Annotated in this window: 51 protein-coding genes and 1 tRNA gene (1 of these 52 running past the window's edge); 31 read left to right on the top strand and 21 right to left on the bottom strand. The window is 34.5% G+C overall.

Features of this window, described 5'->3' with window-relative positions:
- The 3 genes from mnmD to FNW52_RS04665 all read left to right on the top strand — a co-directional run.
- Window positions 1-472, top strand: the 3' portion of a protein-coding gene (gene mnmD / locus FNW52_RS04675; protein ID WP_143376306.1) for a tRNA (5-methylaminomethyl-2-thiouridine)(34)-methyltransferase MnmD. Its footprint begins 188 nt before the window's first position; the window shows 472 of its 660 coding nt (coding positions 189-660); its start codon lies off the left edge, out of view; it ends in the stop codon at window positions 470-472.
- A gap of 152 nt (window positions 473-624) precedes the next feature.
- Complete coding sequence (locus FNW52_RS04670; protein WP_116763880.1) at window positions 625-822, top strand: hypothetical protein; 198 nt, start codon at window positions 625-627, stop codon at window positions 820-822.
- 213 nt (window positions 823-1,035) lie between these two features.
- Entirely contained in the window at window positions 1,036-1,227 is a 192-nt protein-coding gene (locus FNW52_RS04665) for a hypothetical protein (RefSeq protein WP_143376305.1), read from the top strand.
- A gap of 226 nt (window positions 1,228-1,453) precedes the next feature.
- Here the strand turns inward: FNW52_RS04665 and FNW52_RS04660 are convergent, their stop codons facing one another.
- The gene (locus tag FNW52_RS04660; protein ID WP_143376304.1) at window positions 1,454-2,395 is read right to left on the bottom strand and encodes a LysR substrate-binding domain-containing protein; all 942 of its coding nucleotides are present in this window, start codon (window positions 2,393-2,395) and stop codon (window positions 1,454-1,456) included.
- Window positions 2,396-2,578: 183 nt separating this feature from the next.
- On the opposite strand from FNW52_RS04660, the gene FNW52_RS04655 reads away from it, so the two are divergent.
- From FNW52_RS04655 to can, 4 genes are all read left to right on the top strand, one after another.
- On the top strand, window positions 2,579-3,058 hold the full coding sequence (locus tag FNW52_RS04655; protein ID WP_143376303.1) for a Dps family protein: 480 nt from the start codon (window positions 2,579-2,581) through the stop codon (window positions 3,056-3,058).
- Window positions 3,059-3,190: 132 nt separating this feature from the next.
- Window positions 3,191-3,484 (top strand): hypothetical protein, encoded by a 294-nt coding sequence (locus FNW52_RS04650; RefSeq protein ID WP_143376302.1) that lies wholly within the window; start codon window positions 3,191-3,193, stop codon window positions 3,482-3,484.
- A gap of 236 nt (window positions 3,485-3,720) precedes the next feature.
- The gene (locus FNW52_RS04645; RefSeq protein WP_143376301.1) at window positions 3,721-5,376 is read left to right on the top strand and encodes a SulP family inorganic anion transporter; all 1,656 of its coding nucleotides are present in this window, start codon (window positions 3,721-3,723) and stop codon (window positions 5,374-5,376) included.
- Between the two features lie 80 nt (window positions 5,377-5,456).
- On the top strand, window positions 5,457-6,095 hold the full coding sequence (can, locus tag FNW52_RS04640; protein WP_143376300.1) for a carbonate dehydratase: 639 nt from the start codon (window positions 5,457-5,459) through the stop codon (window positions 6,093-6,095).
- 175 nt (window positions 6,096-6,270) lie between these two features.
- Here can and FNW52_RS04635 read toward each other — a convergent pair whose 3' ends face one another.
- From FNW52_RS04635 to FNW52_RS04625, 3 genes are all read right to left on the bottom strand, one after another.
- On the bottom strand, window positions 6,271-7,473 hold the full coding sequence (locus FNW52_RS04635) for an LETM1-related biofilm-associated protein (protein ID WP_143376521.1): 1,203 nt from the start codon (window positions 7,471-7,473) through the stop codon (window positions 6,271-6,273).
- 158 nt (window positions 7,474-7,631) lie between these two features.
- Complete coding sequence (locus FNW52_RS04630) at window positions 7,632-8,201, bottom strand: YdeI family protein (RefSeq protein ID WP_143376299.1); 570 nt, start codon at window positions 8,199-8,201, stop codon at window positions 7,632-7,634.
- Between the two features lie 16 nt (window positions 8,202-8,217).
- A complete protein-coding gene (locus FNW52_RS04625; protein ID WP_143376298.1) occupies window positions 8,218-8,745 on the bottom strand; it encodes a superoxide dismutase family protein in 528 nt (175 codons plus the stop codon).
- 292 nt (window positions 8,746-9,037) lie between these two features.
- Here FNW52_RS04625 and FNW52_RS04620 point away from each other — a divergent pair, with 292 nt between their 5' ends.
- The 15 genes from FNW52_RS04620 to FNW52_RS04550 all read left to right on the top strand — a co-directional run bounded on the left by FNW52_RS04620 (window position 9,038) and on the right by FNW52_RS04550 (window position 24,957).
- Window positions 9,038-9,466: an META domain-containing protein gene (locus FNW52_RS04620; protein ID WP_143376297.1), complete on the top strand. Its 429-nt coding sequence runs from the start codon at window positions 9,038-9,040 to the stop codon at window positions 9,464-9,466.
- Window positions 9,467-9,558: 92 nt separating this feature from the next.
- A complete protein-coding gene (locus tag FNW52_RS04615) occupies window positions 9,559-10,077 on the top strand; it encodes a DUF4251 domain-containing protein (protein WP_143376296.1) in 519 nt (172 codons plus the stop codon).
- Between the two features lie 7 nt (window positions 10,078-10,084).
- Entirely contained in the window at window positions 10,085-10,429 is a 345-nt protein-coding gene (locus FNW52_RS04610; protein WP_143376295.1) for a DUF1622 domain-containing protein, read from the top strand.
- Window positions 10,430-10,717: 288 nt separating this feature from the next.
- Window positions 10,718-11,896: an amidohydrolase family protein gene (locus tag FNW52_RS04605; protein ID WP_255515490.1), complete on the top strand. Its 1,179-nt coding sequence runs from the start codon at window positions 10,718-10,720 to the stop codon at window positions 11,894-11,896.
- Window positions 11,897-11,917: 21 nt separating this feature from the next.
- A complete protein-coding gene (locus FNW52_RS04600) occupies window positions 11,918-13,627 on the top strand; it encodes an amidohydrolase (RefSeq protein WP_143376293.1) in 1,710 nt (569 codons plus the stop codon).
- Window positions 13,628-13,677: 50 nt separating this feature from the next.
- Window positions 13,678-14,946 carry a BamA/TamA family outer membrane protein gene (locus FNW52_RS04595; RefSeq protein WP_143376292.1) on the top strand — a complete coding sequence of 423 codons (1,269 nt, stop codon included), beginning with the start codon at window positions 13,678-13,680 and terminating at the stop codon, window positions 14,944-14,946.
- 305 nt (window positions 14,947-15,251) lie between these two features.
- Window positions 15,252-15,734, top strand: a complete 483-nt coding sequence (locus FNW52_RS04590) for a hypothetical protein (protein WP_143376291.1) — start codon at window positions 15,252-15,254, stop codon at window positions 15,732-15,734.
- 222 nt (window positions 15,735-15,956) lie between these two features.
- Window positions 15,957-16,715, top strand: a complete 759-nt coding sequence (locus tag FNW52_RS04585) for a hypothetical protein (protein WP_143376290.1) — start codon at window positions 15,957-15,959, stop codon at window positions 16,713-16,715.
- A gap of 225 nt (window positions 16,716-16,940) precedes the next feature.
- On the top strand, window positions 16,941-17,783 hold the full coding sequence (locus FNW52_RS04580) for a transporter (RefSeq protein ID WP_255515489.1): 843 nt from the start codon (window positions 16,941-16,943) through the stop codon (window positions 17,781-17,783).
- Window positions 17,784-18,016: 233 nt separating this feature from the next.
- Window positions 18,017-19,351 carry a TolC family protein gene (locus FNW52_RS04575; protein ID WP_143376288.1) on the top strand — a complete coding sequence of 445 codons (1,335 nt, stop codon included), beginning with the start codon at window positions 18,017-18,019 and terminating at the stop codon, window positions 19,349-19,351.
- A gap of 9 nt (window positions 19,352-19,360) precedes the next feature.
- Window positions 19,361-20,425: an HlyD family secretion protein gene (locus tag FNW52_RS04570; protein ID WP_143376287.1), complete on the top strand. Its 1,065-nt coding sequence runs from the start codon at window positions 19,361-19,363 to the stop codon at window positions 20,423-20,425.
- A gap of 4 nt (window positions 20,426-20,429) precedes the next feature.
- A complete protein-coding gene (locus tag FNW52_RS04565; RefSeq protein WP_143376286.1) occupies window positions 20,430-21,998 on the top strand; it encodes an MFS transporter in 1,569 nt (522 codons plus the stop codon).
- A 77-nt stretch (window positions 21,999-22,075) separates the two neighbouring features.
- Window positions 22,076-22,780 (top strand): potassium channel family protein, encoded by a 705-nt coding sequence (locus tag FNW52_RS04560; RefSeq protein ID WP_143376285.1) that lies wholly within the window; start codon window positions 22,076-22,078, stop codon window positions 22,778-22,780.
- A 39-nt stretch (window positions 22,781-22,819) separates the two neighbouring features.
- Window positions 22,820-23,884 (top strand): AI-2E family transporter, encoded by a 1,065-nt coding sequence (locus tag FNW52_RS04555; RefSeq protein WP_143376284.1) that lies wholly within the window; start codon window positions 22,820-22,822, stop codon window positions 23,882-23,884.
- A gap of 83 nt (window positions 23,885-23,967) precedes the next feature.
- A complete protein-coding gene (locus tag FNW52_RS04550; protein ID WP_143376283.1) occupies window positions 23,968-24,957 on the top strand; it encodes a DUF6515 family protein in 990 nt (329 codons plus the stop codon).
- Window positions 24,958-25,105: 148 nt separating this feature from the next.
- On the opposite strand, the gene FNW52_RS04545 is transcribed toward FNW52_RS04550, so the two are convergent.
- From FNW52_RS04545 to FNW52_RS04500, 10 genes are all read right to left on the bottom strand, one after another.
- Window positions 25,106-25,720: an HD domain-containing protein gene (locus FNW52_RS04545; RefSeq protein WP_185965920.1), complete on the bottom strand. Its 615-nt coding sequence runs from the start codon at window positions 25,718-25,720 to the stop codon at window positions 25,106-25,108.
- A gap of 161 nt (window positions 25,721-25,881) precedes the next feature.
- A complete protein-coding gene (locus tag FNW52_RS04540) occupies window positions 25,882-26,382 on the bottom strand; it encodes a thioesterase family protein (protein WP_255515488.1) in 501 nt (166 codons plus the stop codon).
- A gap of 10 nt (window positions 26,383-26,392) precedes the next feature.
- Complete coding sequence (locus FNW52_RS04535; protein ID WP_143376282.1) at window positions 26,393-26,908, bottom strand: DinB family protein; 516 nt, start codon at window positions 26,906-26,908, stop codon at window positions 26,393-26,395.
- 81 nt (window positions 26,909-26,989) lie between these two features.
- Window positions 26,990-27,580 (bottom strand): TetR/AcrR family transcriptional regulator, encoded by a 591-nt coding sequence (locus FNW52_RS04530; protein WP_143376281.1) that lies wholly within the window; start codon window positions 27,578-27,580, stop codon window positions 26,990-26,992.
- A gap of 246 nt (window positions 27,581-27,826) precedes the next feature.
- On the bottom strand, window positions 27,827-29,617 hold the full coding sequence (locus tag FNW52_RS04525) for an acyl-CoA dehydrogenase family protein (protein WP_143376280.1): 1,791 nt from the start codon (window positions 29,615-29,617) through the stop codon (window positions 27,827-27,829).
- 167 nt (window positions 29,618-29,784) lie between these two features.
- Entirely contained in the window at window positions 29,785-30,966 is a 1,182-nt protein-coding gene (locus FNW52_RS04520; RefSeq protein WP_143376279.1) for an acetyl-CoA C-acyltransferase, read from the bottom strand.
- A 94-nt stretch (window positions 30,967-31,060) separates the two neighbouring features.
- Window positions 31,061-33,451 carry a 3-hydroxyacyl-CoA dehydrogenase/enoyl-CoA hydratase family protein gene (locus tag FNW52_RS04515; RefSeq protein WP_143376278.1) on the bottom strand — a complete coding sequence of 797 codons (2,391 nt, stop codon included), beginning with the start codon at window positions 33,449-33,451 and terminating at the stop codon, window positions 31,061-31,063.
- A gap of 69 nt (window positions 33,452-33,520) precedes the next feature.
- Window positions 33,521-34,000 carry a MarR family winged helix-turn-helix transcriptional regulator gene (locus FNW52_RS04510; protein ID WP_143376277.1) on the bottom strand — a complete coding sequence of 160 codons (480 nt, stop codon included), beginning with the start codon at window positions 33,998-34,000 and terminating at the stop codon, window positions 33,521-33,523.
- A 256-nt stretch (window positions 34,001-34,256) separates the two neighbouring features.
- Window positions 34,257-35,276 carry a YafY family protein gene (locus FNW52_RS04505; RefSeq protein WP_143376276.1) on the bottom strand — a complete coding sequence of 340 codons (1,020 nt, stop codon included), beginning with the start codon at window positions 35,274-35,276 and terminating at the stop codon, window positions 34,257-34,259.
- Window positions 35,277-35,470: 194 nt separating this feature from the next.
- Window positions 35,471-36,085 carry a hypothetical protein gene (locus tag FNW52_RS04500; protein ID WP_143376275.1) on the bottom strand — a complete coding sequence of 205 codons (615 nt, stop codon included), beginning with the start codon at window positions 36,083-36,085 and terminating at the stop codon, window positions 35,471-35,473.
- Between the two features lie 93 nt (window positions 36,086-36,178).
- Here FNW52_RS04500 and FNW52_RS04495 point away from each other — a divergent pair, with 93 nt between their 5' ends.
- The 5 genes from FNW52_RS04495 to FNW52_RS04475 all read left to right on the top strand — a co-directional run bounded on the left by FNW52_RS04495 (window position 36,179) and on the right by FNW52_RS04475 (window position 40,850).
- Window positions 36,179-36,685, top strand: coding sequence for a hypothetical protein (locus FNW52_RS04495; protein ID WP_185965919.1), 507 nt, complete (start codon window positions 36,179-36,181; stop codon window positions 36,683-36,685).
- Window positions 36,686-36,857: 172 nt separating this feature from the next.
- Entirely contained in the window at window positions 36,858-37,820 is a 963-nt protein-coding gene (locus FNW52_RS04490; RefSeq protein WP_255515487.1) for a multicopper oxidase domain-containing protein, read from the top strand.
- Between the two features lie 17 nt (window positions 37,821-37,837).
- Window positions 37,838-38,266 carry a hypothetical protein gene (locus FNW52_RS04485; RefSeq protein ID WP_143376274.1) on the top strand — a complete coding sequence of 143 codons (429 nt, stop codon included), beginning with the start codon at window positions 37,838-37,840 and terminating at the stop codon, window positions 38,264-38,266.
- A gap of 41 nt (window positions 38,267-38,307) precedes the next feature.
- Window positions 38,308-39,801, top strand: a complete 1,494-nt coding sequence (locus tag FNW52_RS04480; protein ID WP_143376273.1) for a tyrosinase family protein — start codon at window positions 38,308-38,310, stop codon at window positions 39,799-39,801.
- Between the two features lie 668 nt (window positions 39,802-40,469).
- Window positions 40,470-40,850, top strand: a complete 381-nt coding sequence (locus FNW52_RS04475; RefSeq protein WP_143376272.1) for a hypothetical protein — start codon at window positions 40,470-40,472, stop codon at window positions 40,848-40,850.
- A 461-nt stretch (window positions 40,851-41,311) separates the two neighbouring features.
- On the opposite strand, the gene FNW52_RS04470 is transcribed toward FNW52_RS04475, so the two are convergent.
- The 7 genes from FNW52_RS04470 to FNW52_RS04440 form a co-directional block, all read right to left on the bottom strand.
- Window positions 41,312-41,713: a hypothetical protein gene (locus FNW52_RS04470; RefSeq protein ID WP_143376271.1), complete on the bottom strand. Its 402-nt coding sequence runs from the start codon at window positions 41,711-41,713 to the stop codon at window positions 41,312-41,314.
- A gap of 223 nt (window positions 41,714-41,936) precedes the next feature.
- Entirely contained in the window at window positions 41,937-42,986 is a 1,050-nt protein-coding gene (locus FNW52_RS04465) for a proline iminopeptidase-family hydrolase (RefSeq protein WP_143376270.1), read from the bottom strand.
- A gap of 347 nt (window positions 42,987-43,333) precedes the next feature.
- The gene (locus tag FNW52_RS04460) at window positions 43,334-45,106 is read right to left on the bottom strand and encodes a long-chain fatty acid--CoA ligase (RefSeq protein ID WP_143376269.1); all 1,773 of its coding nucleotides are present in this window, start codon (window positions 45,104-45,106) and stop codon (window positions 43,334-43,336) included.
- A gap of 324 nt (window positions 45,107-45,430) precedes the next feature.
- The gene (locus FNW52_RS04455) at window positions 45,431-46,207 is read right to left on the bottom strand and encodes a DUF3667 domain-containing protein (RefSeq protein WP_143376268.1); all 777 of its coding nucleotides are present in this window, start codon (window positions 46,205-46,207) and stop codon (window positions 45,431-45,433) included.
- A 141-nt stretch (window positions 46,208-46,348) separates the two neighbouring features.
- Window positions 46,349-50,038, bottom strand: coding sequence for a phosphoribosylformylglycinamidine synthase (purL, locus tag FNW52_RS04450; RefSeq protein WP_143376267.1), 3,690 nt, complete (start codon window positions 50,036-50,038; stop codon window positions 46,349-46,351).
- Window positions 50,039-50,353: 315 nt separating this feature from the next.
- Window positions 50,354-52,198, bottom strand: a complete 1,845-nt coding sequence (locus tag FNW52_RS04445; protein WP_143376266.1) for an endonuclease — start codon at window positions 52,196-52,198, stop codon at window positions 50,354-50,356.
- Window positions 52,199-52,376: 178 nt separating this feature from the next.
- On the bottom strand, window positions 52,377-53,894 hold the full coding sequence (locus FNW52_RS04440; protein WP_143376265.1) for a hypothetical protein: 1,518 nt from the start codon (window positions 53,892-53,894) through the stop codon (window positions 52,377-52,379).
- Between the two features lie 128 nt (window positions 53,895-54,022).
- Here FNW52_RS04440 and FNW52_RS04435 point away from each other — a divergent pair, with 128 nt between their 5' ends.
- The 4 genes from FNW52_RS04435 (at window position 54,023) to FNW52_RS04420 (ending at window position 56,658) form a co-directional block, all read left to right on the top strand.
- Window positions 54,023-54,451 carry a PaaI family thioesterase gene (locus FNW52_RS04435; RefSeq protein WP_143376264.1) on the top strand — a complete coding sequence of 143 codons (429 nt, stop codon included), beginning with the start codon at window positions 54,023-54,025 and terminating at the stop codon, window positions 54,449-54,451.
- A gap of 1 nt (window position 54,452) precedes the next feature.
- Window positions 54,453-55,517: an isochorismate synthase gene (locus FNW52_RS04430; protein ID WP_143376263.1), complete on the top strand. Its 1,065-nt coding sequence runs from the start codon at window positions 54,453-54,455 to the stop codon at window positions 55,515-55,517.
- A gap of 272 nt (window positions 55,518-55,789) precedes the next feature.
- On the top strand, window positions 55,790-56,506 hold the full coding sequence (gene bshB1 / locus FNW52_RS04425; protein WP_143376262.1) for a bacillithiol biosynthesis deacetylase BshB1: 717 nt from the start codon (window positions 55,790-55,792) through the stop codon (window positions 56,504-56,506).
- A 76-nt stretch (window positions 56,507-56,582) separates the two neighbouring features.
- Window positions 56,583-56,658, top strand: a tRNA-His gene (locus tag FNW52_RS04420).
- Window positions 56,659-57,671 lie beyond the last annotated feature (1,013 nt).

Raw genomic sequence — 57,671 nt, 5'->3', positions numbered from 1 at the left:
TACTTTTATAACCTATTTAGAATCTAAAGATTCAGGACAAACAATCGATTATGTCGGTGTAGAAGCGTATCCAGTTTCTGCTGACGAAGTTTTGTCTATGAATTATATTGAAGAGTTGAAAGCTGCTGAATCTGAATCTGTTTTTAAAGAAATGCATACTTGTAACTGGGAGGAAAAAGTAATTTTTTCAGACACTTTTACATTAACCAAAAGAAAGCAGTTTTTTGAAGAAATTGATGATGTAGAAAAATTCGATTTAATTTATTTTGACGCGTTTGGCTATCGTGTGCAACCGGAATTGTGGAGTACCGCTATTTTTGACAGAATGTATAAAGCACTAAAGCCTAGGGGAGTTTTAGTGACTTATGCCGCTCGTGGCGTAGTCAAAAGGAGCATGATAGAAGTTGGTTTTACGGTCGAAAAACTAGCCGGACCGCCCGGAAAAAGAGAAATGTTTAGGGCTAGAAAGTGATTCTTTTGATGGCTACTGATCTATAAGGACTTGGTCAGAAAATGATGCGGTTTTGATATTTATTTGTTAAAAAATAAGTTTGTATTTAAAAAATAATGTACATTTACAACACGTTGAAATCAAGATCTAACCCCCAAAAATCTTAATTTATTATGTCTAAAATAATGTTTGATTACACAAAATCTGTGCTTGAAAGAGTGAGTTTTGATCCGATACTTTTTTGTAAAGAACTAGAGAAAGCAATTAGAACACTTTTGCCATTCGAAATGGAAGAATTAAGAGAATGGCTATTCAATTTTACAAGTGAAAAACCAGAATTAAAACAGTGTTTATTAATAGTAAACCCATAATAAAAAAAGGAACCAACATATTGGTTCCTTTTTTTATGCTAAATTATCGGGAATAATTACGAATACTTTATTGTAAGTTATGTCTATTATTACAAGAGGAAAGAATGCTTTTGGTCGGTAAAATATGTTTTTTTAACTTTTTTTTTGTTAGTTTGAATATGAAAATTTATAATTTTACAATGTCTTAAATCAATTAATTTAAATCCTTTTTTTATGTCTCGAATGATCTATGATTACACAAAAGAGGTGCTCGTAAGAGTGAGTTTTGACCCTGAGCTTTTTATTAAAGAATTAAAAAAAGCAATTAGAAATCTATTACCTTATGAGTTGGAGCAATTAAAAAAATGGCTTTTGTATTTTACGGATGAAAAACCTGAGCTTAAAGATTGTTTGGTCTATTTGTAAGTCAAATTTATCGTTAATTCGGATGCAAAAAAAAAGGAACTAAATTAGTTCCTTTTTTTAGTTTTCAGTCTCAGTCTCTTTTCTACTCAAAGAGAATTTTAGGTTTAAAATAGTACTAAAAAACAGACTCGCTTTTTCAGAACTATTATTAAGCAGCGAATGACAATATTTACAGACTATTCTGAAAACTGATTCTGAAAACTAAAAACATCTGACTTCTTAGGTCTTATTTTTTTGGGAGAGGACTCACAATTTGAACATTTTGAAAAACAATTGCTCCTTTTACAACTCCAGCAATGGTACTCCTTAACGCATCAATGATTTGGATTTTCAATTCGCTTTTGGGATAAATTAAACTGACTTCTCTTGCTGGTTTTGGCTCTTTGAAGTGTCTTAGTTTTAATTTGTCTTTTTCTTTCAAATCTAGCGTATGCAAGTAAGGGAGTAATGTAGTACCCAATCCTTCATCAGCTAATTTTATCAAAGTTTCAAAACTGCCGCTTTCTATTTGAAATGGTTTTGGGTCTGATTCAGTATTGTTTTTACAGATGTTTAATATACCGTCCCTAAAACAATGCCCGTCTTGCAATAGCAAAATTTCATTGATGTTTAAATCCGAAATTTCAATTTCTTCTTTCTGAAAAACAGTATTGTTTTCTGGAATATAGGCTACAAAAGGCTCAAAGTAAAGAACGATTTCTTTTATTTTTTCATCTTCTAATGGTGTAGCAGCAATTGCGGCATCAAGACGACCGTTTTTTAATTTTATAATGATTTCTTCGGTGTTCAATTCCTCAATGATGAGTTTTACTTTTGGATATTTCTTGATGAAATTATTCAAAAACATCGGTAATAAAGTAGGCATAATAGTTGGTATTATCCCCAATCGAAATTCGCCCCCTATAAAACCTTTTTGTTGTTCTACAATATCTTGAATACGATCTGCTTCGTTAACAATGTTCTTGGCTTGATTTACAATTTTTTGTCCAATTTCGGTTAATTGAATTGGTTTTTTGCTTCTGTCAAATATTTGAATACTAAGTTCTTCTTCAATTTTTTGAATTTGCATGCTCAAGGTAGGTTGAGTAACAAAACATTTTTCGGCCGCTAGTGTAAAATTTTTATGTTCGGCTACAGCCAAAACGTATTTGAGTTGTGTTATTGTCATAGTATAATAGATTGTTATGCAAATATAAAAACAATCAATTAAATTTATGGCTTTTTCGGTGTGTTTATTTATTAAATTTGTGAAAGTAAAGATATGGAATCAACAAGATTGTTATTTGGTTACAAACACCAATGATGATTTTGAAAATTTTATAGTAATGATTTAAAAATTAAATTTTAAGATATGAAACTAAATTCAATTGGATTGCCTGTAGAAGAATCAGAAGTTATTATAGTAGAACTGAATGTGTTGTTGTCTAATTTTCAGATTTATTATCAAAGTTTAAGAGGTTTGCATTGGAATATCAGAGGAAAACGTTTCTTTGATTTGCATCTAAAATTTGAGGAATTATACAATGATTCTCAATTAAAAATTGACTTAATAGCCGAAAGAGTATTGACATTAGGAGGTAGACCTTTGCACACTTTTGAAGATTACATGAAGTTCAATCAACTTACAGTTGGGAAAAACATTTCTAATGACGAGACTGGAATTAAGTTAATAGTGAATTCATTGTCTGAATTATTAAAAATTGAAAGAGAAATTCTTAGTAAAGCATCACAAATAAATGATGAAGGAACGAGTGCTATGATGAGTGATTTTATAGTAGAACAAGAAAAAACGATTTGGATGATGAAAGCTTGGTTAGAAGACAGCTTGTAATCATTGAATAGTATTAAATTGAAAAGCCTAAATGATTTTATTGTCATTTAGGCTTTTTTATTGATGTTAAAAATTGATTAATTTTGATAGACTAATTTTTTAATTCAATTTGTATCTGTTAATTTTGCCACCGTGAAAATCTTTGTTAAAATAGTATTATTCTTTTTTGTTTTATTTCTAGTCACTCCAGTAATTGTGGAATGGGTAGAGAAAGACAAAGCGCGAACTAGTCTTTGCGTTGATGATGATACTAATTCTTCTATTGAAGAGGTAAAACTTGATTTAAAGTTCTATACTTCTTTTTCTTTTTCAGAAATATTATTTTTTGATTTAAAAAAGGCTTCGGGTCTTATTATTTTCGAAAATTTATCTAAGCATGATTTAATTTGTGCATCTATATTTATACCTCCGCCCAATAAGGTATAGTTTTTTATCCATTTATGCATTATTGTTAGATTGTTAGTATTTATATGTGTTACAAATTTTGATTTTGTACATAGTTAATTATTGATCTTTCTTCTAAGGAATTGCTCCAGTTTAATTTTAAAATTGGTGCAAACAATTTTGCTTGATAGTATCTAAAAATCGTTGAATTCCAACCGCTGCAATATTGTGCTGTAGGGGGGACTTTAATATTTAATCTTTTATAATAATTTTATATTATGTCAAAAAAAACTAATTTTTTTACTCATTTCAAATCTGATTTTGCTTCAGGTTTAGTCGTTTTCTTAGTAGCGCTACCACTATGTTTGGGTATCGCTATGGCTTCTGGAGCTCCTTTGTTTTCTGGAATTATTTCAGGAATAATAGGAGGAATAGTAGTTGGGTATTTGAGCCAATCTCAAATAAGTGTTTCTGGTCCTGCTGCAGGTTTGACAGCCATTATATTGACAGCCATTACGGATCTGGGGGCTTTTGATGTTTTCTTAACTGCCGTTTTTATAGCGGGACTCATTCAATTGGCTTTAGGTTTTCTAAAAGCAGGAAGTATTTCTAATTATTTTCCAACAAATGTTATTGAAGGGATGTTAGCTGGTATTGGGGTCATTATTATTATGAAGCAATTACCACATGCTTTTGGTTATGATGCCGATTTTGAAGGAGATGAAGCTTTCTTGCAAGTGAGTGATGATAATACTTTTTCGGCTTTATTTAGTGTCTTTAATCATCTTCAATTAGGGGCGATAGTAATTACATTAATTTCAATAGCAATATTAATTTCATGGGATAAAATTCCAGCTTTAAAGAAGTTGAAGTTAGTGCCAGGTGCATTGGTTGCTGTAGTAGTAGGTGTTTTATTGAATGAATTTTTCATGGCTTCGGGAAGTTCTTTAGCAATAGAGAAGGAACATTTGGTTTCTTTGCCACTGCCAAGCACATTTGAAGAATTTAAGGCAATTATCGTTACGCCAAATTTTGCGGGTATTATGAACCCAAAAGTATGGGTTGTAGGTTTGACTATTGCCATTGTAGCTTCTATTGAAACTTTGTTGTGTATTGAAGCAGCCGATAGAATGGATGCTCACAAGCGTTTTACAGATACAAATGTAGAGCTTAAAGCGCAGGGGATAGGAAATATAGTGAGTTCGCTTATGGGCGGTTTACCTATGACATCTGTTGTGGTTCGCTCTTCAGCAAATAATGAAGCGGGTGCAAAATCAAAATTATCTGCTATAATTCACGGAGTATTGTTATTGGTTTCTGTGATTACAATCCCTTTTCTTTTGAACAAGATTCCTTTGGCAACATTGGCAGCTGTATTAATTTTGGTTGGATACAAATTGGCAAAACCAGCCACTTTCAAGCATTTTTGGCATTATGGTAAATATCAATTTCTGCCTTTTATTGCTACTTTTTTAGGGGTAGTATTCACAGATTTGTTAAAGGGAGTTGCTCTAGGTATTGCAATTAGTATTGTATTTATATTAAGAGGAAATCTTAAACGAGCGTATAGTTTTAGAAAAGAAGAGTACGTTGATGGTGATGTTATTCATATCGATTTGGCTCAAGAAGTATCTTTCTTGAATAAAGCAGCTATTAAAATGACATTGGCAAATATTCCAGGGAATTCTAAAGTAATTATCAATGCTCATGATACGGTTTACATTGCTCACGATATTTTAGATTTATTACGTGAATTTAAAGTGACAAGATCCAAAGATGAAAATATCAAAGTAAAGCTCAAAGGATTTAAAAAAGAATATGCTTTAGAAAATAGTGACGAAATTCAAAACCACGTATCTATTGAGCACCATTATGATTTTGTAAAAAGAGAAATGGTTGAAAAGAAGGTTGTAAAGGAAGAATTTCTAGAATAATTTGTACTTTTAAAAGCAATATAAGCTTTAAGTATTTACTTTGCATTACATTTAATTAATAGATTAATAAAAACAACGAGATGAGTGATTTTTATAAAAAAATATTAGACAATAATAAACAATGGGTCGAAAGTCAATTGGCTATAGATCAGGAATATTTTAAGGATTTAGCCAAAAGTCAAAGTCCTCCACTACTTTGGATTGGGTGCTCAGATAGTCGTGTTCCTGCAAATGAAATCATTGGCGCAAAACCAGGAGAGGTGTTTGTACATAGAAACATTGCCAACATGGTTGTTCATACCGATATGAATATGTTAAGTGTGCTAGATTATGCCGTAAATGTATTAAAAGTAAAACACGTTATTGTTTGTGGTCATTATGGTTGTGGTGGGGTCAAAGCCGCAATGGGAAATGATTCTATTGGGATAATAGATAACTGGATTCGACATATAAAAGATGTGTACCGTTTGCATGATAAATATTTAAATTCCATTTCTGACGAGACGGAGCGTTTCAATGCTTTTGTAGAAATAAATGTAAAAGAACAAGTTTTTGATTTGGCCAAGACATCTATCGTACAATCTGCCTGGAAGGGCGGTCAAGACCTTACAATTCATGGTTGGGTTTACGGATTGAATTCTGGTTTTGTTACGGATTTAGGTGTGAATTTCAGTTCAGACAATGATTTAGATAAAGTGTATCAACTAAATTTTGAATAAAATATTTTAGTACCATTCAGCAATCATAAATACTAAGTTGCTTGCTTTGCCAAGTCCAAAAGTGAGTAACGTACCTGGTTTTTAGTATTGTATATAGGACTTGAATGATTATTTTGTTAATTGCCTCCAACTAAAATTGGAGGCAATTTTATTATTGGGATATTGTTTTGGAAAATTAATCGTCGTTGTCTAAATTCTCATTAAATGCCGATGGTAAAAGGGTTGGGATAAACTTAATTAAAATAGGTAATAATAAGCTACCCCCCGGAAAAAGAAAGATGGTTAGAGACGGTATCGTTTTGCAAATGTCTAGCAATTGTTTCTTTACTTTTTTCTTTTCTTTTTCGTCTAAATCCCTATGGGTAGAATGTGCTAAGAGCAGCATTAGCTCTTTACTTTGAACAATTTCCTTGATTAATCTAGTTTTATTGCGTGAAATTAAGGTAATAACACTCTTAGTGGTTTGATCGTAAAAATGTTTTACGGGATTAGAATAGTTAAAATAGGGGATTTCTTTTTTATGTTTTGCAATAAATCCATCTGTACTGATAATACTTTGCTCTACAAATTCATCCGAAATAGATAGGGTTCTGGCTAATGTATAAAGGAAATAAGCTTCATTATTCTCGATCACGCCATCGCTCCATAATGCCATTCCTGCGATATCTACTAAATATTTTTTTTCTAATTCATTTGTAAAATACTCCAATTGCAATGCTTCCAAAGTAAGATCTGTATTTTTAGAAAATTTGCTGTAGCGTATAGAGGCTTCAAAAAGTTTAATTAATAAGTCGTCATATTGCGTTTTATTCGTCTTGATTTTTAGGGCTAGAGTGACAATGTTTACTATAGTTTCCTCAATTTTCTTTAAATATTTTTCAGGAATTGCACCATGAATTAAATATTGGCGAAAAGCCAAAACATCTATAAATAACAAGGCATTGGTAACCAAATGTGAAAAGTTTTTATTGATGATGCTTTCATTGGTTTGAACGCGTTCGTCAATTATCTTTTCTAGGGTTAATGCTGGAGTGTTTTTGGGTAATAATTTTTTTAATAAACTAAAGCCTTGAGGATGCATTTGATTGTAAAATACATTGGCTTGTTCTATAAATTTGGCCGAATCATTTTCTTTGGTAGTCAAACAAAAAATGCTGTATAACGCATTTAATAAGGCTATTTTAGAGATTTCTTCTTTAAACCAATCTTTGGATTCAATAGGGAAAGGGGTGTCAAATGAAATGATGTGTCCATAGATAAAACCTGTGTTTCTTAATTTTTGATAAAAAGATTCTTCCGTTTCAAAAACTGTATGTTCTGATAACTTTTGTTTTATAAAAAATTTATCTATCCAACCGGATGCCGAAGGGTTAATCATTGCTTTATTTTGAATATGCAAAGCTATGTATTTTTATGGATCAATTTATATTTTGAATATTTATAAAATGGTTTCTTAAGGTAAATTTTGTGAAATCTCATTTTTTTTAATTTGAATCAATACCATTCGGTAGCTCAAATTCTTTCGTAAAAATAATACTAATCCCTCGATTTTTTATTTTGTTTGCAAAGTTCAATTATTGTGGTAATTCTATTGTTTCTGGTTTCGGGTCTTTTGGCTTGATTGAGCCAATAAAGATAGCTTTTTCGATAGGAAGGACTAAAGTTTTGATAGTTTTCTAAAGCTGTTTGATTTTGATCGAAAGCCGATGCCAAATCCTCTGGAATGATTAAATCTTCAACGGCGTCTAGAGAAGTCCATGAGCCATTTTGCTTTGCAATTTCAATTTTGGCCAATCCGCTTTCATGCATGAGATTATCATCAATGAGTTTTTCGATATATGTTTTGTTGAGTTTACTCCAAACGCTTTTGTCTTTTCTGGGCGAAAAGACTTGTTTTCGGCTGTGTTCGTCTACGTTTTTGACAGTAGAATCAATCCAACCGTAACAAATAGCTACTTGAACAGCCTCTTCCCAACGCATACTTTCAAAAGGACTATTTACTTTATAAAAAATCAAATACACACCAGTTGACGAATGATGATTGTTGTGCAACCATTCCCGCCAAGCTGTTGTGTTTTTAAAATAGTGATGTTCTTTTTCCTTCAAGAGAATTTCTGTTGTTTTATTTTATAATAGCAGAACAAGCGACTCTTGCGCCTGCATTTCCTGCTGGTTGAGAAACAAAATCATCCGCACCTTGATGTACAATTAGCCCTTTTCCTAGTATATTTTTTGTAGCATCTTCGCAACCAATACACCATTCGTCTGTAGTCAAAGTGATGGTTCCGTTTCCTTTTTCATCAGCTGTAAAATTGCCAATGTCTCCTTTATGATGCTCTTCTACTCCCCATTTTCCGTGTTTTTTGAAGGTTGGGTTCCAGTGTCCTCCAGCAGAGCTCCCATCAGCAGCAGAACAATCCGATTTTTCATGAATGTGTATGGCGTGAATCCCAGGTTGTAGTCCTGTAATTTTGGCTACAAAAGTTACCTTGCCTTTTTTTTCTACAAAAGCAGCTGTGCCGGTAACTTTACTATTGCTTTTTGATTCAAAGACTAAGTTTAGATTTTTGGAGTCGCTGGATTTGCTATTGGTCTTACAACCAATGATTACTGCAATAATAACTGCGATAGAAAAGATTATTTTTTTCATGATTTTTTTAATTGAATTCGATTATAAAATTAAGTAAAAAAAAGCGTGCTAAAATTAAAAGTTTCTTAAAATCTATTTAGACTTTTCTCCCACAAAATGGTTGGTAGGGGACAGGCTTGTCCGGGCTCCAAAATTCGAGAACCTATTCCTAATAGTGTCCTAATAGTTGTCTTTTTAAACGAAAATAATCATACCTTTTTTAAAAACCAAACAAGGAGTTAAAATATCATTTTTGCTTTTAAATTTTCGCTATTTTTACAAGACATAATTTCTGACATTTAAAAATAGGAACATGAAAAAATTAGCATTATTAGTAGTATTCATTGGTATGACATTAGTTTCATGCACTACAACAAAGTCAAATATGAAAACAGCTTCACTTGAAGGGACTTGGGAGTTAAACTATATAACCGGTCCTAGGATTGCTTTTGAAGGATTGTATCCGGGTAAAAAACCAACAATAAAGTTTGATCTTGTTGACAACAAGTTTTCTGGGAACAATAGCTGTAATCAATATTTTGGAGCTGTAATGGTTGATGGAAATAAAATAAATTTTAAAGACGCCAAAATGGGTATGACTATGATGGCTTGTCAAGGAAATGGCGATTCAGTCTATACATCTACACTGGAAAAGATAGAATCTTATACTATTAGTGAGGATGGGAAAACCTTGAGTTTTATGATGGGAGACGTTGTAATGATGCGTTTTGAGAAAAAGTAAGCTGCTTTCGCAGTGATTTTATAGTTTTTGAAGGGTTTTAAATATTTTTTAATCGGTTAGATTTAGTTGAAATAATTTTAAAATTTTATAAAATGAAAACAAAAAACATAGTTTTAGCACTGTTTATTTCTTTTTTTGTTGTCAATGGTTACGCACAAGAGAAAACAAAAAAACAATTAAAGGAAGAGCAAAAAATTGAAAAACAGAAACAAATTGAGATTTTGGTCAATTCTAAAGAGTTTGTTTTTGTGGCCAGAAATGCTTCTCCACTAGGATTCAGGACAATAGATTTGACTAGCAATTCAAATTATTTGAAATTCTATCCCGATTTGATTAAGAGTGAAATGCCCTATTTTGGGAAAGCATATGGAGGCATTGGATACGGAGGAGATGGAGGATTAAAATTTGAGGGCAAACCTCAAGATTACACAATTGAAAAAACTAATAAACAGTATAGAATTAAAGCCGTTGTCAAAGGAGAAAGGGATGTTTATTCCTTATTGCTTTCGGTTTATTTTGGAGGAAGCGCAACGCTCTCCGTTAGTAGTAATTATCGAAGTACCATTTCTTATAATGGTGAGATTTCCAAAATTGAACCTGAAAAAAAATAAGTTTAGTATGGAAGAAATTATAATGATTAGCACCCAAACCATAGCTCAATTTATTGAATTTCTTGCTGCGATTATAATTACTTATTCTTCTACAAAAGTAGTCATTCAGTATTTTAAGGATTCCTTTTCAAAAGCTTCGGGTTATTTACCAGATACGAATATTCGCCTTTCGTTAGGAAAATCTTTAGCAATAGCATTAGAACTTTTATTGGGTGCCGATATTCTTAAAACTGCGATTGCTCCATCTTGGACAGAGATTGGACAACTAGCCGCTATTGCTACATTAAGAACCGCTTTGAATTATTTTTTAGAACGAGAGCTTAAAGAGTCCAAATTATTAAAAAAAGATTAAATTATGAAATGAGTATGACCGTAAACACCAATGAAGATATGCGACTCGAACGATAGCGAACAGGCGAAGTAATTCCATATTCTAAAAAAACAAACAAACAAATATTATCTATTTATGAAAAATAAAACACTACTCTTTTTTACAATTATTTTAATTTCTGTAAATGCTTGGTCTCAAAAGCCTGCTGTTGAGCCAAATTCAGAAAAAGTATTACTGATCAATAACGTACAAATTTTTAATGGTAAAGATGAAAAAACGACTATAGGAAATGTGCTTATTGTTAATAATATGATTAGTAAAATTTCGACTGCTCCAATCCCAACTAATAAAAGTGGGGAAATAAAAGTAATTGATGGTAAAGGGAAATTCCTAATGCCAGGTCTGATTGATGCCCACACGCATATCATGATGGAGTCTTTAGACATCATGGAGTTGTTGAACAATGATATTGAATACATCACTGTAAACGCGGTTAGATCTGCGGAGAAAGACCTAATGCAGGGTTTTACTACTTTTAGGGATCTTTCGGGGCCTTCATTTGGTCTGCAAAAAGCAATCGACAAGGGTTTAATGATAGGGCCAAGAATCTATCCTTCTGGTGCCATGATTTCTCAAACATCAGGTCATGGAGATTTTCTTTCTGTCAATGCTGTTCCAAGGGATGCAGGATCAAGCCTTGATTTTACCGAGCGCTTTAATTTTGGGATTCTGGCTGATGGCGCGGATGAGGTATTAAAACGTACAAGAGAGCAGCTTCGTCTTGGGGCTACTCAGATAAAACTTGCAGCAGGTGGTGGCGTATCTTCTAATTACGATCCACTGGATGTATCTGAATTTACAGAAGCAGAAATGAAGGCAGCTGTTGACGCTGCTGAAAACTGGGGCACGTATGTAACTGTACACGCATACACACCAAGAGCTATACAAACTGCGCTTCGTGCAGGTGTACGTTGCATTGATCATGCACAACTTATTGATGAGGTTACAGCAAAAATGGTAGCGGATAAAAATGTATGGTTAAGCTTGCAACCTTTTATAGATACTGGTGTAAGTGTTTTTGCAGAAGGCTCTCCAAATCGAATTAAACAACAAACTATGTCACGTGGCACTGAAAGCGCCTACCTTTTCGCAAAAAAGTACAACATTAAAACCGCATTTGGAACAGACTGTTTATTTCAACCCAAGCATTCGGCTGCGAGGGCGGGTGATCTTACAAAATTATTGAAGTGGTACACTCCTTTCGAAATATTAAAAATGGCAACCTCAACCAATGCAGAATTGCTTACCATGAGTGGACCACGTAATCCTTATCCAAATAAATTGGGTGTAATAGAAGAAGGTGCTTATGCAGATATGCTACTGGTAGATGGTAATCCACTTAAAAATTTGAATATATTGGAGGACTATGATAAATCCTTATTAATGATTATAAAAGATGGTGTGGTCTATAAAAACACAATTAAATAAAATTCATTTAATAAAAACAATATGAAAAAATCAATCGCAGTATTTCTTTTACTGGCTTTAGTAAGTTGTAAAAAACAAGAAGTTACCAATCCAGCAGATACTATTTATTTTGGAGGAGATATTGTAACGATGGAAGGCAATGACGCTGTTTATGCAGAAGCTATTGCTGTAAAAAACGGAAAAATCCTTTTTGTAGGCACAAAATCCGAAGCTGAAAAATTTCATGGAGATGCAACCGAAATGAAAAATTTAGAAGGCAAAACATTGTTGCCGGGTTTTATTGATAGCCACAGCCATTTAGGAAATGCCATGAATATTATGGGACAGGCAAACGTGTCTTCGGCTCCGGTTGGCAATTGCGCCACCATTGCCGATATTATTGCCGAACTTCAAAAATGTAAAAAAAACAACAACATCAAAGACGGGGAATGGATTTTTGGTTGGGGATATGATGATACTCAGTTGGCAGAGAAGCGCCATCCCACCAAAATGGATTTGGATAAATATTTCCCCAATAATCCCGTTTATATACAACATGTGTCTGGACATTTGGGAGTTGCCAATTCTTTGGCTTTGGCCGATGCTAAATTTGATAAAAACACAAAAGACCCTGCCGGCGGGATGATTTTGCGTTTGCCTGGCACAACAGAGCCGTCCGGAGTTTTGCAGGAAATGGCGGTGCATCATTTTGTCGAAAAAGTAACAGAAGTCTTTGCAAGCCAGAAACCGAAACTATTGCAAAAAGCGCTTGATTTGTATGCCAAAAACGGAATTACGACTGCGCAAGAGGGATTCTCTGATGCGTCTACCGTGGCCTTTTTAAAACAAGCGGCCAAAGAAAAAAAAATATCGATTGATGTGGTTTCATTACCCAGCTTTCTTGATTTGGAAACGAATGTAAAAGATTCGCTGTCGAATTTTGGAGAATACCATAATCACTTAAAATTGGAAGGAACGAAAATCGTTGCCGACGGTTCTCCACAAGGGAAAACAGCTTTTTTTACAAAACCTTTTTTAACAGAAGTTCCGGGTTGTAGTCATGATTGCAAGGGGTTTTCAAATGTGACTCAAGCGCAATTGAATAAGATGTTTGAAGTAGCCTATAAAAGTAAAATGCAGCTTTTTGTGCATTGTAATGGCGATGCCACTATTGATATGCTTTTATTGGCGCATGAAACTGCCTGCAAAAACCTTAATCAACCATTAGACGCTGATAGGAGAACTATTGTAATTCACTCGAATTTTGTTCGAAAAGGTCAATTGGAGAAATATAAAAAGTACAATATTTCACCTTCTTTTTTTACCAATCACGCTTATTTTTGGGGAGACGTTCATGTTGAGAATTTAGGCAAAGAAAGAGCCTTTTTCCTGAGTCCTATTCATACGGCGGATAGCTTGGGAATCATTTATACCAACCATACCGATTATATTATTACTCCAATTAATCAGTTGTTTACGATTTGGTCATCCGTAAATCGCGTTTCTCGTTCTGGTAAAATTATTGGTGCAAATGAAAGAACCACTGCATATCAAGGCTTGAAAGCAATCACGATCAATGGAGCCTATCAATATTTTGAAGAAAAAACAAAAGGTTCTTTGAAAGAAGGGAAATTGGCTGATTTAGTGATTTTAGACCAAAATCCTTTGAAAGTAGATAAAATGAAGATAAAAGAAATTCTTGTAGTCGAAACTATCAAAGAAGGTAAATCAGTTTATAAAAAGAAATTGTAATTCTATCTATACGAACGGTTTTTAATCTTTTAAAAAATATAAAAACTAAAATGATCCATTTTTTTAAAAGAAAGTATTTGTTGAATTACGGTCTATGGCTATTGTTGTTTGTATGTATTCAAAACAACATGCAGGCACAAGTGTCTTCTAGTTCGGATGGTACATGTCCTCCTAAAACCTTTTTCGAATTGCTTAAAAAGAAAGATTCGCTCATGGTTGTAAAACCAATAAAAAATAGCTTTTTATTGGTCATTCCTATAATTGGAGTACAGCCTGCAACAGGATTTAGTTACGGTGCTACTGCACAATATACTTTTAAGGGCGGAGATCTTCTGGATAAATATTCTTCGGCAAATCTTGGCGTTGTTTTTACAACAAAAGATCAGCTGCTAATTAATGCCAAAAATAATATTCTGCTAAAGGATAATAAAATATACCTAAGTGGGGATTATCGATTGTATGTTTTTACACAGCCCAATTACGGTTTGGGAACTCATATTATTCCAACTCACAAGGAAGACCCAGATTTTGATATTGAATCGATAGCAGAACCGATGGATTATAACTATTTTAAGTTCCATCAAACCATTTCTTGGGAAGTAAAAAAACATTTTTATGTAGGAGCAGGAATAGAAATAGATTGGTATTCTGCCATTATGGACAAAAACGTTGACGTTGATAATGGAAAATTCACCAATCATTACAATTATAGTAAGCAATATGGTTTTGGCGATACTGAATATTTTGTAAATGGGTTGAGTCTTAATTTAATTTATGATTCTAGGGATAACCAGATTAATACGAGTGAGGGTTGGTTTGCCAATGTCAACTATAGATTTAATGCTGATTTATTCAATGAGCAAGAATCGAGTAGTGTGCTTTATACCGAGTTTAGATATTTTATTCCGCTAAGTCCAAAAAAGAAACAATTTGTATTAGGTATTTGGGCTTTTGGACAATTTGTGACTAATGGAGTTGTGCCGTATTTAAATTTGCCTGCTATAGGCTGGGATCAACGCAGCCGCAGCGGAGAAGGTTATACCCAAGGACTATTTAGAGGGAATAATTTAGCATATCTTCAAACTGAATTGCGGTTTCCTATAAGTTGCAATCAACTTCTTAGCGGAACTGTTTTTGCAAATTTTACAACGGCTAGTGATAAATTGAGTGACATTTCACTTTTTCAGTATGTGCAACCTGCAGTTGGGGTTGGTTTGAGGATTCTAATTGATAAAGCGACTCGCACCAATCTTATTTTGGATTACGCCGTTGGAAATCGTTCCCAAGGATTTTATCTTAACGCAGGAGAAACTTTTTAAGATTTTTAAAATTTGTTGTTTTAAAAAACAGGATTTTTTTCTTACTAATTTGAGTTGAGAGTTATGGTTGATAGTAAGCATAAAACTAACTTAAGGATGGATTTTGGATTTGGTGAAAGAGGAACTCTTAAAGGGACTTACATAAGTTTTGGCGAAGCATTTTAAATGTGTTGATTTTTATATGTTACATTAGGTTTGTGTAATTAATTGATACGTAAACTTTTAAAGTAAAAATATCATGAATTGTATTGTTAATTACTGTGAATTTGTTAAATTAGCTTATTCAACAATTAAATATAAAAAACATGAAAAAAGTATTTTTATTATTTGTTTTAGTAGTTTCGTCTACTGCATTCGCTCAATCTACTATGAAAGATGATATAGATATTGTACAATCTGTTTATGGGAAATCCAAATCAGAATTAGTAAAGCAATATATGGCATTATCAGGAGTTCAAGATACCGAGTTTACAAAAGTTTACGACGCCTATGAAGTAGAAAGAAAAAAATTAGGACAGGAAAAAATCCAATTGATTAATCAATATGCCACAAATTATGGATCATTAACAGATGCCAATGCAGATGTAATCTCTAAAGGAGCTTTGAAAAATAATTTAGCCTATGATAAATTATATGCAACTTATTATGAAAAAGCAAAAAAAACAGTTGGAGCAATAAATGCAACAAAATTCATTCAACTTGAAATTTATTTGCAAACCGAAATTAGAAGTAGCATACAAAATGCTATTCCTTTTGTAGGAGAAATAGAAATGTCAAAAGTCAAGTGAATATTTTACTTTCGTTGAAAAAAGAGCGTAATCTGAGTGTTACGCTCTTTTTTTTTGTGATTTTAAGTATGTTTTTGGTTATCAATGATATAAAAGTAATTATTTCTTCAGTGATAAGTTCTTTTGTCATAAAAAGGGTTGATTTTTGTTTCTTTTTTTCGAATAAAAATGTTAAATTTGTTAGTATTCTTTCCTAATTTTAAATAATTTAAAAGATAAATCATGAAAATTTTAACTACTCCGTTTAGAATTGTCTTCATTTTTGCATTAGTATTATTAATTTCTTCAACTAACGTTTTTTCGCAAGTAGCTTCAAAAGATTTTAAGAACTCGGTTAAGTTTAATGCGACAAATATGCTTTTGTACGATAGCTCTTATCAGTTTTCTTATGAACGTATTATAAAGGAAAATCAAAGTATCAATGTTTTTGTGGGGTATCAAGAATTTCCAAAGTTAATTGTAAATCTTACGGGAGTTGAATTTGACAGGAAAAGTAAAAGATCTGGATATTCCTTAGGTGCCGATTATAGATTTTATTTGGGAAGTATAAATAAGTACAGTGCTCCACGAGGGGTTTATTTGGCTCCTTTTGTAACTTATTTTAATTTTAATAGCAGTAGAGTATTCAGTTATACAGATCCTGATACAGGTGTTGTTGATAGCGCAGATCTTAAAATGAAATTAAATTTATTTAATGTAGGGGGAGAATTAGGATATCAGTTTGTGTTATGGGATAGATTCGTTATAGATTGTGTGTTATTTGGGCCATCGATTACAACCTATAAATACAATGTGAGAGTAGATGGAGATATTTCTTCATTGGATGATAATGAACTCGTTCAAGCAGTAATTGAAAAAATGAGAGATAAATTCCCTAATATAGGAAACCTCACAGGTGATGAAGGAATAGAAAAAAAAGGAGTACAGTCTGTAACAGCTGTCGGATTTAGATATAATATCAGTATTGGTTATAGGTTTTAAAGCTAAATAAAAGGGAATATTAGACCTCAAATATTTTTGAGGTTTTTTTTGGTTTCAATTTTTAGATTGACTTATGGAATTTGTTAAGCAGTTGCAAAAAGAGTAATGATTTAGAAAAGATTTTTAATTTCTTACAAAATTCAAGATATGGTTTTACTGAACTTTACTAGTATTAGAATAACTAAGTTTTCAATAATAACCCTTTTTTTTATTTCCAATTGGTCAATGTCTCAGGATCTTGAGCCGAGAGCTTATGCGAATGTGCCCAAAGGAGCCAATATTATGGTGGGTAGTTATGGGTTTTTGAAAGGTAATGTTGTTACAGAACCTTCTTTGCCTATTGAAGATTTTATTATTTCAAGCAATAATTTTGGGGTTGGTTATATGCGTTCTTTTGGTTTAGCTAATAAATTGGCTAGAATTCAAGTAGCGTTACCATATGTAATTATGGATGGGAAAGCCACCGTAAAAGGAGAAAAAATAACAGGAAATAGGACTGGTTTTGGGGATATGCGCATACGATTTGGAATCAATTTATTTGGGTCGCCTGCATTAGCTAGGAAAGATTTTGCCCAATACCAACAAAAGACACTATTTGGAGTAAGTTTAGTTATGTCGGTTCCTACAGGTCTTTATTATGCTGATAAAAGGATTAATATCGGTGCTAATCGTTGGGGATTTAAACCCGAAGTGGGGATATCCAAACGTTTTAAACATGTTTATGCCGAATTCTATTCTGGAGTTTGGTTTTATACCCAAAACGATGAATTTCTTGAAAATAAGCTGTTAAAACAAGATCCTGTTCTTTCTTTTCAAGGGCATGCCAGTTATTATTTTAAAAATCAAATTTGGGTTGGGATTAATATAAATTGGTTTAGCGGTGGAAAAACTGTTGTGGATGATTTACCTGCTGGGAGTGTGATTAATAGTTCAAGAATAGGTGCAACATGGTCAATGCCGTTATCAAAAAGCCAATCCGTTAAATTGCAATTCAATACGGGAACCTTTAAAGATATTGGGTTAAATTATGATTCCATTAGTCTTGGTTATCAGTATGTTTTCTTTTAGTTTTTAATAGAACTAAATTGATTCAACTTCTAAAATAGAGTTGTTTCTATTGATTTTCTAATACAGTTTTTTATCAGAGTAATTTTAAATAGTATTTTTTCTTGTTATAAAATTGTTAAAATGATTATATTTGAGGTCTTAGGTGCTTGATTATGAGTGAAAAAAGCAATCTGTATTTTTGATGAGTGAATTGTATTTCTCTGAGTTGAATTTTTTAAACTAAAAAACAGTTTATGGATTGTCCTATTATTAAAAGTCTTAAAATTGAATTTTTTATTCTAATTATTGCTTGTCTTTTTTATGAAGTTGGATATTCTCAAAATGAGGAAGTTGCCAGAATCATAAAATTAGACGAAGCAATACAGTTAGGTATTGAAAATAACAATCAGCTTAAAATAGCCAATTCGGATGTTAGTGTCGCCAACGAAAATTTAAGCCAGTCCCAAATAGCCAAAGTGCCTATGGTAGGTTTGAATATGGGATATAATTATATTGGAAATCCCAAAATCTACGATGGTTTTTATGGAAAGAATGTTACGGTAGATTATTTTGATCATCAAGGTTCTGCCAGTGTTTTTGCTACTATGCCGTTGTATTATGGAGGTGTGATCAACAATCAAATTGACAAGCAACAATTAATTGTCAATATGCAGGAATCGGTTGTAAAGATGACCGAATCGGAAATTAAGCAAGCCATTACAGCTCAGTTTTTTACTCTCGAAAAATTATACAAGCAAATCGAGGTTACCAAGCAGAACATTATCAATACGGAGCTTCGAATTAAACAATTGAAATCAAGGGTGGCCAATGGGCAAAACCTTAAAAGTGATTTGTTAAGAACCGAATTGCAACAATCCAATTTTGAAGTAGCCGTTTTTCGTAGTTCCAATTCTATTGAGTTAATCAGTAATTATTTGGATATATTAATTGGACTGCCAACCAATACCAAATTAAAACCAGTTTTAGAAGGAATTTTAGTTCCTAAAACAGATTTGAGTTTGAATGAAAGTTTGACTGAAGCTTATCAAAATCGAAATGAAATCAAACGTTCGGAAATCAATATCAAAATAGCCGAATCGGCTATGGATATTACCAAGAGTGGTTTCAAACCCAATGTCAATGCTAATTTGATGCTCAATACACAATATCCTGCACAATGGCCGGATTACCCCAATCTTCTCAATTATTGGGCAGCGGGAGTGTCGCTCAATTGGGATATTTCCAGTTTTTATAATTTAAAACATCGCATCAATGGTGACCAACTGCAAATCGATAAAAGTAACATCGCTTTGGATGCCATCAAAGATGTAATCAATCAGGATGTTAAAGCGGCTTTTGTCCGGTTTACGGAAAGTGTTCGGAATATTGTAACCTTTAAAAAAGACGTTGATTTGGCGCTGAGTAATTACAAAATTGTAAAAAGTCGCTACGACAATGATTTTGCCTTGATCAGTGATATTGTCGATGCTGAGTTGCAGTTGAACGAAGCAAAAATCTCACTGAATAATGCCAATATAGATTCGATTATTCAATATTATTCCTTGCAGTATGCAATGGGTAAACTTTAATTATTTTTTATGAGCGAAGAAACCGCAATCAACGAAACCGCTTTGAAAAGCGAAAAAAAGAGGAATACGATATTGACTATCCTCTCTTTTGTTTTTATTATAGCTGGAGGCATTTGGATATTGAGTTTGTTTTTTGACTTTCATCGATATGAAAGCACGAATAATGCTCAAGTGGAATCCTATATCAACAATGTTACAGCAAGAGCATCCGGACACATAGCGGCAATCCATTTTGAAGCCAATCAGTTGGTGCATAAAGGCGATACTTTGGTGGTTCTTGATGATGAAGAGTATAGGATAAAAGTAAAACAAGCCGAAGCCGATTTGGCTGTGGCCGAAGGAAATCTACATTCGCTAGAGCAATCTATAGTTACAGCTAGTTCCAATCAGGCTGCCTCCAAAGAGAAGTTGGAAGGCGATAGGGCCAGTCTGGATAAAGCCGAAAAGGATTATCAACGATTCAAAAATATGTACGCTGATTCTGCGGTAACGCAAAATCAATATGATCAAGTGGTATCAAAATTACAATCGACCAAAGCATATCTCAAAGCAGGTGAAAAAGAATTATTGGCGAGCAGTTCTACAACCAAACAAAGCTACACCAATCTGGAAGCATCCAGAGCCACAGTAGCCCGTAAAAAGGCTGATTTGGATAATGCCTTACTACAGTTGTCCTACACACGCATCATTGCGCTAGCCGACGGTTATGTGGGTGAGCGAACCATTTCTGTAGGCGAACTCATTAATGCCAACCAAGTGGTGGCAACACTAGTTTTAAACCAAAAGGTATGGGTTACGGCCAATTTCAAAGAAACCCAAATCGAAAGAATCAAGCAAGACCAAGAAGTAACGATTACCATTGACGCATTGGATGACAAAGAATTCAAAGGTAAAGTAGTGGGCTTTTCGCCTGCAACAGGGGCGAAATTCTCGATGGTAGAGCCGGATAATTCTACTGGGAATTTTGTAAAAGTCACCCAACGCATTCCTGTGAAAATTGATTTTGAAGCTTCCGCAAAAGAGTTAGCAGACGTTAAACCTGGGATGAATGTAACTGTGGAAATAAAAAAATAAAAGGATGATAGCAGGCAAAAAAGGAAGTGTATTTACTCTTGTGGGACTTTATCTCCTTACGATTCCTTTTTTTAATGCCTTAAATGTAACCTCTTACGATAACTCACAAATACTGGGACATTTTGGTGCTTCCACTACTGTTTTTACCTATTCGACCTATATTCCTTTTTTTGCAATGCTAGGATTTTTGCCCTTGGGATTAAAAATAGGGAAGCAAATTAAGGTGAGAACATTGATTTTATCGGTAAGCTTTTTGTCTATAATTTGTAATACTGCGTCGTTGTATGCAACCACGATCCAGTGGTTTACGGTTTGGCGCACCTTGTTAGCGATTTTATCAATCATTGGAATTTTTGCTTCTATGATTCCGATAATTTTAAAATACAATCCCGTTTTTAATATGCCTATTTTGTACGGTATCATTCAGTTTATTCTTCAAGGGAGTAAGCAGTTGTATCAATATTTTGGGGTGCAAATGAGCAGTATTTACGACTGGACTTTTGGGGTTTATTTTCTGAATATCAATTTTTTGCTCGCTATACTTTTGGCTTGGTATTTTTACAAAAAAGATGTGGCACCAATGAAATCGCCCTTTCAGTTTGATTGGAGAGGTTGGCTTATTATGCTATTATTTTTTATTGTTATTCTTTTTCTTTGTGCCGAAGGACAAACACGAAATTGGTTGAGCGACCCTAGAGTGGCTATGGCAGTTGCTTTTTTGCTGATTATAATTGGGATTTATTTGATCCATTCTCGATTTACCAAAGAACCCATAATCAATCCTGATGTGTATAAATACAGAAACGTTGTTTTCGGATCTTTTCTCTTTTTTTATACGGGAATGATGAACGGTACAGGAAGCATAGTAACGGGTTTTATGACCAATATTCTTGGTTTTGACAGTATTTATGTGGCCAGAACGCATTTGGCGATTCTTATCGGTCTTTTTATAGCTATTCCATTATCTACCTATCTTTTGTTCAAACGAATCTATCTGGCGACCCTTTGGGTTACTGGTTTTGCTTGCTACGGTTTGTATCACACCATTCTCTATTTTAGATTTTATCCCGAAATTGAATCAGCCGATTTTTTTGCCCCCTTTATTTTCAAAGGATTGGCTATTGGATTTTTGTATCCGGCAGCCTCTCTTTATATTTCCGAAAATGTACCCAAACACTTGGGTGATTCCCGAATGATGAGCGGTGTTATTTCTCGTGCCGTTTTTGCCTCATTATTGGGTGGCGCTATTTTAGGGACTTTGATTTCGAATGTAAACGTACAGCATAAAACAGGCTTAAGTCAACAATTATCACCTTTAAACACTATGGCTCAAGCACAGTTGAACAAGAATAAGAATTATTATTTACATCAGGGATTGTCGGCTGGAGAAGCACAGAAAAAAGCCGAAAAAAGTCTGTCAAATCAAACGTCACAGTCGGCATTAATGCTGGCTTACAAAGATGTTTATTTGGTAATGGCAGCGCTATGTTTCTTTCCAATTCTGGTTCTTTTGTTGTTCCGACTAGGACGAAGACCAATAGGAAGTGTTGCAGTAGAGCCGATTCCGTTTTAGTAGAGACTCTAAGATTCTGAGATTTTAACTTAGAATCTTAGCGACTTAGCCACTAATTTAAACTAAAAATTAAAAATATGACAAGACAAAAAAAAATACGTTTTTTAAATCATTTTTGGGATAAAGAAAGTGGCCTTAGCGGCATGCTAGTCTTACTTTTTGCGATGCATTTTGTCTTAATTCCGTTGTTCGGAAGTTATTCTTCCTTTATGGTTACCATCAATATATTTTGGATGCTGTTTCTGGTAGCTGGTATTATTTCTTTGTCCAAAACAAAGCGACAAGCCATTCAAATTTCGATTATTCCTTTTTTGTTTATGCTATTCGGATGGATTAATGTATTTGATGCCTCTCCGTTTTTTATAATGTTAGATATCATTCTTACTATTTGCACTTTCGGTTTATTAATCTTTTTGGTTTTGGTGAAAGTATTTGAACCAGGCCCAATTACAGGATACAGAGTTATAGGTTCGATAGTGGTGTATATGATTCTGGCTAATCTTTGGGCAGTAATTTATTTGTTTACCTATGAACAGATTCCGGGTTCTTTCTCCATTACATTACCACCATTTGAAAGTAATACTTTGCAGGCTAATTTTTTGTATTTTAGCTATATAACAATTACCACGACAGGTTTTGGAGAGATAGTTCCGTTGCATCCTTTTGCTCGTTCATTGGTTCAAATAGAAGCAATCATTGGAGTATTGTATCCCGTTATTCTGATAGGTCGTCTTGTTTCGGATGCCAATGAAAATAAAGCAAAAAAGAAACAAAAACAATAATTATATTCTCTTATTATTCTAACCTTTAAATCAATTCGTATGGAAAATGCAAACCAAAACAAAAGTAAACAGCTTTTTGAAACTATTCTGCAACTAGGGCTTGTTTTCCTTATTTTAGGATTTTGTTTTACCCTTTTAATGCCTTTTATGATGCCAATTCTTTGGGCTATTATATTGGCAATAGTCTTGTATCCAATATTCAATTTTTTGCAAAAGAAATTAAAGGGGCGTAAAAGTTTAGCCTCATTTATCATTACAGCAGCCTTATTAGGAATTATTATTGTGCCAACTGTTTTTTTTGTTAATTCGGTTACATCAACGGTTATGGAATTAAAAGCAGGAGTGGAGGATGGATCACTCAAAGTAGCAACACCGGGACAAAACATCAAGGATTGGCCATTAATAGGGGATAAAGCGTACGATTTTCTATATGCATTATCCACAGATTTAGAAACAGGAGTACTCCAATACAAAGAACAAATCGTCGAAATATCCAAAAAACTACTCGGAAGTGTTCTTAGTTCTACTGTTGCTTTGCTGCAGATTATCCTTTCGGTTATCATAGCTGGGATATTAATGGTTTCCACCAGTGCACAAGATTTAGCTACCAATTTTATCAAGAGAATAGCAGGTGATTCAGGTGAAGAATTTTTAAATATATCCGTATCTACAGTGTATCAGGTAGTCAAAGGAATATTGGGTGTGGCCATTATCCAAACTTTAATCCAAGCCATAGGACTCTTTGGTTGTGGTGTTCCTTTCGCTGGTGTACTGACAGTATTATGTTTAATGTTGTCGATAATTCAAGTAGGGCCCATTATCATCAATCTTGGGGTAATTGCCTATCTTTTTTCATTGGATAATACCACAGCGGCCATTCTTTGGACCATATTTTTCATACTAAGTGGATTATCCGACAATGTTCTAAAACCACTATTATTAGGGAAAGGTGCTTTAGTACCTATGTTAGTGATCTTCTTAGGTGTAATTGGCGGATTTATGATGTCTGGATTCATCGGTTTGTTCGTAGGGCCAATCTTGTTCTCCATCGGCTATAAATTATTTGTGGCTTGGATGGAGGATAAACCAGTTTCCTCTTTCTAAATAATGAAGAAATTATTCAATAAGTATCAAATAGTAAATCAAGAAAATGTAACTTTTTAATTATTAACCAAAGAACAGAAAAAATGAAAAAATCACTTAAAAAACCGAGTCAATTTACCATTTTAATCATGGTATTTGCTATGCTGTTTGTCCTAACGGATATTTCTGCACAAAATCGTCAAAGGTCAACATCACAAAGATCGGCACCACAAAGATCAGCACCACAAAAAACTGTTTCTAAGCCTAGTGGAGGTAGTAGTTATAATAAGCAAACTTCAACTGCAAAAAGCCCTACCTCGGGTTCTTCTTCAAATAGGGAAGGTGTTAAAAGTTCTTCAAGTTCTACCAAAAATAGAGCCGGTGGCAATACATCTGGAACGAGAAACGTATCCAATAAATCAAATATAGGAAACAACAATAAAGTTGGAAATACCACTAATGTAGGAAGTAATAATAAAAACGTTAAGAATAACAATGTAAATGTTGATAATAGTAAAAACATAAAAGTAAATAATAGCAGAAATACTGTTGTAATACGCAATAACAACATACATTATGGTCATGCTTCGTATCATCATGGTGGTTATGGTTACAATTGTTATCACCCTTATTATCCTAGACCTTATCGTCCATTTATGTGGGGACCAGCTTGGCATCCTTGGGGTTTCTTTATTGCAACATTGGCAGTAACTGCAATTGTTGTAAGTGTTGCTAATCAACCGGATCCTTATCATTATGACAACGGAGTGTGGTATCAATCAGGTAGTGGTGGTTACACCGTTGTTGCTGCACCAGTTGGAGGAACGGTGGTCAATATTCCTTCGGGAGCCGAAACAGTAAACACAGGGACAGTCAATAACTATTATTATGGGGGAGCCTATTACCAGAAGTCTGATGGTGGTTATACCGTAGTTGCCCCTTCAGCCGGAACAATTGTTGATCATTTGCCAGAAGGCGGAGTAGAAGTAACCATAGGAAGCGTAAAATATGTGAAATTTGGAGAAACCTATTATCAACCGATTCAAGTGGGTGGTAAAGATAAGTATGAAATTGCTTTAGTCGAAAAAGACTAAATAAGTTTAAAAAAGGGTACAATCAAATCTTGATTGTACCCTTTTTTTAATTCTAAAATTTGTGTAATTCGTGACCAATAAATAAGTGTTCAACCTTTCAGAATTTCAGTCTACCAACTAAATCTATGAACTTTTAGGTCATGGTGGTTTAGTCATCAAAAGCAGAATGCTTTATTAATTTATCAAAACCATGCTGATATAAAAGCGACATTCTTGATTGAGGTCGTAATGTACATTGTTGTTTCAATAAAGCGTGAATTTTATTTTTGAATTGAAGTCGTGAATAATTTTGTATAATCTTGCTCATCGTTTCGGCAGGGAAATTGTTATAATATTTACCAATAACATCAATTGCTGCCCCTTTGTTTAATAGGTAAGCTTCGGGTAGATTTTTTGAAACTTTAATATTTAAATGTAATGCTATAGCATTTTGAATTGTTTCTATTTTATCCTTTTCCATTTGTTCTAAACTTTCGAGAAACAAACCCGTTTCAATAGCACCTTCAATTGCAAAGCAATTACAATTTGAATGTTTGTTTTGATGATAGTGAGTAAGCCCGATATCATGTAGTAAAGATGCAATAGCCAATAGTTCTTTGTCAAAAGCAATATTTTCTTTTTTACTGTAAATATTTCCGAAAATATAAGTTCTAAAACAATGGTTAATTAAAAATTGCTGATGTGTATCTTTTAAAAATTCTATTGTATGTTTTATTATTGCCGAATCGGGGATTTTAAAATCATTTTCATTTGATAAAAACAATTTGTGGACTAGACTTTTTATTATTTTATTTTTCTATAACGGCTTGGAATGCAAAATATATTTTACCAAAACTATCTAATTTGCCACCCGTTTTTTTGCCCCAGTTAAAATCTCCTATCATAATCTATATTTGATGTTACTAAATGGTTTTGCACTTATTTTTATACGCTCTCTTTTGTTTTATATTCGGCGGTTAATTGCTTAATTCTTTGTTGTAAGTTCAATTGTTTATCAATTTCTATATTTTCGATATTTTTGGCCCATTCCATAAAATCGGGTTTGTGTTGTTCTTTTCTTCCTGTTTTTATGTTTATTGGAATTAGTCTGGATCTCATAATTGCTTTTATTTTATTCTGTTCTTCATTCATCATAATAATTTCTAAATGAAGTGATTCAATATCTAAATTTAATAATGTGGATTGAATTGTTACTATTTCATTGGAAAATGCGGGTCGTAAATATGCAATTTCGTGACTGCCAATTACCCAAGCTAAATTATTTTTATAATACTCATTAAAGTCAAAGTCGTAAAAGTCTTTTAAATGGTCTTCGCGTGCATTAATTAAATAATCCAGATATCTAGAGTTATTTAGATGTCCGAACATATCGCAATCTGTAAAACGAATTTTATATTTTGAATTGGGATTTTTATTCATTTGCATAATTTTAGTTTTAAATAAAGTTATTTTTAATAGTTTCGTTGTGATGTTGTACGTGATAAATAGTAAAATAAAGTATTTCTCTGGCGGGAATTATTCCTAATAGTGGATGCGGACAATTGTAAATCTCCAATTCTTCTTCTGTCCAATCTTGTAAATTTGAAATTATGCTTACGAGCAACTCATTACCTTGACTTACCAATTCTTTAATATTTTTATCTAAATTTAATTCAGGAATAAATGGAGCCGTAGCTTTTGTGCCATTTTCTAACTTATTTTTATACATTTCGACAACTGTTTCATTACTTTCAACTGTTCTTTCTGACAATCCGAAATTTGATTTGATAGTCGATTTAGGGAGTGACAAATAGTTATTAACTCGTAACAGAATGATATTGATATGTTCTACATTGTGAGCAACTGACCATTTTCCGTTTATTGAAAGATTGGTATTTGGTAAATGAATTGCTGTGTCCCAAAATTTTAAATGTGCTGTATTGAAGTTATTTATTATTTCGTTTTTATTCATCTTTGTTTGATTTTATTGGGTTATAGAAATTTTTACATTCACACAAACTATACCAATCGGTATATTTTATTTTAAATTTTTTTACGCTTTTAAATTTTTAATCATTTTTTCTAAAAAATCCATAGTGATATTTAGCACAGTTGAACTGCCAGTAACTTTAGCTTGCATTACAGCCCCTTCTATAAGTGACATTAAGATTGCAGAAAATTCAGCAGCGTTTGTGTTCGCTTTAATTTCTTTTGTTTCAATGCCTATTTCAATATATTTTTCTAAAGAATTTTGCCATAACTTAAGCGCATTGACAGCTCTCTTTCTTAACATTGGGTGTGTATCGTCGGCTTCGGTAGCTGTATTTAATATGGGGCATCCTGCTTCCAGAAAAGATAATTTTAGATAATTCCTGTACGTTTCAGGATAGACCAAAAGTTTATCAATTATTTTAGGTCGAACTTCTATTTTTAGCCTAATATAAGATACAATTGCACCAAAATTATGATCAAAAGCAGCCAGTGCGACTTCGTCTTTATTTTCGAAATTACCATAAATACTACCTTTGGTTAAACCAGTAGCATGCATTATGTCATTCATAGAAGTCCCCACGTATCCTTTGGCATTGAATATCGGAGCTGTTTTTTCGATTATAAATTGTTTGGTACGTTCTGCTTTAGACATTAGCAAATATGTATTAATTTGATACAAATGTAATTGAAATATACCAAACGGTATGTTTATTTTAAAAAAAAACTAAACTTTTTTGAGTCCTTCGTCTAAATCCATAGGTTAAGGCGAAGAGTAAAAATATTCTTTTTCTTTTCTTATTCAAAATAAAAATAAGCCATAAAAGAAAAAGCCGCATTGTCATTCAGGGACAATAGCGGCTTTTTAAACAAAAAAAAAAACTAAAAAAAAGAGTTTATATTAGAAGCAGTATGCGTTTTCTGCAACTAATTTTGTAGTAATCGTTTCTCTTAAACCAACAACATTTGGCATGTTAGTGTATTTAGTGAAACGACGTAATCCCATTAACATCATACGTTGTTCGTCACCTTCAGCAAAAGAAATAATGCTTTCTTTTCCTTTTTGAGTGATAATGTCAACCGCTTGGTACAAGTACAATTGCGCCATGGCGATTTGTTCTTTTACTTTGTCAGCACCGTTTGCTTTGGCTAATTTTTCGGTTCTCAAGATGGTACTTTCAGCCATGTAGATTTCGATTAAGATATCAGAAGCTGCCATCAATAATTGTTGGTGTGCGTCTAAGTCTGGACCGTATTTTTGAACCGCTCCACCTGCAACCATTAGGAACGCTTTTTTCAATTTGGTAATCATTTCTTTTTCTTCAGCAAACAACTCAGAATAATCTGGAGTTTCAAAAGATGGAATTCCCATTAATTCTTCTTGTACTTTAGAAGCAGGTCCCAGCAAATCAACATGCCCTTTCATGGCTTTCTTGATCAACATACCAACCGAAAGCATTCTGTTGATTTCGTTTGTTCCCTCGTATATACGAGCAATACGAGCGTCTCTCCAGGCACTTTCCATAGGCGTGTCTTCTGAGAATCCCATTCCACCAAAAATTTGAATTCCTTCATCGGCACAAGCTTGAACGTCTTCAGAAACAGCTACTTTCAAGATAGAACACTCGATAGCATATTCTTCAACACCTTTCAATTCGGCTTCTTGATGAGAAGATCCAGCGGCTTCACGTTCTGTGATACGATCTTCAATATCTTTTGCAGCACGGTAAGAAGCACTTTCTCCTGCGTAGCAAGAAGTCGCCATTTCAGCTAATTTAGAACGAATAGCGCCAAATTGTGAAATAGCAGTATTAAACTGAATTCTTTCATTAGAATAGTTTACTGCTTGAGTAATTACTCTACGTTGTGCGTCCAAACAAGCTGCTGCCAATTTGATACGCCCTACGTTCAAGGCATTCATTGCGATTTTGAAACCGTTTCCTCTTTCAGACAACATGTTTTCAGCAGGAACTTTAGTATCATTGAAGAAAACCTGACGAGTAGAAGAAGCACGAATACCTAATTTATGCTCTTCTTCATTCATAGAAATTCCATTATCAGGAGTGTTTTCTACGATAAATCCAGTAATGTTTTTGTCGTCACCAATTCTTGCGAAAACGATGAATACCGAACAAAATCCAGCATTCGAAATCCACATTTTTTGTCCAGTGATCGAATATGTTTTTCCGTCTTCTGATAAAACAGCTTTTGTTTTTCCAGAATTCGCATCCGATCCAGCACCTGGCTCAGTCAAGCAATACGCTCCAAACCATTCTCCAGAAGCTAATTTTGGTACATATTTTTGTTTTTGCTCTTCAGTTCCGTATAATGTGATTGGCATTGTTCCAATTCCAGTGTGTGCTCCAAAAGCAGTAGAGAATGAACCCGTTGCTCCCGAAATATAATCACATACCAAAACAGTATTTACAAATCCCATCCCCATTCCGCCATAAGCTTCAGGTACAGCTACGCTTAAGAAACCAAGATCTCCCGCTTTTTTCATACACTCTTGTGTATAGGCGTAGTCTTTTTTCTCAAAACGATCTTTGTGTGCCCACAATTCTTTATCAACGAACTCTTTTACAGAGTCACGCATCATTAACTGCTCTTCATTGAAATCTTCTGGCGTGAAAATAGCTTCACATTTTGTTTCTTTTACGATGAATTGACCACCTCTTGTTTTGTCGCTCATATCAGCCCCCTAACCCCCAAAGGGGGAATTCCTACTAGGGGTAAGTAGGGTTTTAAATTCTTTAACCTAAATAAAGTTAAAGATGTGATTATACTTTTTTTAAAGAACTTGTAAATTTAATTTTTATTGGCAATCTTAGAAATTCCCCCTTCGGGGGTTAGGGGGCTTTACATTAACTCATAAATCCCTGCAGAACCTTGTCCAGTTCCCACACACATACTCACAATTCCATATTTGCTTCCTCTGCGTTTCATCTCGTCAAACAATTGAACAGATAATTTGGCTCCAGTACAACCAAGTGGGTGTCCTAAAGCAATAGCACCACCATTCACATTGATAATATCAGGATTCAAGTTCAATTCACGGGTAACTGCCAATGCTTGTGAAGCAAAAGCTTCGTTTAGCTCAATTAAATCGATATCGTTTAAAGTCAATCCCGCTTGTTTCAACGCTTTTGGAATCGCTTTTACAGGACCAATTCCCATGATTCTTGGCTCAACACCTGCAGAGGCGAAGTTTACCAAACGAGCTATCGGTTCCAGGTTTAATTCTTTTACCATTTCTTCGCTCATAACCAGTACAAAAGCAGCACCATCACTCATTTGTGAAGAGTTACCAGCCGTTACACTTCCGTCAGCAGCAAAAACAGCTCTAAGACCTGCTAATCCTTCCAAAGAAGTTCCAACTCTTGGGCCCTCGTCTTTGTTTACTACATACGATTTGGTTTCTTTTTTACCATTTTCATTGATAAAAGTTTGTTCTACCGTAATTGGTACAATTTGTTTGTCAAATTTACCTTCAGCTTGTGCTTTCAATGCTTTGTTGTGTGATTGAAAAGCAAATTCATCTTGGTCTGCACGAGAGATGTTGAATTGTTTTGCCACCGCTTCCGATGTTAATCCCATTCCCCAGTAGTAATCCTCATGTCCCGCTTTTGCAACAGCATAATCCGGAGTAGGTTTGTAACCTCCCATTGGAATATAACTCATGCTTTCGGCTCCACCGGCAATGATACAATGTGCCATTCCTGATTGGATTTTAGCAGTTGCCATTCCGATTGTTTCCAATCCCGATGCGCAATATCTGTTTACGGTAACACCCGGTACATCATCCACTTTTAATCCCATCAAAGAGATCAATCGTCCCACGTTCAAACCTTGTTCTGCTTCTGGCATGGCATTTCCTACCATAACATCATCAATACGAGTTTTGTCAAAATCAGGCAATTCATTCATCATGTATTGAATGGTTTCTGCAGCCAACTCATCAGGTCTTTTAAATCTAAAAACTCCTTTTGGTGCTTTTCCTACCGCAGTACGATAAGCCTTAACTATATATGCTGTTTTCATATTTTTTATTTTTAAGAGTAGAGAATATAGAGAATAGAAAATAGATTTTTAAACGTTGTCTTAAATCTATATTCTATTCTCTTTGTTTTATTTTCTAATTACGAAGTGGTTTTCCCTTGGTTAACATAAATTGAATTCTCTCCAATGTTTTTCTCTCAGTACAAAGTGATAAAAATGCTTCGCGTTCAAGGTCTAATAAATATTGCTCAGATACCAAAGTGTGTTCCGATAAATCACCACCAGCCATAACATAAGCCAGTTTGTTTGCAATTTTTAAATCGTGTTCTGAGATGTATTTACCAGCAACCATTTGATTGGTTCCTACTAAGAACATTCCTAAAGCTTGTTTACCCAAAACTTTCACATCAGTTCTACGGATTGGTTGTGTATAACCCGCTTCGGCCATTAATAAGGCATGTTTCTTAGCTTCGGCAATTTGACGGTCTTTGTTTACTACCACAATATCTTTACCGTGTTGTAAAAGTCCAGTATCAAAAGCTTCGTAAGCCGAAGTTGATACTTTTGCCATAGCGATGGTCATGAAATATTCTTGTAAAACATTCAATTCCACATCGTTTTTACGGAATAAATCGGATGCACGCATGGCCAATTCTTTCGAACCACCACCGCCAGGAATAACCCCAACACCAAATTCTACTAATCCCATGTAGGTTTCTGCTGCAGCAACCACTTTATCAGCATGTAAGCTCATTTCGCAACCACCACCAAAAGTCATTCCGTGAGGAGCAACAACTACTGGGATTCCAGAATAACGCACACGCATCATCGTGTCTTGGAACATTTTGATGGCCATATTCAACTCATCGTATTCTTGTTCTACCGCCATCATGAAAATCATTCCAATATTGGCACCAACAGAGAAATTCGATGCTTGATTTCCAATAACCAAACCTTGGTATTCTTTTTCAGATAAATCGATCGCTTTATTGATAGCTTGTAAAACATCACCACCAATGGTATTCATTTTAGATTGGAATTCTAAATTCAAAATTCCGTCTCCTAAATCTTGTATGATAGCACCACTATTGCTCCATACTTTTTTGCTTTCGCGAATGTTGTTCAGGATGATAAAGGCATCTTGACCAGGAACTTTAGTTTGTGATTTTGTTGGAATATTATAGAAATAGGTAGCTCCTTCTTTAATAGTATAAAAACTTTTACTTCCAGAAGCAATCATTTCAGTAACCCAAGCTGCAGGCTCTTGACCTTCGGCTTTCATGATTTCAATTCCTTTTTCAACACCAATGGCATCCCAAATTTCGAATGGACCATTTTCCCATCCAAAACCAGCTTTCATGGCATCGTCTATTTTGTATAATTCATCAGAGATTTCAGGAATACGGTTCGAAACATAAGCAAACATTCCAGAGAAACTTTTTCTGTAGAATTCGCCTGCTTTGTCTTTTCCTTTTACCAGAACCTTGAATCTGTTGATGGGTTTGTCAATCGTTTTTGTTAATTCCAAAGTAGCAAAAGAAGCTCTTTTGGCAGGACGGTATTCCAGAGTGTCCAAGTCCAAAGAAAGAATGTCTCTGTCCACTTTTTTGTAGAAACCTTGACCTGTTTTACTTCCGTACCATTTGTTTTCCATCATTTTGTTGACGAATTCTGGAAGTTTAAACAACTCGTGTTGTTCGTCTGTTGGGCAGTTTTCGTAGATTCCGTTGGCAACATGTACCAAAGTATCCAATCCAACGACATCCACAGTTCTGAAAGTAGCCGATTTTGGGCGACCAATAACCGGTCCTGTCAATTTATCTACTTCTTCAATAGTTAATCCCAACTCTTTTACCAAGTGGAACAAACTTTGAATCCCGTAAATACCAATACGGTTACCGATAAAGGCAGGAGTATCTTTGGCAACAACCGAAGTTTTACCCAAGAATTTCTCTCCGTATATGGTTAAGAAATCCAAAACTTCCGTTGAAGTTTGCGGACCAGGAATGATTTCGAATAATTTTAAGTAACGCGCAGGGTTAAAAAAGTGAGTACCGCAGAAGTGTTTTTGGAAATCTTCGCTGCGTCCTTCGCTCATAAAGTGAATTGGAATGCCAGAAGTGTTTGATGTTACCAAAGTTCCCGGTTTTCTGAATTTTTCGATTTGTTCAAAAACCAATTTTTTGATATCCAAACGTTCTACAACCACTTCGATGATCCAATCTACATTGGCAATCTTGGCCATATCGTCCGTCGTGTTTCCAGTTATAATTCGGCTAGCGAATTTCTGACTGTAAATAGGAGAGGGCTTCGATTTTAAGGAGTTGGCCAAATGTTCGTTTACCACACGGTTGCGAACAATTTTACTCTCAAGTGTAAGCCCTTTTTTGGCTTCTGCATCCGTCAATTCTCTTGGAACAATGTCCAAAAGCAAGACTTCGACTCCAATGTTGGCAAAATGACAAGCAATTCCTGAACCCATAATCCCGGATCCAATTACTGCAACTTTTTTAATTGTGCGTTTCATACTTAGTTAATATTTGTTTTTTAATTGATCCCGATAGCTATCGGGAGGTATCTTTATCTTTAATTATTTTTAATGGTTTTGAATCTTGGCGATGTCATCATTACTGTTTTCTTGTTGATTAAATATGTTTTTATTCTGAATTAGTTCGTTGATAATTTCGGCTACTTCCATGAAATTGTTAAGCTTTTCTTCCGAAACATGTTTTCTAACGGTTTCATTAAAATTCAAAACGGTATTCTTAGAAAGCTCTCTTTTTTCTCTTCCAAATTCGGTTAGGTAAATCAAAACTCCTCTACCGTCTTCTGGGTTTTTCTTTCTGATTATTAACCCTTTTTCCTCCATGGATTTTAACGTTCTTGTCAAGCTTGTGGCTTCCATGCCCATTCTGGGTCCTAATGCTGTAGAAGGCGTTCCTACTTCTCTGTCAATACTTAATAAGGCAAAACCAGTTGCCATAGTTGCGTCATATTTTGCAGCTTCTTCATTATACATTCTCGATACAGCTTGCCAAGTTGCTCTTAGGATATAATCTATTGTTTTGTTTTTCATATTTTACGATAACGATTTCAAATGTAATAAAAAAAATACTATGCATGCATAATAAATTTCGTTTTTTTTTAATTTTTTATAAATATAAATAAAAAACTCCTTTAAAATAAGGAGTTTAGGAAATATTATGCATGCGCTGTATTTTTTTGTTTTAACAGAAATGCTAATTATTCAGAATTAAAAAAAGTGAGTACAGATTTCATAAATTTGCACAGATTTCAGTTGTTTTTTTACACTAAAAACATCAGTATCAAATCTATCTGAATTTCTCATACCGAAGCAATCCTTTTTGGAATATTACTTTCATGCGTTCGCGTAAATTTTCGGGACGAAGCACTTCAAGACTATCCCCAAACCCCAATAAAATGCGTTCCAATTCAAAATTATGAATGATAAACAAATGAACAATTATACTGCCATCCTCATTTTGTTTAATCAGTCGTTGTGAATTGTGCAGCGGTTTGGTCGTAACATAAGGCGCATTGTTGGCATCAATCAAAAGTTCGATACGTCTGGGTTGCATCCCCGTGTTTACGGTAACACCAACCACGTTTTTATAAAAAGTGTCAGGATTGAAGTTTTGTTCCAAATAGGGCAATGTCAAGTTATAGTCAATCGAAATGATTCGGTCGAGTGCTAAATTGGTAATCGGTTGGCTACCCTTTCTTCGTCCCACCAGAAACCAGCAGTTATTGAATTCCTTCAATATAAAAGGATGAAAGTTGAATTCTCGTTCTTCGGTAGATTTGAATGACTTGTACGTAATGACCAAAACATTTTTTTTGATGATTGCCTGATAGATTTCTTCCAGAAAATGCAAACCTTTCAAATGTTCATTTTTGTCCAAATGAATCACGGGTTGCGTATGCGACTTTTCGGCATAGATTTTATCTTCCAACCGCTGTAAAATATCCGAAACATCATTAAATAAAGAGAAATCCTTAAACTGTTTCAACATCGAAACCGTCTCAGTCAGCACATTGATATCGGTTTCTGTCAGCGGAATATCGGTAATCGTAAAACCGTCGTCTTCGTATTTGTAAAACTTCTTGTCATAGACCACAATAGGCGCATTATACCCCAATTTCTCCGACCGCATGAGCTGAATATCCATTTGAACAGTGCGTTTACTAACTGAGTTCTCCCGACCTTCATATTCAAACAAAGCCTCGGAACACGCTTCAATCAAGTCGTCGAGAGTCCATTGCCGATACTGATTTTGCAGGCATTTGTCAATGGTTTTATACCGAATTAAAGCATTCTTGTTTTGAGACATAGTTTCGTTTTTATTTTGGCGTGATCCTTCGTGAAAAACTTCGGGTCGGGCTTTACGTTCCCGCTTTTTTTCTTTATCAATTGCCTCGGGTTTAAACCCGAGGCAATTGATAAAGAAAAAAGAGCTCCACTTCAAACGAAGTTCACTGAACTCCGATGATAATAAGAACTAAGTGAAGTAATCCCTCACGCAATTCACGTTAATAAAGAAATTTCTCTTTTAATATTAGCTTTTGCATTTTCATCAAACAGGTTTCGGAAGATTTCTGTATTATAAATAAACTCCTGCTCCAAGAAATGACCCAAAGCTTTTCTTCTTCCGGGTTTGTACAAAATGTTCGGGTACATTTTATATTCTTTCCTAATCTGATTGCAATACATTTGATAGTTTTTCCAGTCTTTAGAAAGTATTTTCAAATCAAAATCAATCAACCAGTTAATGTCTTCAATTTTATTGTGTTGATGCAGTTGCGTAGCACAAATCGCGTCAAAAACCAATTGTTTATTGAGTGAAATTGCATTGGGTAAAATTGCTAAGGCATATTCGGCACTTTTCAATTCGTTATCTTTTCGGGTGGCTTTATAAATGTAATCATGGTAGAAAATACTATATAAAACTTCGTTCGGATTTTTGAGGCTACTATGATGTCTGTCGAATAATTCAATCATTTCCTTTAAATGATTCAAATTATGATATTGTCTTGATTTAGCAGAATACGCTTTTTCTAAATCTAGCCATAAACTATTGATCTCATTTGGATTGATGCCAATTGTAATTAACAATTCGGAATGTCTGTCTTGTAAATTCATAAGTAGTATTTAACCAAAAATACAAATTATTTTATACTGCGCAAAATAATTGCGTACTTAGGTAAAACATTTGTATCATCAAAAATAGTAACAATGAAAAATGAAGCTGTAACAGCAAAAAGCACCAAAAAGAAACACAATATCTTATTCAAAGATGCACCTATATATTGTACCCAAAAGCCAGATTTACCAAAAGCAATTATCTGTGACTTGGATGGAACATTATGCTTGATGAATGGTCGGAATCCATTTAATGCCAGCAAGTGTGATGAAGATTTGCTAAACGAGCCAGTAGCCAATCTATTGAAGAATTACAAACAATTGGGTTATGCCATTCTTTTGGTATCAGGCAGAGTCGATACATACAAAGAACCCACTTTGCGTTTTCTAGAAAAACATGCCATCGCATTTGATGTTTTGCTTATGCGAAAAGCGAAAGACAATCGGAAGGATGCGATTATAAAAATAGAAATCTATAATGATTGCATCAAAGACAAATACCTTGTAGAATTTGTTTTAGACGACAGAAATCAAGTGGTTGTTATGTGGCGAAAAGAGTTGAAATTGCCTTGCTTTCAAGTTTTTTACGGCTGTTTTTAGAAAAGGAAATTCAAAAGATAGAGGTTCAAATCCTCCCCAAGCGACAGTAAGTCTTGGTAGTTTAAGTTGGGAAAACAGTTGTTTTTTTTTGGTTGAAATACAGGTGTTTATACGCTTTTTTTTAGTTTTTAATGGTTCTAAATTTGAATTGTAATAACCGAACAGTTGGTATATGATTATTAATTTGAGTTTGCAAATGAACAGATGGAATAAAATCATACTGTTATTTTCTTTTTTGTTTGCTAGTGGATTTTTGTTTTCTCAAAATGAAAGGTTAATTATAGGGAGAACAACAGGAAAGCTAGATGTTAAGAAAAATTTGGAGGTACGAACTTTTGGTTTCAGCAATTCTCTTTCTGGGCAAGTAACGCTGCCTGGTTCTTGTATTGATGTTATGGAAGGCGATAATATAAGTATTGATTTATGGAATATTTCTCAGGGAAATCCAATCTCTCTGTATTGTAAAGAAATGGAGTTTGTACAGCACAATGATGCCAAAGAAGTAATGAAGAAAAAAGAAGCCATTCATCATATGGAGCATGGATTTTATTCTTTTGTGGCTAAAAAACCAGGAACCTATCTTTATTATAGTCCAGAGAATTATCCATTTAATCGTCAAGCAGGGATGTTTGGAATAATCATAATACGACCAAAAGAAAAGGATTCTTTATTTGTTAAGCCTTTGAGTGAAACACTATGGTGTAGTTATGAAATAGACACTAAATGGCATACGGATGTCATCATGGGTGCGGAATATGATGATTTAAAGCCAATAGTTCTTCCTGTCTATGAACCAAATTACTTTTTGATTAATGGTAAAATGGTCATGAAAATAGAAGGTTTGCAATCTTTGGAGAGCAAAAAAGAGGCTGTGTTTCTTCGTTTGGTTAATTCGGGGTTATACCTTCATGAAATACTATTTCCATCGAGTACAAAACTTCAGTTAGTTTCTGGAAACGCTACTAGTATAATAGCATTATCAAAAGGATATAAAGTACAGCTTTATCCTGGGGAGTGTATTGAACTGCTTACTTTTTTAGAAAATGTAGATCAAAGGGAGCACATTGTCTATCATTTTATTGATTCGATTTCAAAAAAGATGTATCACAAAGCTAATATTCCTGTTTTTTATTAATGTTCAAACAAACAATCATGAAAAAAATATTTTTAAAGATCATTGTTCTTTTGTCTTTTTCTTTCGCATTTGCGCAAAATAAGCCCACTTTTTCTGTAGTAGGTAATGCAACCAACAAGGAAAGTTTACTAAAAAATAAACGCTTAGATATTTCTAAAATAAAAGTAGAAAATGTTTCTAATCAACCTATATATCTTGTTTGGGAAACAATATCTAATACATTTCCAAAAGAATGGGATTGTTCGATGTGCCAGCATGGAGCGTGCCAAATAGGAATTCCAAAAGGTTCTATTTTTAATAAACTAAATGCAGATCAGCAAGGATTTATTGCTATTCATGTAATTCCTACTAACAGAGTAGGTAATGGAATCGTAAAGTTTAAAATTTATGATAAAGCAAATCCGGATTATGTTAAGATTCTAACCTTTGAAGTCGAAGTGCTTTGATGTAAATAAAAATAATAATATCCACTTAAAAAACAAACAATATGAAAAAAAGTATTCTTTTATTATCAGCCATTTTGATTGCAGGTTTAAGCTATAGTCAAGATAGAAGCAACACGATCTATGTTCGAAAAAATGCTAATACACCTGAAGCACAGGCTGATCTTGAAGCAATGAATGTAGCCTTCAAAAAAATGCGAGACATGGGTTGCGAAAATGGTCTAGCTTGGTATTATCAAGGGGCAATGCATAATATTCCAGATAATATCAATGGAATAAATGCACTTTGTCCAAAATATCAAACAAGTGCAGATAAATTATGGGCTTGGAGTGATTGTACACATAATGGTACACAAAATGCAAATTTGAATTTTCTTTTGTGGCATAGAATGTATACTTGGTATTTAGAAAAAATAATTAGAGAATTATCCGGAAAGAAAGATTTTGCTTTGCCCTATTGGAATTATGGAAGTATAAAAGTTACTGATAATATTATGGCAGCGCAAACAACAAATAAAACGGGTTCTTTGTATGAAGCAGCTAGATATAGTATTCTTAACGATGGAAAACCAATTCAAACAGATCAAGTTCAGCAAATTCAATTAGCACTTAATGAATTAAAAACAAACCCTTCATTTGTAGGAAATGCTGGATTTAGTAAACAATTAGAAATTGCACCTCATGGTTATATGCACGATCTTATAGGAGGAGAATATGCAGACCCAAAAGAAACGTATTATAACCAAATATATCAGGAAAATATGTCTGGATTAATGGCAAATGTTGATTCTGCAGGATTTGATCCTGTTTTTTGGTTGCATCATAGTATGGTTGATCGTATTTGGGAATCTTGGGATGTTTCAACTTATGGGCAACGCCCAACTTTAGCAGATTTACAAGCTTATCCTTGGCCTTATCAGTTTATAGCTCCAGATGGAAAACAGGTAACCTATACTATGGAAGAAGTATATAATGTAGTCTTTAATTTAGATTACAAATATGATAATTTACTTTATGAATCCAATCCTCAAGCTTTAGCTTCTAATGACCCTGTGATTTTAGCTTCTAATGAATCATCAGCAAAGAGTAAAATTTCATTTCAAGATTCACAAGAGAAAATTATATGGGAACAAAAAATAGGTAAACCAATCGAAGAAAAGGCTTTTGTTCAAAAAGTGACAAGTAAATTTGCGAAAGACACTAATAAATCTTTCAAAAGCGGAGTTAATTCCAATATCGTGCTGAATTTAGATGTAGTGGTTTACAAAGAACCAAGAGATTATTATACTGTTTATCTTCGTTATCCAGGGAAAGAAGACCAATATGTTGGGATGATGACTTTCTTTGGAGTTGCTCATGATCATGGAACTGGAGAAAATCATACGATTGGAGAGAATGGAGTTAAACTTAATTTTTCCTATTATGTTTCAGATGATTTATTGGATTCGGATGGCAATTTCGAAATTATCATTCAAAAGAAAGGAATTGGTGATGCTAAAGTAACACTAGAAAAAATGAGTATGGCAAAGATAAACTAAGCCATTAGCTAAGAACTAATATTTTAAAAAAGCGGTACTTGTATAAAGTATCGCTTTTTTATGCTATTTTTTTTTATTAAATTTGAAAGGAAGGTTATAAAAAAAATACGAAAAAAGTTGCTGTAAATAGAGCTTGACAAAAATGTAACAATCCTTTTTATGGTAGAATTATTAAAAATAAAATAGCCATCAGAAAACTAAAAACCTAATCCTTTTCGAAGTCATATCTAGAAGCGAATCCTTGGGACTAGATGCGCCAGACTCCGATACAGGCATAAAAGTAGGGTGTTATTTACCATTAAATGAGTTTTACGGGTTAAATTATTTTCCACAAATCAAAAGCGTCCCAATTCAGGACGCTTTGTGTGCCTAATAACTTCATTAAATATAATTTTTTTACATTACATTAAATAATTGAACACTACAATACTACCTTTACCCTTACCCAAACAGAACCAAACACCTCCAATTTTTTCTCAATTTATTTATTTATCACTCTGATCTAATGTAGCTAAAAAAAGATATTTTTTACGGTTAAATATCTGAAAAACAAGTATTTGTACTCTTGTTTGATGTTGCTTTATAGAATAAATTTGGGATGTGCTATACTATTGACTGTGAAAAAGTATATAGCATTAACGCAAATATTAACCTAAAAACAAAAAAACATGGAAGTAGTAGCTTATAGAGGATTGATTACGACCCTTGACAGTTTTATCGAACGGTTGCAAGGACGGGGAGAAATAACAACTCAAGACATTCTTGATAATTGCAGTATCGCTTACTTTACGGCAAAGAATATGGATTACAGAAGTGCTGAAATCCACAAAGCCCTAAAGGGTATAGGAAAAGGTGAAATAACATTAATAAAAATAGAGAATTTGATTAAATTTAAAGATGTGATTAAACCCAACGGACAGCCAGACTTTGTCAATCACGCTTTATTGTCGAATATTAGTGCTCAAAATGCATTTACGGCTTTTAAGACTTCAGGGGTTCATTTTGATTATGATGGTGGACAAACTAAAGCCAAGACCGCTAAAATATAACAAGTAGGTGTTCGGAATAAAAAACAGAATTATGTAAAAGCGTCCCAAAGGAGGACGCTTTTCTTGTTTTTAAGTTACCCTTAAAAAAATGTATTACTACTTTGGGATTGTTTGTTGAATCTCAACTGGGCTCTATTTCAATGTCATTAAGGTAAGGATTCGTCAGTTCGATTCCGATAGCTATCGGAAGAGTAATAATTTGCGATAGTAAATTTTTACGAAGTATCGAGAACTCTTAAGTTTTGAAGACTTCTCGATACAATTTTGAACATTAAAGCTATCGCATTAATGCTAAAAATCACTCGAAGTGACGGTTAAAACGGCTTAACTTAATGACATTGGGCCCGATTTGACAATATTTGTGAACGTGTAAAGCTAAATCAAAAAACCACGAATGTTGTATCCGTGGTTTTCTGTTTTTTAAATAAAACTCACACTGTTAAGTAGTTCTTAAATGAAGTTTATTTTTTATTCGTCATTTTTCCATTAACAAAAGCAATCACAGCACCAACTATTGATGTCATTACAATTGTGATAAGAATATCTAGTCCAATAACTTTGCAATCGATATCAGCAGTTGCTTTCATCGCATTATCAAAAAAATCATAATATAAAGCCAGAAATAATCCAATAACAGCACCGGATTTTAATCCAGTCATCATAGTTGTAATATGTGCCCAGCGAGTGTAAATAAATGCTATGAAAAGACCCACTGTCATACAGCCTAAAAAGATAAGGAGCATGTTCATGTTTTCATTTGGCGGAAAGTAATCTTTAAAAAGCATTCCGTAAAACAACCATCCTAAAAAAAATTCGATAATACCGCCAACGATACCAGAAACTAAAAAGTTTTTTGCATTCATAGTTTTTTAATTTTATTGATTAGTTTAATAAAATTATTAAAATATTGTCAATATAATAATTTTAATGTTAAAATTTATTAACTTTTTGTTACTTCATAATGTTTATAACACCTGCTTGCCCTCTTGTCTATTGAGTTTTGAATAGATTTGGCGCAAAAAAACTCCTCTAAAAATGAAAGAGTTTGTTGTGGGGTCTACGTGCTTGCATAAAAGGCAAGAAGCACTAAGACTTCTTGAAATTTCCACTATCCACATCTCTCAAAAACTGAATTACCCCTTTAAAGTAATTTTTCTGATCATCATATTGTGAAAGGTGGCTTCCGTTGGGACAAAACAAAAAGCGTCCGTTTTGCACTTCGTGGGACATCCATTCCATGTGTTTGGGATCCATAGTGTCGTATTTGGCACCAATAACTAGAGTAGGAACAGTAATCGTTTTAAGTCTGGCAGTGACATCCCAATCCTTTAAAGTGGCATTTCCTGTAATTCCAAATTCACTGGGTCCTTGCATGTACACATATACATTCGGGTTGATGTGCTTGAAACACCTAGTGATAGATTCCGGCCATGTATCAATGGGCATTCTTAAAATGTGTTCCGTATAATAATATTTAAAAAGCAGTTCAGTATATTTTGGATTAGTGTAATCCTTATTTTTTTCGAATGTTTTTATTTGATCAAAAACTGCTTTTGGAAGTTTTGGCCCGAGTACTTCTTCAGCATATTTGTTATAAGCAGGTGAGCTGGCCATCATGTTAGAAATAATCAGTCCTTTGAGGTTCTTTTGGTATTTCAACGCATATTCCATAGCTAGAATTCCGCCCCAGGATTGCCCCAAAATATAAAAGTTGGTATTGTCACAACCCAATGCTTTTCGGACTTGTTCTACTTCCTCTACAAATCTTTCGTTGGTCCATAAACTATTGTCGTTGGGCTGGTCGCTGTAATACGAACCCAATTGATCATAATAGATGTATTCAATGCTTTCGTTTGGGAAATAGCCGTCAAATGATTCATACAACTCGTGAGTAAGACCAGGGCCTCCGTGAAGCAATAACACTTTGATGGTTGGATTGTTTCCCACTGTTTTTGTCCAAACCTTAAAATTGCCTTTGGGAGTTGTAATCGGAATCATTTTGATGCCGCCCGTGAATTGATCGTCTCTTTTGGAGAAATCCAGATAATTGGACTTAATGGAGTTATCGGGTTTTTCTTTGCAACCTGCAATTAAGAATAGATTGATGAAAAGCATGGTGTAGATTTTGAATTTCATATATAGCTATTATTTGTTTTTTAATGGATCGCGATAGTATCTCGCAATTCTGTTTTTTTTTCTCGCAAAGACGCAAAGGCGCAAAGTTTAAAGCCATTTTGTTTGCGACTTTGTGTCTTTGCGAGGTGGAATTTTTATTCTAAAAAAAACAATATGAAATAACGTTTTTATCAGTTTAGAAAAAACGTCAATGGTAGAGACAAGTTTGAAAAACCCTTACTTGAAGCCTTTAAATCTGTATTGTTTTTAATAAATAATTGTGAAGATAAGAAGTTTTTAAATACAAAAGTCCTGATAGTGAACTATCAGGACTTTAAAATTTTAATTATAAATAGAGTTTATACCGATTAACCGTATATTTTTTTATAAAGGTCTTTATAAATTTCCAATATGATTTTTCGTTTTAGTTTTAGAGTCGGAGTAAGGTGTCCGCCATTTATAGACCAAACATCTGGAGTCAATTCGAAGCGTTTGATTTGTTCCCAATTTCCGAATTTTTTATTGATGAGGTCGATTTCTTCTTGAATGCGTGCAATTACTTTTGGGTTAGCAATTATTTCTTCATTGGTTTTTCCAATGGCAATGCCATGTAGTTTTTCCCATTCTTTGATGAAATCAAAATTAGGTTGTATGAATGCTCCTGGCATTTTTTCGCCATCACCAATAACCATAATCTGTTCGATAAAACGAGATTGTTTCATGGTGTTTTCAATCATTTGAGGGGCTATGTATTTACCTCCAGAAGTTTTAAACATTTCTTTTTTACGGTCTGTAATTTTAAGAAAACCTTCATTGTCTATTTCTCCAATGTCACCCGTATGGAAATATCCATTTTGGATAACTTCATTCGTTAATTTTTCGTCTTTAAAATAGCCCATCATTACGTTTGGCCCTTTGCAAAGAATTTCTCCGTCCTCGGCAATTTTAACCTCTACATTTTCAATGGCTCTACCTACAGTTCCTATTTTGAAACCTCTGTTTCTCATGTCATTCACCGTAATAACAGGAGAGGTTTCAGTCAAACCATAGCCTTCCATAACTGGGATTTCTGCTGCTGCAAAAATTCGGGCAAGTCTTGGTTGCAAAGCGGCACTTCCGGAAACCATTAAATCTAAATTACCACCCAATCCTTCTTTCCATTTGCTGAAAATTAATTTACGGGCTATTTTTAATTGAAATTCATACCAAAATCCATTGGCTCCATACGGTTCATATTGCAATCCTAAATCGATTGCCCAAAAGAAAAGTGATTTTTTAATTCCGGTTAATTCAGATCCTTTAGCGTAGATTTTATCGTACACTTTCTCCAATAATCTTGGAACAGCCGAAATTACGTTAGGTCTTACCTCTTTTAGATTATCACTTACTTTATCTATTGATTCTCCAAAATAAACGGATACACCATAATATTGGTATAAATACAAAATCATTCTTTCGAATATATGGCAAATTGGAAGGAAACTTAAAGCTTTGCTGTTGCCTGGCTCGAAAGGTATTCTGGTAGCACTATTGAGTACGTCAGAAACAATGTTTTTATGAGAAAGCATCACCCCTTTTGGTCTTCCTGTTGTTCCCGAAGTATAAATGATCGTAGCTAAGTCTTCTGGTTTTACGTTGTTTTTACGGTCTTCAACAACGTCTTGATTGCTTTTGTCTGCTCCAAGTTGAAGCAATGCTGCCCAGTTTTTGCAACCTTCAATTTCGTTAAAGCAAAATACCTCTTTAAGTGAAGGAACATTAACTTTAATGTTATTTACTTTTTTTAAGACTTCAATATCTGAAACAAAAACGTACATGGCTTCAGAATGATTTAGAATATATTCGTAATCTTCCTGAGCGATAGTTGGGTAAATAGGAACGGTTTGTGCTCCTGTTTGTAAAACACCAATATCCATAATGTGCCATTCGGTTCTATTGTTGGTAGAAATAATAGCGATTTTATCGTCTTTTTGAATACCCATTCGTAGCAGTGCTCTAGAAATAGCATTGGATTGGTCAATGTATTCTTGGGAGGAGGTTTTTATCCAAACCCCATTTTGCTTGGTTACTAAAGCGTCAGTTTTGTTGAATTTTTCTTGCTGATAGTAAGGGAAATCAAAAATGCGAGTGATGTTTGTCATTAGGAAGGATTGTTGAATTTTTCGGCAAATTAAATAAAAATTAACAATAATTTTTATTTTTTACAAATTAAATACAGAAAATATAATTACATAATTGACATTCAACGAAATCGATTTCTTAAAAGTGTTGTTATTGAACGAATTGTATTAAAAAAGCGTTCCCTGATAGAGAACGCTTTTGTTAAAAATTATGTTATATTCTTAGATTTTATCAATCCATTTTCTAGCATTTACAAAAGCTTCATGCCAAGGTGTAACTTCGTTATTTGGGTCTTTTGGGTAATTGATTGAATTCAAGATGCTTTATATTTACGGAAATAACTATTATAAATTTAAATTTAAATTAAAGGAAGTCGGATTATTAGTAACGATTTCTACAATAAGTCTGAATATGAATAAGAGTTCAATAAATAGGAGCATATAAAACACAAGTATTCTCCATATAAACCCCAGAATGGAATACCTTTTATAGGTAGCATTAAAATAGGTCCAAAAAGGAAATAAAACAATCAAGAGGAAACATATGATTTTTAAAATGCTTATAAAGGATTTAATTTCCTTAAATGCATCCAAAAGTGACAACAAGTTGGAAAATAAACACAAAACTAAAATTCCTAATAAATTGATCCCCCCAATTATAAAATGTTCGGCTAAGTTGAGTTTCAATCTTCTGAAAATCAGAAAAGCATTTAAAGCAAGTAATGGGACAAAACCCAATAATAACATTTTTACATTATTCGATAAAAAATTCAAAAATTTTAAACCAGAATCCACATTTTTAGGTACCGATAACGGATTTATTTCATGATGATAATGCACCGTAAGAATGTTGAAACCAATCAGCATTAAAATGAGATAAAAAACATTGTAGTATTTTACTCTTTTGCCATTAATGTAATCCAATGCCGCTTGTCCGGGTCTTGTAAATGTTTCTTTTAAAGTAAGTAAGATTCCTTTTTCTAAATGCAATACACCGTGTACAATATCGTGAAAGAAAAAATGTTTTAGGGTAATCGCATGTGTATTGTTTTTTTGTCCACAATTTTGGCAATAATTACCGGCAACTGCTTGTTCACAATTCAGACATTGTTTATGATTCATGTGTTAATATGTTGATTTTTAATATTTTGCTTTAAATGAATTGAAATTATGTTTATAAAAGTAAGAATTTTTAGTTTTAAAATAAAAAAGCTTTCAAGTATATTACCTGAAAGCTTTATAGAAATTATGATTTTTTGAGTTTTACTTCTTCTCAATCCACAATCGTGCATTCACAAAAGCTTCGTGCCAAGGTGTAACTTCGTCATTTCTGTCTTTTGGATAATGTGCCCAGTTCCATTGGAAAGTAGAACGCTCAATGTGTGGCATCATCACTAAGTGACGACCTGTTGTGTCGCACATCATAGCAGTGTTATAATCAGAACCGTTAGGGTTGGCAGGATAGCCTTCGTAACCATATTTACCAACGATGTTGTAGTGCTCTTCTGCCATCGGTTTGCTGAATTTCCCTTCACCATGCGAAACCCAAACTCCAAGTGTTGCACCCGCAAGTGTCGATAACATCACCGAATTGTTTTCCTGTATTGTTACCGAAGTAAAGATGCTCTCGTGCTTTTGGCTCTCGTTGTGGAGCATTTTTGGTTTTTGTTTGTGTTCTGGGTTGATTAATCCTAATTCAATGAACAATTGACAACCGTTACAAATTCCAACAGAAAGTGTATCTTCTCTTTTAAAGAAATTGGTTAAAGCTGTTTTGGCTTTTTCATTGTACAAAAAGGCTCCAGCCCAACCTTTGGCAGAACCCAAAACATCTGAATTCGAGAATCCACCAACAGCTCCGATAAACTGAATGTCTTCTAGATTTTCACGTCCCGAAATCAAATCGGTCATGTGTACGTCTTTTACATCAAAACCGGCTAAGTACATCGCATTTGCCATTTCACGCTCAGAGTTACTTCCTTTTTCGCGGATGATGGCTGCTTTCGGACGTGGTTTTGAACTATCAATTACAGGTTTTTTTCCTGTAAAATGAGTTGGGAAAGTATAGTTTAACGCTTGGTTTTTATAATTGTCAAAACGTGCTTGAGCCGTTCCGTTTTTAGATTGTTTTTGATCCAATAAGAAAGACGTTTTAAACCAAATGTCTCTGTATTTGGCAATGTCTAATTTACAAGGGCCAAAGTCTAAAGTAGCTTCGGTTGTTGCAGATCCTAATTTAGAGAAAGCAACGTTATTTGCTTTTAATTTAGCTTCAACCGTCTCATCTGATTTCGCTTGGAAAACTACCGCAATGTTTTCGGCAAAAAGATATTTGATGATATCTTTTTCTTCGAAAACTGAGAAATCAATTTTGGCTCCCAAATTCACATCCGCAAAACACATTTCCAGTAAAGTAGTGATCAAACCACCACTTCCTATGTCGTGTCCTGCCAAGATTTGATTGTCTAAAATTAATTCTTGTAACGTATTGAAGGCATTCTTGAAGAAAGCAGCGTCTTTAATTGTTGGCGCTTCGTTTCCGATAGCATTCAACGTTTGTGCCAATGAAGAACCTCCTAATTTAAAGTCGTCTTGAGACAAATTGATATAGTAAATAGAACCACCGTCTTTTTGTAAAACAGGCTCTACTACTTTTCGAATATCGATACAATTTCCACCAGCCGAAATAATAACGGTTCCAGGGGCAATTACTTCGTCGTTTGGATATTTTTGTTTCATCGAAAGCGAATCTTTTCCTGTTGGAATGTTGATTCCCAATTCGATTGCAAATTCAGAACAACCTTCTACAGCAGCATACAAACGAGCGTCTTCACCTTCGTTTTTACAAGCCCACATCCAGTTGGCCGAAAGAGAAATCCCTTTCAATCCGTCTTTTATTGGAGCCCAAACGATATTCGATAACGATTCGGCAATTGCAGTTCTACTTCCTGCAACAGGGTCAATAAGTGCAGCGATAGGAGAGTGCCCAATCGATGTTGCAACACCTTCTATTCCTTGATAATCCAAAGCCATTACACCACAATTGTTCAAAGGCAATTGTAATGGTCCAGCACATTGTTGTTTGGCAACTTTTCCGCCCACACAACGGTCTACTTTATTAGTCAACCAGTCTTTACAGGCAACAGCTTCCAGTTGCAAAACTTGCTCTAAGTAAGTTGATATGTTTTTTACGCTATATTCTAATGCAGGATAATTGTAATTAATGGTTTTATCAGTCATTACCGTTTTTGGGGAACTTCCGAAGAAATCTTCCAAAGCATAATCCATTGGTTTTAGACCAGTAGTTTTAGATTCGAAAGTAAAACGATGGTCATTGGTTACATCACCTACTTGATACATTGGAGAGCGTTCTCTGTCTGCAATTCTTTGTAAAATATCGATGTCCTTTTTACCAATAACCAATCCCATTCTTTCTTGAGATTCGTTACCAATAATTTCTTTTGCCGAAAGGGTTGGATCTCCAATAGGCAATTTGTCCAAATCGATCAATCCTCCTGTTTCTTCTACCAATTCCGAAAGACAGTTTAAGTGTCCACCTGCTCCGTGATCGTGAATAGAAACGATAGGATTGTTGTCACTTTCTACCAAACCACGAATGGCGTTGGCAGCACGTTTTTGCATTTCTGGGTTCGAACGTTGAATAGCATTCAATTCGATTCCTGAACCAAAAGCTCCTGTGTCTGCAGATGAAACCGCAGCTCCACCCATTCCGATTCTATAATTTTCTCCACCAAGAATAACAATTTTGTCTCCTTCTTGTGGTTTCTTTTTGATGGCTTGATCTAATTTTCCGTAACCAATTCCACCCGCTTGCATGATTACTTTATCGTAACCAATTTTTCTAGTTTTCACTTCCCCGTCCCCTGAGCCTGTCGAAGGGGTCGATTCTTGATGTTCGAAAGTCAAAACCGAACCAGTAATAAGCGGTTGTCCAAATTTATTTCCAAAATCAGATGCTCCATTCGAAGCTTTTATTAAAATGTCCATTGGGGTTTGATACAACCATTTTCTAGCTTCAACAGCATCTTCCCATGGTCTGTTTTCTTCCAATCGAGAATAAGAAGTCATATAAACAGCCGTTCCTGCCATTGGCAATGAACCTTGTCCTCCTGCTAAACGGTCACGAATTTCTCCTCCTGAACCTGTTGCAGCTCCGTTGAAAGGCTCTACAGTTGTTGGGAAATTGTGTGTTTCTGCTTTTAAAGAGATAACCGAATCAAATTCTTTTATTTCATAAAAATCAGGTTTGTCAGCGGTTTTAGGAGCAAATTGCTGTACTCTTGGTCCTTTTACAAATGCTACGTTGTCTTTATAAGCCGAAACAATATCGTTAGGGTTTTCCTGAGATGTTTTTTTGATTAATTTAAAAAGAGACGTTTCTTTTTCTACACCATCAATAACAAAAGTTCCGTTGAAAATCTTGTGGCGACAGTGTTCTGAATTGGCTTGAGAGAAAGCAAAAATCTCTGAATCCGTTAGTTTTCTACCTAATTTAGTGGCTAAATTATCTAAGTATTCTACTTCTTCAGGACTTAAAGCCAGACCTTCACTTTTGTTGTAAGCAGCAATATCGTCAATATCCAAAATCGCTTCCGGAAGTACATTGATGGTAAATATATCTTGATTCAACTCGGCATATTTTTGCGAAAGCATAGGGTCGAAATCATTGAAATCTGCCGCTGCCTTATGGAATTCTTCGATACGAATGATTCCAGAAATCCCCATGTTTTGAGTGATTTCCACCGCATTGGTACTCCAGGGAGTAATCATAGTGGCACGAGGTCCAACAAAAAAATCCGACAAGACGGATTTTTCTATTTTATTGGAATCGGCAAAAAGCCAGTTGAGTTTTGAAATGTCTTGAGCCGAAATTTCGTTTTGCGTGTGTACTGCAAAAACAGTTTTGCTTTGGTTTTCAAAGAAATGGATCATTGTTGTGTAGTTTGTTGTATTTAACGCTGCAAATTTAGTCAATTAAGATTAAAATGCAACTAATAAAAAAAGCGACTGGTGCACGACAAATTACATTTCTTAGGCAGTTTTTAAAGAATCTGCGTAAATCTGCCAAATCTGCGTGAAAAAAGGGCACGCAGATTTGGCAGATTTACGCAGATTCGATAGGTGAAATTACCATAAAAACAATCCTTGTCTTAATCAAATGGATTGCGCTTTTTTAAAAGATGCAATTTGTCGTACAATCAAAAGCGACAATTTTGCCGCTTTTTTTATTGGTTGTCAAGCTTTTAATTAGTTGATTATGATCTTTTTATTAATTGATTTCGAATTGTCGGTTATTTTAATCAAGTAAATTCCTTTTGGCAGATTAGTTATCGGTACCGAAGTTTGGTTGATGTTTTCTTTTTCAAAAATGGATTGTCCTAACAATGAAAATATTTCGATAGCGTATGGTTTGTTAGAATTGTTATAATAAACGGTGAAATTTCCATTTGAAGGATTTGGATAAAGTGAAATACCATTAGAATCGGAAACTACTTCTTCTTTCACTTCTTTAGTACTTAATCGACTTCCAAGATTGGTGCAATTATCAGTCGTGAAGGAATCCCATTGAGCAGAGAGGTTGAATGTAGTACTAGGCGCAGAGATTGTAGACTTTCTTCTTAAAGTTACATCGGCAGCAAAGTTTACTGTTCCACCATTAAAAATTCCGATAATATCAATAAGTACACCGTTTTTGAATAAACCTACTGCATCGTTTCCATTAAAGGTCAATTCGGTTGCAGTTGTAGAGATATTGGCTGAACTTGTTGAATAACAACTCAAGGCTATTGCACTATTTACAATGGTAAATTTGCTTCCGCTATTCAAAGTGCCTGTTAAGTTCAGGCCTGTACTCCAAGCACCGGCGCCATTCGTTTGTTTTTTGATGGTGTAAACAGATAAATTTATAGCGGCTCCAGTCATATTTGCAATTTCCAGCGCTTTGTTATTCGAAGAACCTTCTATATATTCTGAGAAAAGAAGTTCTGTGGCGGTTGATCCACTGCTGTTTGTTGTTGCTGATATCGTATTGCTGGATGCGGATGTATTTCCTGTAGCGTCTTTTGCTTTTACATAAAAAGAATAAGCGGTTGAGGCAGTTAATCCTGAGATCGTTGTTGTTAGCCCTGTTACGGTTGTTTTTAAAATAGTATTCATGTAAAGATCGTATCCGCTCACACCAATATTATCTGTAGAAGCCGACCAGCTCAATGAAATTGATGTAGTTGTTTTGGCTGTTACCGCTAGATTTGTTGGTGCAGTTGGTGCTTGTGTGTCCGAAGTAGGAGTAGAACCCCAGATAGCCTGTACATATTCTGGGTGGTCAATAAAAGGATTTCTATTATTTTGTCGGGTATAAATAGCATTGTTTCTGGCAATTTCTCTCGCACTTACAGGATCTTGAGCGTTCCAAGTTAAAAGTAAATTTAGGAATGCAGTTGTGAATACCTGATTGGATGTTCCGTTGAACATTGGAAATGAATAAGTAGCAACCGTATTTTCATAACGAGTTGCGAAATATAAATACATTCGGGCAATATCTCCTTTGAAATCATTTATAGGTTCAAAAACAGTTCCTGTATATCCGGAAACGGAACTTGAACCTAGTTTACTTCCGTTGAGTGTTGTTGTACTGGCAGTTGCTACTGTTCCGTGAGGGTAGTTTGACCGAATTCCATTTACTTTTCCGTCTGTAGGTGTAATAAAGTGTGCGTCTGAAACCATCGGTGCTGCAGAGTTGAAACTCGATTGCGGTATTATGTGTTCTCTGTTGTAGCAATCGCCTTCGCTAGAATAAGTTCCGCATCTTTGTGTTGATCCCGAAGTGTAATTATAAGGATCTGTTCCTGATGGTTTTTCGGAGTACATGTCTAATATGGTTCCGTCATTTTCATAAAAATTATCAATATCGGAAGTCTGGTAGGTGGTGTATAAACCGGCATATCCATTATCGGTATGTCCTTTGATGATATTGTAAAGTTGTGTTTTCAGCGTATATCCTGAGCCTGTAGCCGAGTTGTAATAGCCGCTCGGGATTTGCCCTATTCCAATTGTAAAGGACAATAAAAATAATAAGGAGTAGATTTTTTTCATAATTTAAAAAATTTGGTTATTTGTAGTTTGGGTTAAAATACAAGTCTGATTATCAATGTTGTACTTTTGTATTTCAAACAAAAATATAATTTTTCGGATTATAAAAGGTTATGAAAAGGTAATTAAATTATGTTTTTTCTGATATGTTGAAATAGGATTATTACGGTATTATTTTAAACTATTTTGTTTTCGGAAACGGTTTATTTTGATAAGCCCCTAAATCAGGCGGTAATGTTCTGGTGTTTCTTAATATATCAAGTGGGATTATATACGCCGAATTCCCTTTTGCGAAAGCAGAAGAGGTATTATCTATATTGAAATTATTGATGTTTGGATTGAAGAATTTTGGGTCTTTGTTGAGGATAATGGCGTTGTAATGCGCCGGATCAGTGTCGAATTGGTAATTCGGATCTTTGGTAATGTTGGACTTAATCAAGCAATTGTTGAATTGGTATGTAAAAGAGGCTGCTGTTTTTTTACTCAAAAGCAGTTCATTGGAATACGAACCATAAATAATGCAATTGTTGAATGTGGCGCCTGTGAGATCTTTGGTTTCCGGAGTTGAACCAAGGTTGTAATTGCTAATGTATACCGCCACTTGCTCTGGACTTGAACAATTGTTGTAGAAGGTGCAGTGGGTAAATTTGTAATTTCCTCCGTAAGTGCAGGCTAAACTGGATTGTCCCGCATTATTGATAACGATATTTTCTCCTTGTATCAATGCGTTTTTGGCTTGAATTCCGTAATGGGTACAGTTATAAATTTGAGTGTTTTTGATAGATGTAGTTGTTCCATCATTGTTTTCAACTAGTAATCCAACGGTGGCGTTTTTTAGTGTAAGGTTTTGGATTTTATTATTGGTGCTTCCTTCTTGAAGCCAAATCGTCCCCCATTGTCCCGCAATATAAGCGAAGTCGGGCTGTTGTCGATCACTGCTAAAAATGACTTCGTTTTCTAGTTTATCGGTGGTAGATGTGGTGCCATTGATCTGTATGGAGGCTTTTTTGGATACGATAAGACCGGAAGTGGCATGAAAATAAACTCTTGCTCCGGGATCAAAAGTCACGGTTTCTGCTTCGGGAACAGCTGCGTAACCATAAATAACGTAGGCCTTTTTGTTGGTAAAATGGAGTTCATTGCCGTGAATGGGATCGTTCTTGTCCAGATAAAAACCGTCTATTTTTTTACCATCAATCGGGAGTGTTTCTGTGGTGCCATCGGCATTGCGGTTGGGATATAGCAAAATGGCGTCTTGTACCAAAGTTACTAATTCTACTTTTTGAAGATTAGCACCGCCGTCAAACTCAATTTGGTCGGTGTATAGAAACTCTGTTGGAGTGGTATTATTACTTTCTACGGTTGTTTCTATAAAAATATACAAGCTGTCTTTGGCCAATAGCGTAATATTCTTGAATAGTTTGCCTTTGTTTCCTTGAGCGCCATCAACGGTCATTCGGTATTTTGAGTTTAATCCTTTGTTGAATTTAATCGTCGGAATGTTGATATCGTTTTTCGAATGGTTATAGACTTTTAGGGTGTAGGTGCTCGAACTCAAATTGGTAAAAACCGTATCTAAATACACGGTGTCTTTAGAAAAAGTCAAATTACCGGTACTGGATACGGTCTCAAAATCACTACGGCAAGAGCAAAAAGAAAGTGTTATTCCGGTTAAAAACAGTAAAGTGATGTGACGCATTTGGGTTATTTTTTTTGTAAAAATAGGAATAAATTAGATTTGTAAGATTGTTTGCTGCTTTAGATTTTTATTTCTTTTTTGGATTGTCTATTTAATGTATTTTTACATTCTTTAAAATAAAAAAAAACATGACAATGGACAAAGATAAAATGCTGGAATATTGCAATCAGTTTTCCAAAAACACTTTGATGGAAACACTCAAAATCGAGTTTGTAGATGCCGGAGACGGATTCCTTGTTGCCAAAATGCCTGTTAATTCACTGGTGCATCAGCCTATGGGATTGTTGCACGGTGGTGCCTCGGTGGCTTTGGCAGAAAGTGTGGGAAGTGCAGCTTCGCATTTTTTTATTAATGATAAAGAGCAGGAAGTGCGAGGTATCGAGATTTCTGCCAATCATTTAAGGAGTATTCGTGAGGGAGTAGTTTTTGGGACTGCCCGTATTATTCACAAAGGGAGAAGTTTGCATCTTTGGGAAATTAAAATCACGGATGAGGAAGGGAATTTGATTTCGCTTTGTAAACTGACTAATATGGTTTTGACGAAAGAGAAAAAGTAATATGAGTGATTTTTTTGCAAAAGCTATAGAACAACAAGAGCAAAGGCTTCCTTTTGTTTTGTATTGCAAGCCCAATTCGGATACGATAATTGGAATGTTTCAGCATAATGATACGTTGTTTAATGTGGTTGATTTTACGGAGAAAGGATTTGTATTTGCTTCTTTTGATGGAAATAGCACTCATTTAATTCCCGAAGATCAATCGGAAATAATAGGCGTTGTTTGGGAAAAAAGAGGCGTTGAAGTCTCAGAACAAAAATGTGAACTTCCGTGTGTATTAGACAAAGATAATTTTGAAAAGTTAGTTTCTAAAGGGATTCAAGCCATAGAAAATCAAGAATTCAAAAAAGTGGTGCTTTCCCGAAAAGAAATTATTGAATTGGGGAAATTTGATTTGGTTGCTACTTTCGAAAAATTGGTGCAATTGTACCCCAATACTTTTGTGTATTGTTTTTATCATCCCAAAGTTGGAGTTTGGCTTGGCGCGACTCCAGAGCAATTGGTAAAAGCTAATGTCAATGTATTTGAAACAATGGCTTTGGCGGGAACGCAAAAAGATTATGGCTCTGATGAAATTGTTTGGGAAAAGAAAGAACGGGAGGAGCAACAGTATGTTACCGATTATATTGTAGATCAACTTCAAGAGGTGGCGTTGGAGGTTTCGGTTACAGAGCCTTATAGCCTTAAAGCGGGGAGTGTTTGGCATTTGAAAACGGATATTTGGGGCGTTTTAAATGCTGGTTTCAGTTTAAAGCAAGTCGTTCATTTATTGCATCCAACTCCCGCAGTTTGTGGATTGCCAAAAGAAGCTTCGAAAGCTTTTATATTGAAAAATGAAAATTACGACCGAACTTTCTATACCGGATTTTTAGGCGAATTGAATACAAGTTTTGCGGTTGATTCGGTTAGTTCGGATCTGTTTGTCAATTTGCGTTGCATGCAGATTTGTTACTCGCAAGCCCATTTGTATATGGGATGTGGAATTACCAAAGACAGTATTCCTGAAAATGAATGGATGGAAAGTGTTAATAAATCGATGACGATGAAGAGGAGTTTGGATTTTTGATTTGAGATTAACGATTTTTGATTTGAGATTTTAGAAAAGAGAATGACAAAGTTTTGTCGCAAACGTTATCCACAATTTATGTCATCCCGAGGAACGAGGGATCTCCATAATACTATTCCTCAATATTGTTTTTTCGGATTTTGATAGTGTTGTTCAGTTAGTGTTTATTTATTAGGATTGTCGAGTTACTTGTGGGGATCCCTCGTTCCTCGGGATGACAAGATTGCAGATTTTAGAAAACAGATTTTAGAAAAACAGAAAACAGAAAATAAATGAAATTAGACATACTAGCTTTTGGTGCGCATCCGGATGATGTAGAATTGGGATGCGCTGGAACGATATTAAAAGAGATTTCTTTGGGTAAAACCGTTGGAATTATTGATTTGACCCGAGGAGAGCTTGGCACTCGTGGTTCTGCCGAAATTCGGGATCAGGAAGCGAATGCTGCTGCGAAAATTTTAGGGGTTTCTGTTCGGGAGAATTTGAATATGCGAGATGGCTTTTTTGTAAATGACGAAAAGCACCAATTGGAAGTTATTCAAATGATTCGAAAATACCAACCAGAGATTGTGTTGTGTAATGCTATAGACGATAGACATATCGATCATGGAAAAGGAAGTCAATTGGTTTCGGATGCTTGCTTTTTATCAGGCTTGTTAAAGATTGAAACGGTTCTTGATGGAGTCATTCAAAAACCATGGAGGCCTAAAGTGGTGTATCATTATATACAATGGAAAAACATAGAACCAGATTTCGTAGTAGATATCACTGGGTTTACGGAGACTAAAATCGAATCGATATTGGCCTATCGTTCGCAATTTTATGATCCCAATTCGAAAGAACCGGAATCTCCTATATCGAGTAAAAACTTCTTAGAAAGTCTAAATTACCGTTCTAGGGATTTAGGAAGGTTAACTGGGGTAGAATATGCTGAAGGTTTTACAGTAGAGAGGTATTTGGCAGTCAATAGTTTAGGAGATTTATTGTAAATTTGTTGAATTTTTTTTAATTTTTTGTTTGGAGAAGTAAACATTTATCCTATCTTTGCCACCGCTAAGCGCAAATGGTGGTTGTAGCTCAGTTGGTTAGAGCATCGGTTTGTGGTACCGAGGGTCGCGGGTTCGAGCCCCGTCTCCCACCCAGAAATAATAAGCCTTGAAGAAATTCAAGGCTTTTTTTGTGGAGTAAAGTTTCGTGGTTGTTTTTGAATTCTTTGAAGGATGTGGGGGGATTAAGAAATTAAGAGGGGGGGGCGAGTTTTATTTTAATTATCGCTACCTAGTATATAAAGGAATGATTTCGGCTAAAAGCTATTGATTTTAATTGAGGGTAGTTTGATTCAGATCATTAGGAGCTATTCCCGCCATCATTCCAATCTTGTTGGCCGAACCCCGGCCAACAAGGATTTTCCCTTCTATCGGGGCTAGGGCATCAGTTTTCATAAGGCATTTGGTCGTAAAAACGTATCTTAGGTATTTAAGAGTGTATCAAAAAGCCGCACATTATATATATATGAGACGTATTTCAAAGGGGAATCCGTTTTGTTTGGATCTATTCGGCTACTAAAAAGCTACACCTTATATATAGGGGAAGCAATTTCAAGAGAAAATCCGAGTCCATCCGTGTTTTCGCTTTAGTGAATCCGTGTAATCGGCGTCCCATCCCGGTACTGGTAAACCCAATCCAACCCTGAAAACCGAGTGAAATGGATGTGATAAGCGAAAATGGCTACAAATAAATCACGACTTCTTAAAAAGGGACGATTGTAACCGTCAACAAACCAGCAGCTTAAGAAACACTTTAAGGAAAGGTTAAAAAAAGGTTAGGAAAGGTATTGTTTAAGGGGATAAACAAGCTACTTTTGCACCCGCAACAATGCAGACGTTCATCTTTAAATACTGAAAAGCAGATTTAGAAAATCGAAATAAAATTAGAAAATAGATTTGCCAGAAAGGAAATAAAGTTTTACTTTTGCCGACCCGAAAGGGAGTAAGTTCTTAGAAATTTTGAGCGAATGGAAATCAGTGGAGATGGCGATTTATCGCGTCTAACATCAGATTTGAATTGAAGAAAATCAAAACGAAAGTTTCGAAAAAAAAACTTCAAAAAACATTTGCGAGAAACGAAAAAGAGTTCTACTTTTGCACCCGCTTC

Source organism: Flavobacterium sp. ZT3R18, from assembly GCF_007097385.1.
Classification (GTDB): domain Bacteria; phylum Bacteroidota; class Bacteroidia; order Flavobacteriales; family Flavobacteriaceae; genus Flavobacterium.
Note: the sequence above shows the minus strand (reverse complement) of the source record. Positions and strands in the feature narration are given on the sequence as shown.

Excerpts from the sequence above, each read along its gene's own strand:
- FNW52_RS04670 (WP_116763880.1), top strand. The coding sequence starts at position 625 with ATGTCTAAAATAATGTTTGATTACACAAAATCTGTGCTTGAAAGAGTG.
- FNW52_RS04665 (WP_143376305.1), top strand. The coding sequence starts at position 1,036 with ATGTCTCGAATGATCTATGATTACACAAAAGAGGTGCTCGTAAGAGTG.
- FNW52_RS04660 (WP_143376304.1), bottom strand. The coding sequence starts at position 2,395 with ATGACAATAACACAACTCAAATACGTTTTGGCTGTAGCCGAACATAAA.
- FNW52_RS04655 (WP_143376303.1), top strand. The coding sequence starts at position 2,579 with ATGAAACTAAATTCAATTGGATTGCCTGTAGAAGAATCAGAAGTTATT.
- FNW52_RS04645 (WP_143376301.1), top strand. The coding sequence starts at position 3,721 with ATGTCAAAAAAAACTAATTTTTTTACTCATTTCAAATCTGATTTTGCT.
- can (WP_143376300.1), top strand. The coding sequence starts at position 5,457 with ATGAGTGATTTTTATAAAAAAATATTAGACAATAATAAACAATGGGTC.
- FNW52_RS04635 (WP_143376521.1), bottom strand. The coding sequence starts at position 7,473 with ATGATTAACCCTTCGGCATCCGGTTGGATAGATAAATTTTTTATAAAA.
- FNW52_RS04625 (WP_143376298.1), bottom strand. The coding sequence starts at position 8,745 with ATGAAAAAAATAATCTTTTCTATCGCAGTTATTATTGCAGTAATCATT.
- FNW52_RS04620 (WP_143376297.1), top strand. The coding sequence starts at position 9,038 with ATGAAAAAATTAGCATTATTAGTAGTATTCATTGGTATGACATTAGTT.
- FNW52_RS04615 (WP_143376296.1), top strand. The coding sequence starts at position 9,559 with ATGAAAACAAAAAACATAGTTTTAGCACTGTTTATTTCTTTTTTTGTT.
- FNW52_RS04610 (WP_143376295.1), top strand. The coding sequence starts at position 10,085 with ATGGAAGAAATTATAATGATTAGCACCCAAACCATAGCTCAATTTATT.
- FNW52_RS04605 (WP_255515490.1), top strand. The coding sequence starts at position 10,718 with ATGATTAGTAAAATTTCGACTGCTCCAATCCCAACTAATAAAAGTGGG.
- FNW52_RS04600 (WP_143376293.1), top strand. The coding sequence starts at position 11,918 with ATGAAAAAATCAATCGCAGTATTTCTTTTACTGGCTTTAGTAAGTTGT.
- FNW52_RS04595 (WP_143376292.1), top strand. The coding sequence starts at position 13,678 with ATGATCCATTTTTTTAAAAGAAAGTATTTGTTGAATTACGGTCTATGG.
- FNW52_RS04590 (WP_143376291.1), top strand. The coding sequence starts at position 15,252 with ATGAAAAAAGTATTTTTATTATTTGTTTTAGTAGTTTCGTCTACTGCA.
- FNW52_RS04585 (WP_143376290.1), top strand. The coding sequence starts at position 15,957 with ATGAAAATTTTAACTACTCCGTTTAGAATTGTCTTCATTTTTGCATTA.
- FNW52_RS04580 (WP_255515489.1), top strand. The coding sequence starts at position 16,941 with ATGTCTCAGGATCTTGAGCCGAGAGCTTATGCGAATGTGCCCAAAGGA.
- FNW52_RS04575 (WP_143376288.1), top strand. The coding sequence starts at position 18,017 with ATGGATTGTCCTATTATTAAAAGTCTTAAAATTGAATTTTTTATTCTA.
- FNW52_RS04570 (WP_143376287.1), top strand. The coding sequence starts at position 19,361 with ATGAGCGAAGAAACCGCAATCAACGAAACCGCTTTGAAAAGCGAAAAA.
- FNW52_RS04565 (WP_143376286.1), top strand. The coding sequence starts at position 20,430 with ATGATAGCAGGCAAAAAAGGAAGTGTATTTACTCTTGTGGGACTTTAT.
- FNW52_RS04560 (WP_143376285.1), top strand. The coding sequence starts at position 22,076 with ATGACAAGACAAAAAAAAATACGTTTTTTAAATCATTTTTGGGATAAA.
- FNW52_RS04555 (WP_143376284.1), top strand. The coding sequence starts at position 22,820 with ATGGAAAATGCAAACCAAAACAAAAGTAAACAGCTTTTTGAAACTATT.
- FNW52_RS04550 (WP_143376283.1), top strand. The coding sequence starts at position 23,968 with ATGAAAAAATCACTTAAAAAACCGAGTCAATTTACCATTTTAATCATG.
- FNW52_RS04540 (WP_255515488.1), bottom strand. The coding sequence starts at position 26,382 with ATGCAAATGAATAAAAATCCCAATTCAAAATATAAAATTCGTTTTACA.
- FNW52_RS04535 (WP_143376282.1), bottom strand. The coding sequence starts at position 26,908 with ATGAATAAAAACGAAATAATAAATAACTTCAATACAGCACATTTAAAA.
- FNW52_RS04530 (WP_143376281.1), bottom strand. The coding sequence starts at position 27,580 with ATGTCTAAAGCAGAACGTACCAAACAATTTATAATCGAAAAAACAGCT.
- FNW52_RS04525 (WP_143376280.1), bottom strand. The coding sequence starts at position 29,617 with ATGAGCGACAAAACAAGAGGTGGTCAATTCATCGTAAAAGAAACAAAA.
- FNW52_RS04520 (WP_143376279.1), bottom strand. The coding sequence starts at position 30,966 with ATGAAAACAGCATATATAGTTAAGGCTTATCGTACTGCGGTAGGAAAA.
- FNW52_RS04515 (WP_143376278.1), bottom strand. The coding sequence starts at position 33,451 with ATGAAACGCACAATTAAAAAAGTTGCAGTAATTGGATCCGGGATTATG.
- FNW52_RS04510 (WP_143376277.1), bottom strand. The coding sequence starts at position 34,000 with ATGAAAAACAAAACAATAGATTATATCCTAAGAGCAACTTGGCAAGCT.
- FNW52_RS04505 (WP_143376276.1), bottom strand. The coding sequence starts at position 35,276 with ATGTCTCAAAACAAGAATGCTTTAATTCGGTATAAAACCATTGACAAA.
- FNW52_RS04500 (WP_143376275.1), bottom strand. The coding sequence starts at position 36,085 with ATGAATTTACAAGACAGACATTCCGAATTGTTAATTACAATTGGCATC.
- FNW52_RS04495 (WP_185965919.1), top strand. The coding sequence starts at position 36,179 with ATGAAAAATGAAGCTGTAACAGCAAAAAGCACCAAAAAGAAACACAAT.
- FNW52_RS04490 (WP_255515487.1), top strand. The coding sequence starts at position 36,858 with ATGATTATTAATTTGAGTTTGCAAATGAACAGATGGAATAAAATCATA.
- FNW52_RS04485 (WP_143376274.1), top strand. The coding sequence starts at position 37,838 with ATGAAAAAAATATTTTTAAAGATCATTGTTCTTTTGTCTTTTTCTTTC.
- FNW52_RS04480 (WP_143376273.1), top strand. The coding sequence starts at position 38,308 with ATGAAAAAAAGTATTCTTTTATTATCAGCCATTTTGATTGCAGGTTTA.
- FNW52_RS04475 (WP_143376272.1), top strand. The coding sequence starts at position 40,470 with ATGGAAGTAGTAGCTTATAGAGGATTGATTACGACCCTTGACAGTTTT.
- FNW52_RS04470 (WP_143376271.1), bottom strand. The coding sequence starts at position 41,713 with ATGAATGCAAAAAACTTTTTAGTTTCTGGTATCGTTGGCGGTATTATC.
- FNW52_RS04465 (WP_143376270.1), bottom strand. The coding sequence starts at position 42,986 with ATGAAATTCAAAATCTACACCATGCTTTTCATCAATCTATTCTTAATT.
- FNW52_RS04460 (WP_143376269.1), bottom strand. The coding sequence starts at position 45,106 with ATGACAAACATCACTCGCATTTTTGATTTCCCTTACTATCAGCAAGAA.
- FNW52_RS04455 (WP_143376268.1), bottom strand. The coding sequence starts at position 46,207 with ATGAATCATAAACAATGTCTGAATTGTGAACAAGCAGTTGCCGGTAAT.
- purL (WP_143376267.1), bottom strand. The coding sequence starts at position 50,038 with ATGATCCATTTCTTTGAAAACCAAAGCAAAACTGTTTTTGCAGTACAC.
- FNW52_RS04445 (WP_143376266.1), bottom strand. The coding sequence starts at position 52,198 with ATGAAAAAAATCTACTCCTTATTATTTTTATTGTCCTTTACAATTGGA.
- FNW52_RS04440 (WP_143376265.1), bottom strand. The coding sequence starts at position 53,894 with ATGCGTCACATCACTTTACTGTTTTTAACCGGAATAACACTTTCTTTT.
- FNW52_RS04435 (WP_143376264.1), top strand. The coding sequence starts at position 54,023 with ATGACAATGGACAAAGATAAAATGCTGGAATATTGCAATCAGTTTTCC.
- FNW52_RS04430 (WP_143376263.1), top strand. The coding sequence starts at position 54,453 with ATGAGTGATTTTTTTGCAAAAGCTATAGAACAACAAGAGCAAAGGCTT.
- bshB1 (WP_143376262.1), top strand. The coding sequence starts at position 55,790 with ATGAAATTAGACATACTAGCTTTTGGTGCGCATCCGGATGATGTAGAA.